The organism is Kocuria sp. (assembly GCF_030530945.1).
Classification (GTDB): Bacteria; Actinomycetota; Actinomycetes; order Actinomycetales; family Micrococcaceae; genus Kocuria.
On sequence record NZ_JAUMTZ010000005.1, the window covers coordinates 97684 to 153575 of the forward strand.

At 71.9% G+C, this 55892-nt stretch carries 40 protein-coding genes and 4 tRNA genes; 28 read left to right on the forward strand and 16 right to left on the reverse strand.

Annotation, left to right across the window (positions count from 1 at the left end):
* The 4 genes from Q4A22_RS06795 to glsA all read right to left on the reverse strand — a co-directional run.
* A partial coding sequence (locus Q4A22_RS06795; RefSeq protein WP_303178005.1) for an inorganic phosphate transporter occupies positions 1-782 on the reverse strand: 782 nt, incomplete at its 3' end.
* A 6-nt stretch (positions 783-788) separates the two neighbouring features.
* Positions 789-1406, reverse strand: coding sequence for a hypothetical protein (locus tag Q4A22_RS06800; RefSeq protein ID WP_303178007.1), 618 nt, complete (start codon positions 1404-1406; stop codon positions 789-791).
* A 222-nt stretch (positions 1407-1628) separates the two neighbouring features.
* Positions 1629-2249, reverse strand: a complete 621-nt coding sequence (locus tag Q4A22_RS06805; protein ID WP_303178009.1) for a hypothetical protein — start codon at positions 2247-2249, stop codon at positions 1629-1631.
* A gap of 40 nt (positions 2250-2289) precedes the next feature.
* The gene (gene glsA / locus Q4A22_RS06810) at positions 2290-4131 is read right to left on the reverse strand and encodes a glutaminase A (protein ID WP_303178011.1); all 1842 of its coding nucleotides are present in this window, start codon (positions 4129-4131) and stop codon (positions 2290-2292) included.
* A 292-nt stretch (positions 4132-4423) separates the two neighbouring features.
* Here glsA and Q4A22_RS06815 point away from each other — a divergent pair.
* A tRNA-Lys gene (locus Q4A22_RS06815) sits at positions 4424-4496 on the forward strand.
* A 93-nt stretch (positions 4497-4589) separates the two neighbouring features.
* On the opposite strand, the gene Q4A22_RS06820 is transcribed toward Q4A22_RS06815, so the two are convergent.
* Positions 4590-4988, reverse strand: coding sequence for an SRPBCC family protein (locus tag Q4A22_RS06820; protein ID WP_303178013.1), 399 nt, complete (start codon positions 4986-4988; stop codon positions 4590-4592).
* A gap of 599 nt (positions 4989-5587) precedes the next feature.
* On the opposite strand from Q4A22_RS06820, the gene Q4A22_RS06825 reads away from it, so the two are divergent.
* Together Q4A22_RS06825 and Q4A22_RS06830 are read left to right on the forward strand one after the other, a co-directional pair.
* Positions 5588-7744, forward strand: a complete 2157-nt coding sequence (locus Q4A22_RS06825) for a RecQ family ATP-dependent DNA helicase (RefSeq protein WP_303178015.1) — start codon at positions 5588-5590, stop codon at positions 7742-7744.
* A gap of 97 nt (positions 7745-7841) precedes the next feature.
* Positions 7842-8975 carry a glycosyltransferase gene (locus tag Q4A22_RS06830; RefSeq protein WP_303178017.1) on the forward strand — a complete coding sequence of 378 codons (1134 nt, stop codon included), beginning with the start codon at positions 7842-7844 and terminating at the stop codon, positions 8973-8975.
* A gap of 78 nt (positions 8976-9053) precedes the next feature.
* Here the strand turns inward: Q4A22_RS06830 and Q4A22_RS06835 are convergent, their stop codons facing one another.
* On the reverse strand, positions 9054-10556 hold the full coding sequence (locus Q4A22_RS06835; RefSeq protein WP_303178019.1) for a lipopolysaccharide biosynthesis protein: 1503 nt from the start codon (positions 10554-10556) through the stop codon (positions 9054-9056).
* A 28-nt stretch (positions 10557-10584) separates the two neighbouring features.
* The gene (locus Q4A22_RS06840) at positions 10585-11688 is read right to left on the reverse strand and encodes a glycosyltransferase (protein WP_303178020.1); all 1104 of its coding nucleotides are present in this window, start codon (positions 11686-11688) and stop codon (positions 10585-10587) included.
* Between the two features lie 243 nt (positions 11689-11931).
* On the opposite strand from Q4A22_RS06840, the gene Q4A22_RS06845 reads away from it, so the two are divergent.
* The 3 genes from Q4A22_RS06845 to Q4A22_RS06855 all read left to right on the forward strand — a co-directional run bounded on the left by Q4A22_RS06845 (position 11932) and on the right by Q4A22_RS06855 (position 16378).
* Positions 11932-12024: transfer RNA gene (locus tag Q4A22_RS06845), tRNA-Ser, on the forward strand.
* 201 nt (positions 12025-12225) lie between these two features.
* Positions 12226-14190, forward strand: a complete 1965-nt coding sequence (locus Q4A22_RS06850) for a S8 family serine peptidase (protein ID WP_303178021.1) — start codon at positions 12226-12228, stop codon at positions 14188-14190.
* 136 nt (positions 14191-14326) lie between these two features.
* Positions 14327-16378, forward strand: a complete 2052-nt coding sequence (locus Q4A22_RS06855) for an FAD/NAD(P)-binding protein (protein WP_303178022.1) — start codon at positions 14327-14329, stop codon at positions 16376-16378.
* Here Q4A22_RS06855 and Q4A22_RS06860 read toward each other — a convergent pair.
* Positions 16365-17582: a NupC/NupG family nucleoside CNT transporter gene (locus Q4A22_RS06860; RefSeq protein WP_303178023.1), complete on the reverse strand. Its 1218-nt coding sequence runs from the start codon at positions 17580-17582 to the stop codon at positions 16365-16367. The genes Q4A22_RS06855 and Q4A22_RS06860 overlap by 14 nt on opposite strands.
* 171 nt (positions 17583-17753) lie before the next feature.
* Here Q4A22_RS06860 and Q4A22_RS06865 point away from each other — a divergent pair, with 171 nt between their 5' ends.
* From Q4A22_RS06865 to Q4A22_RS06875, 3 genes are all read left to right on the forward strand, one after another.
* Positions 17754-19049: a thymidine phosphorylase gene (locus tag Q4A22_RS06865; protein ID WP_303178069.1), complete on the forward strand. Its 1296-nt coding sequence runs from the start codon at positions 17754-17756 to the stop codon at positions 19047-19049.
* A 100-nt stretch (positions 19050-19149) separates the two neighbouring features.
* On the forward strand, positions 19150-19806 hold the full coding sequence (deoC, locus tag Q4A22_RS06870) for a deoxyribose-phosphate aldolase (RefSeq protein WP_303178025.1): 657 nt from the start codon (positions 19150-19152) through the stop codon (positions 19804-19806).
* Positions 19806-21509, forward strand: coding sequence for a phospho-sugar mutase (locus Q4A22_RS06875; protein WP_303178026.1), 1704 nt, complete (start codon positions 19806-19808; stop codon positions 21507-21509). The genes deoC and Q4A22_RS06875 overlap by 1 nt, the downstream gene beginning before the upstream one ends.
* Positions 21510-21598: 89 nt before the next feature.
* Here Q4A22_RS06875 and Q4A22_RS06880 read toward each other — a convergent pair.
* A tRNA-Ser gene (locus Q4A22_RS06880) sits at positions 21599-21686 on the reverse strand.
* Positions 21687-22038: 352 nt separating this feature from the next.
* Here Q4A22_RS06880 and Q4A22_RS06885 point away from each other — a divergent pair.
* The 5 genes from Q4A22_RS06885 (at position 22039) to Q4A22_RS06905 (ending at position 29337) form a co-directional block, all read left to right on the forward strand.
* Complete coding sequence (locus Q4A22_RS06885) at positions 22039-23022, forward strand: NAD(P)H-quinone oxidoreductase (RefSeq protein WP_303178027.1); 984 nt, start codon at positions 22039-22041, stop codon at positions 23020-23022.
* Between the two features lie 175 nt (positions 23023-23197).
* Entirely contained in the window at positions 23198-25483 is a 2286-nt protein-coding gene (locus Q4A22_RS06890; RefSeq protein ID WP_303178028.1) for a carbon starvation CstA family protein, read from the forward strand.
* Complete coding sequence (locus Q4A22_RS06895) at positions 25483-25713, forward strand: YbdD/YjiX family protein (RefSeq protein WP_303178030.1); 231 nt, start codon at positions 25483-25485, stop codon at positions 25711-25713. Before Q4A22_RS06890 ends, Q4A22_RS06895 begins: the two co-directional genes overlap by 1 nt.
* Before the next feature lie 51 nt (positions 25714-25764).
* Positions 25765-26373 carry a hypothetical protein gene (locus Q4A22_RS06900; RefSeq protein ID WP_303178031.1) on the forward strand — a complete coding sequence of 203 codons (609 nt, stop codon included), beginning with the start codon at positions 25765-25767 and terminating at the stop codon, positions 26371-26373.
* A gap of 267 nt (positions 26374-26640) precedes the next feature.
* A complete protein-coding gene (locus Q4A22_RS06905) occupies positions 26641-29337 on the forward strand; it encodes an HAD-IC family P-type ATPase (RefSeq protein WP_303178033.1) in 2697 nt (898 codons plus the stop codon).
* Between the two features lie 117 nt (positions 29338-29454).
* Here Q4A22_RS06905 and Q4A22_RS06910 read toward each other — a convergent pair.
* The 4 genes from Q4A22_RS06910 to tmk form a co-directional block, all read right to left on the reverse strand.
* A tRNA-Thr gene (locus tag Q4A22_RS06910) sits at positions 29455-29530 on the reverse strand.
* A gap of 67 nt (positions 29531-29597) precedes the next feature.
* A complete protein-coding gene (locus Q4A22_RS06915; RefSeq protein WP_303178035.1) occupies positions 29598-31172 on the reverse strand; it encodes an alpha/beta hydrolase in 1575 nt (524 codons plus the stop codon).
* An 18-nt stretch (positions 31173-31190) separates the two neighbouring features.
* A complete protein-coding gene (locus tag Q4A22_RS06920) occupies positions 31191-32318 on the reverse strand; it encodes a DNA polymerase III subunit delta' (RefSeq protein ID WP_303178037.1) in 1128 nt (375 codons plus the stop codon).
* Complete coding sequence (gene tmk, locus Q4A22_RS06925) at positions 32315-32971, reverse strand: dTMP kinase (protein WP_303178038.1); 657 nt, start codon at positions 32969-32971, stop codon at positions 32315-32317. Before tmk ends, Q4A22_RS06920 begins: the two co-directional genes overlap by 4 nt.
* 106 nt (positions 32972-33077) lie before the next feature.
* Between tmk and Q4A22_RS06930 the strand changes: the two genes are divergently transcribed.
* Positions 33078-34208, forward strand: a complete 1131-nt coding sequence (locus tag Q4A22_RS06930) for a PLP-dependent aspartate aminotransferase family protein (RefSeq protein WP_303178039.1) — start codon at positions 33078-33080, stop codon at positions 34206-34208.
* Between the two features lie 9 nt (positions 34209-34217).
* Complete coding sequence (locus tag Q4A22_RS06935; protein ID WP_303178040.1) at positions 34218-34568, forward strand: DUF2516 family protein; 351 nt, start codon at positions 34218-34220, stop codon at positions 34566-34568.
* On the opposite strand, the gene Q4A22_RS06940 is transcribed toward Q4A22_RS06935, so the two are convergent.
* A complete protein-coding gene (locus Q4A22_RS06940) occupies positions 34559-35368 on the reverse strand; it encodes a class I SAM-dependent methyltransferase (protein ID WP_303178041.1) in 810 nt (269 codons plus the stop codon). The two genes, Q4A22_RS06935 and Q4A22_RS06940, sit on opposite strands and share 10 nt — an antisense overlap.
* A gap of 66 nt (positions 35369-35434) precedes the next feature.
* Here Q4A22_RS06940 and Q4A22_RS06945 point away from each other — a divergent pair, with 66 nt between their 5' ends.
* Complete coding sequence (locus Q4A22_RS06945; RefSeq protein ID WP_303178042.1) at positions 35435-36193, forward strand: phosphoglyceromutase; 759 nt, start codon at positions 35435-35437, stop codon at positions 36191-36193.
* Positions 36194-36274: 81 nt separating this feature from the next.
* On the opposite strand, the gene phoU is transcribed toward Q4A22_RS06945, so the two are convergent.
* Complete coding sequence (gene phoU / locus Q4A22_RS06950) at positions 36275-36973, reverse strand: phosphate signaling complex protein PhoU (protein WP_303178044.1); 699 nt, start codon at positions 36971-36973, stop codon at positions 36275-36277.
* 223 nt (positions 36974-37196) lie between these two features.
* On the opposite strand from phoU, the gene Q4A22_RS06955 reads away from it, so the two are divergent.
* A complete protein-coding gene (locus tag Q4A22_RS06955; protein WP_303178045.1) occupies positions 37197-38390 on the forward strand; it encodes a cell wall metabolism sensor histidine kinase WalK in 1194 nt (397 codons plus the stop codon).
* Positions 38387-39067 (forward strand): response regulator transcription factor, encoded by a 681-nt coding sequence (locus tag Q4A22_RS06960; RefSeq protein ID WP_303178047.1) that lies wholly within the window; start codon positions 38387-38389, stop codon positions 39065-39067. The genes Q4A22_RS06955 and Q4A22_RS06960 overlap by 4 nt, the downstream gene beginning before the upstream one ends.
* A gap of 169 nt (positions 39068-39236) precedes the next feature.
* On the opposite strand, the gene Q4A22_RS06965 is transcribed toward Q4A22_RS06960, so the two are convergent.
* Positions 39237-39767: a hypothetical protein gene (locus tag Q4A22_RS06965; RefSeq protein ID WP_303178049.1), complete on the reverse strand. Its 531-nt coding sequence runs from the start codon at positions 39765-39767 to the stop codon at positions 39237-39239.
* Between the two features lie 264 nt (positions 39768-40031).
* On the opposite strand from Q4A22_RS06965, the gene Q4A22_RS06970 reads away from it, so the two are divergent.
* From Q4A22_RS06970 to glgB, 9 genes are all read left to right on the forward strand, one after another.
* The gene (locus Q4A22_RS06970) at positions 40032-40517 is read left to right on the forward strand and encodes a CarD family transcriptional regulator (protein WP_303178050.1); all 486 of its coding nucleotides are present in this window, start codon (positions 40032-40034) and stop codon (positions 40515-40517) included.
* A gap of 14 nt (positions 40518-40531) precedes the next feature.
* Entirely contained in the window at positions 40532-41341 is an 810-nt protein-coding gene (locus Q4A22_RS06975) for a 2-C-methyl-D-erythritol 4-phosphate cytidylyltransferase (protein ID WP_303178052.1), read from the forward strand.
* Positions 41342-41649: 308 nt separating this feature from the next.
* On the forward strand, positions 41650-42135 hold the full coding sequence (gene ispF, locus Q4A22_RS06980; protein WP_303178070.1) for a 2-C-methyl-D-erythritol 2,4-cyclodiphosphate synthase: 486 nt from the start codon (positions 41650-41652) through the stop codon (positions 42133-42135).
* 112 nt (positions 42136-42247) lie between these two features.
* Positions 42248-43690: a cysteine--tRNA ligase gene (gene cysS / locus Q4A22_RS06985; protein WP_303178054.1), complete on the forward strand. Its 1443-nt coding sequence runs from the start codon at positions 42248-42250 to the stop codon at positions 43688-43690.
* 85 nt (positions 43691-43775) lie between these two features.
* The gene (gene rlmB / locus Q4A22_RS06990) at positions 43776-44741 is read left to right on the forward strand and encodes a 23S rRNA (guanosine(2251)-2'-O)-methyltransferase RlmB (RefSeq protein ID WP_303178056.1); all 966 of its coding nucleotides are present in this window, start codon (positions 43776-43778) and stop codon (positions 44739-44741) included.
* Entirely contained in the window at positions 44728-46881 is a 2154-nt protein-coding gene (glgX, locus tag Q4A22_RS06995) for a glycogen debranching protein GlgX (protein ID WP_303178059.1), read from the forward strand. Before rlmB ends, glgX begins: the two co-directional genes overlap by 14 nt.
* Positions 46882-47313: 432 nt before the next feature.
* Positions 47314-49347, forward strand: a complete 2034-nt coding sequence (locus tag Q4A22_RS07000) for an alpha-1,4-glucan--maltose-1-phosphate maltosyltransferase (RefSeq protein WP_303178071.1) — start codon at positions 47314-47316, stop codon at positions 49345-49347.
* Positions 49348-49447: 100 nt separating this feature from the next.
* Positions 49448-51217, forward strand: coding sequence for a maltose alpha-D-glucosyltransferase (treS, locus tag Q4A22_RS07005; RefSeq protein ID WP_303178061.1), 1770 nt, complete (start codon positions 49448-49450; stop codon positions 51215-51217).
* Positions 51218-51278: 61 nt separating this feature from the next.
* Positions 51279-55523, forward strand: a complete 4245-nt coding sequence (glgB, locus tag Q4A22_RS07010) for a 1,4-alpha-glucan branching protein GlgB (protein WP_303178062.1) — start codon at positions 51279-51281, stop codon at positions 55521-55523.
* Positions 55524-55892 lie beyond the last annotated feature (369 nt).

Here is a 55892-nt window from a genome sequence, read left to right on the forward strand (position 1 = left end):
GCGCCGCGCGGGGGGCCGTGGGCCCCGGGGGGGTGGGGGGGGGTGTCGGCCACCCGCCCCCCCCCCCGCGGGGGGCCGGGGCCCCCCCCCCCGCCCACCAGCACGGACAGCCACGCGGGGATGGCCTCCCGGGGAAACCCGGAACCTGCGGTGAGCAGGAGCACCATGAGGATCCACAGGGTGCGCCGGGTGTGCTGGATGCCGTGACCCAGGTGGATGGCCGCCGCTCCGGTGGCCTGGATCACCCCCGCCCGGAAGTTCACCCGACCAGGGGTCTCGTGCTGCAGCAGGTGGACCAGGGGAACCACCAGCGCGAACGCCAGCGCGAAGGCGATCAGCGGGGACGCCACCATGGGCAGCAGCACGTTCCACGACAGGTAGGGGCCCACCCCCAGCGCGCTGTCCAGGAGACCCACGGCGTGGGCGCCGGCCAGGGCGCCCACCACCGACCCGCCGATGGCCGCGGTGGAGGAGGAGGGCATGCGCCACCACCAGGTCAGCAGGTCCCAGCCGATGGCCGTGAGCAGGGCGCAGATCAGCGCCACACCGCCCACGGTGTCCAGGGGCACGGGGATCTCGAAGGTGATCATCCGGTTCAGCACGAGCCCCACGAGCAGGGCCCCCACCATGTTGAAGACCGCCCCGGTCCACAGCGCAACCCGGGGCGTGAGGGCGTTGAACCGCACGGGCAGGGCCACGGCGTTGGAGGCGTCGTGGAAGCCGTTGAGCACGGTGAACACGAGGGTCAGTGCGATGCCCGTGGCGGCCAGCAGTCCTGTCACGGTGGCTCAGTACTCCGTGACGAGGATCCGGCCCACCTCGGAGGAGACCTGACCCAGCGCCGCGGCGGCGTCGAAGAGCTGCTGGGCGGTGTCCATGCGGCGGATGGCCTGCGCGGGCTTGAAGTTCTCCAGCAGGTCCGCCCTGTAGACGCGCTGGGTGCGCTCGGCCTGACGGATGAGGCGCATCATCTCGAACCAGTAGTCGTCGAGCTCGTCCAGACTGGACAGCCGCCCCATGGCCTTGCCGGTCATCAGCGCCATGTGCTGGACCACGGCCAGCTGCTCGGCGGCGTGGGAGCTGGGGCGTTCCACACGATGCTGCCGGTGCAGCTCCGCGCACCCCACGAGGGCCTGCACCGCGCGCAGCAGCCAGTGGCCCAGGATGTAGAGGTCCTGGCGGGGAATGGGGACCACGTAAGAGGAACGGGTGGTGGTCATGAGGGAGAAGTAGAGGTTGGTGCAGCGGTCCTCGGTGTCCAGAAGCTCCGTGAAGGGCCGCTCCCACACCTTCTCCACGGTGCCGATGTGCTCGGAGAGCTGCTCCACCGCGGTGATCACGCACCGGGACATGTCCACGAGCAGTTCGGTGACTCGCTCGTCCTCGGGGAAGATGCGAAAGGCCATCCGTGGGTCCTCCGAGATCACGATCGGTCAAGTTCGGGCGTCATGCTACCCAATGCCGGTGAACCCGGATGATCCGTGACGGGGGCGGTGCCGGACCGGGAGCGCCTCTCGGCGGAAGGCCGCTCGTAGCGGCTAAATGATGGAGCCCGGGGCTGCCACGGCCCGACACCTGGCGTTCAGTCTACCGCCGGCCCCCGGCGCGGCTCCAACCGCGGGTGCGGCTCACTCCAGGTGGCCGCCGCGCCACGCCTCGGCGGCGGCGTCGAGCTCGTCCGCGGTGCGCAGCAGGCGGGGGATGCGCTCCCACGGCTCCCGGGTGCGCAGCCCCGGCACGTCGAGCGTCTGCTCCTGGCCCACGGCGACCACCCGGCAGAACGCCGCGAAACGTTCCAGGGCGACGTCGAACTCGCCCTGGAACGCGCCGGAGAGGATCGCGTCCGCGACGTCGCAGATCTCCTCCGCGCCGGGCGGGTCCGCGACGCCCGCGACCACGTGGGAGACCTGGGCGGCGTGGCGCCCGGCCGTGAACCAGCGGCCCATGCGGTGGGGATCCGTGCGGGCGGCGGCGCGCAGTGCGTAGAGGCGCCACAGCGCCCCAGGCAGGGAAACGGCGGGGGCCTGGGACCACATCTCGGCGATCCCCTCCAGCCCCTGCTCGTCCGTGAGCCGCACCAGCCGCTCCCGCACCCGCGGGTCCTGGGAGCGGCGCCCGCGGGAGACGAGCGCCTGTGCCGCCAGGTGCGCCGCCTCGGAGACCCGCGCGGGGTCCGTGCCGCCCTCGTGGGACTCGAACTTCTCCGGGGAGAACTTCACGGGTGAGTGGTGGGCGCGGCGTTCGGGCATGCGCCCGAGTGTACGCCCGGGCCCCGACGCCCCCGAGGATTCAGTCCGCGGTGTGCAGCTCCCCGGCCTGCTGGCGCCAGCGCTCCTCGATGCGCAGCATGGCCTGCTGGCTCACGGCCCGCCACCAGCGCAGTGCGAGGCGGGGGTCCTCCTCCTCGATCCGCTCGATGGCCTCGGGCGGCAGGCGCCGGGCGGTGACGTCCGTGAGGGCCGTGAAACTCACCAGGTAGCGCCAGTTGGTGCCCAGGGCGATCTCCCCGAAGCTCATCCCGGGCCCGATCACCTCGAGCTCCACGCGGTCCCCCTGCGGCGAGCGGCGCGAGACCTCCACGCTGCCGGAGGTCACCATGAACACGCCGTTGAACCTCTGCCCGGCGCGCAGCATGGTGGCGCCCGCGGACCACTGGACGTGCTCGGTGTGGGAGCGGATCAGGCGGATGTCCTCCTCGTCCAGGGAACTCAGCAGCTCGGACCGGGTGGAGTGGACCTTGTCCGGTGTGCACTCCGGGTCCCCGAACTGCTCCAGGATCCGCTCCTCCGCCCAGGCCAGGGCCTCCGCCCGGGTGGTGAACATGGTCATGGGATGCTCCACGCCCCGGGTGTGCTCGTTGCTCTTCTCCGCGATCAGCACCACGTGGTGGCCCGTTTTCTGCACCTGCTCCGCGGTCCGGGCCAGCATGGGGATCACGAACCGGGACATGTCGTCCACCTGGCGGATGTCCACCAGGACGTAGGTGGAGACGCGGGCCGCCTCCCGGATGGTGCGCACCGCGGTCTCCGCGCCGGCGAAGCGCAGGTCCCCCTGCAGCTCGATGACGCGGGCGTCCTGGCCGTGGTGCTCCAGGATCTCCGTGGCGGCCTCGTTGCGCCGCACCAGGGAGGGAGTCTCGGCGAGGGTGTACTCGGCGCGCACGGTGGAGTGGCCGTTGCGCTCGGTGCGGGCGAAGTGCAGGTCCAGGTCACGGGTGAGGCGCTCGCACGCCGCAACCCCGCGCACCGAGTTGCCGTGCCGGTCCAGGGGTGGGGAGAACACCGCCACCGCGAGCTGACCGGGAAGCACGGCCACCACGCCGCCGCTCACGCCGGACTTGGCGGGCAGGCCCACGCGCAGGGCCCAGCGCCCGGCGTCGTCGTACATGCCGCACGTGTTCATCACGGACAGGACGTCCGAGACCACCTCCGGCTCCAGGACCCGTTCGCCCGTCACCGGGTTGCGCCCGCCCGCGGCCAGTGTGGCGCCCATGCGGGCGAGGTCCACGCAGTCGATCATCACGGCGCACTGGCCGAAGTAGTCGTCCAGGGCTCCCGTGGGGTCCCCCTCGATGATCCCCCGGGACGTCAGCAGCCACCCCAGGGCGCGGTTGCGGTCCCCCGCGCGGCGCTCCTGGGCCTGGATGTTCTTGTTGATGCGCAGCCGGCGTCCGGCGCAGTTGGAGTACAGCCGCAGGATCCGTTCCATGCGGGTTCCGTGGGAGGTGTTGCGCACCAGGGAGGTGGCGGCGATCGCCCCGGCGTTGATCATGGGGTTGGAGGGGCGCCCGGTCTCGGGCTGCAGCGAGATCTCATTGAACGCGTCGCCGCTGGGCTCCACGTCGATCTTCTCGAACACCCCCTCCAGGCCCCGGTCCGTGAGCGCCTGCGCGTAGGTGAAGGCCTTGGAGATGGACTGGATGCAGAACTCCTGCCGGGTGTCCCCGGCCTGGTACAGCGCGCCGTCCACCGTGGCCACGGCGATGCCCATGGTCTTCGGGTCCGCGCCTGCGAGCTCCGGGATGGAGGCGTTGAGCTCGCCGCCGTCCACGCCGCGCAGATCCTCCACCACGCGGCGCAGGTACTCGGTGATGGGGGACGGCCCCAGCTTGGACATGGGAACGGTGCTCATCGGCGTCTCCTCGGGGATGGTGCGGACCCCGGGCACGGTGCGCCACGCGACCGTCCGCCCGGCGGGCTTCTCGACCTCCAGGGTCCCACACCGGCGCCACCCCGCCGCGGTCGGACAGGGGAACGGGGCCCAGGACGACGCCGCCCGCCCGGCTCCCAACGGCCGCTCCCTTCCCCGGGCGTCGGGGCCTCCGGGGGCCTCCTGAGCCCGGGGAACGGAGTGGAAATGCCCGGGGGCTGCGGTAGAGTGGCCGTGCTCGACCGCCGGGGTGCTCCCTGGGCGTGGAGGGCACGCGCCTTTAGCTCAGTTGGTAGAGCAGTGGACTTTTAATCCATGGGTCGTGGGTTCGAGCCCCACAGGGCGCACCGTGCATCCCGTCACCGGTTCCACCGGGGGCGGGATTCTTCGTGTCCGCAGGCCGGACCAGCCCCGGAGCTCCGGTGCCGCTCGCGGCGCCGTCAGTCCCGCCGGCCCACCCGGACCAGGCGGGAGAGCGCCCACCCCATCACCGGTTCGTAGGCCACGAGCACCGGGGCTGGCCCCTGGATGCGGACGTCCGCGCGCGAACCGCCGCCCGGGACGGGGGTGACGTGGTGCTCCAGCAGCAGCCGGACCGGTCCCAGACGAACGGCCCAGGCCCACTGCCGCTGGTCCTCGGCCACGTCCAGCACCCGGAAGCGCGCCCGCACCAGCCCCAGTGCCGTGACGGTGCCCTCGATCCCCGGCAGCAGCACCGAGGAGTCGGCGCGCACGCGCGTGAGGTGGGGAGCCCAGCGGGTCCACAGTGCGAGCTGGCGGTAGTGCCGCCACACGTCCTGCGGGGCGGCGGGCCCGGTGCGGCTCACGGTCATCTCCATGTGGCCAGTGTGCCCGCTCACCGGGGCCCGGTCCACGCCCGTGCACCGCCCGCAGAACGGGGGACCGGGTGTCCCCATTTTGCGTGACGGCCGGGAGGGCGGCGGGGGACACCGAGGGTGCGCGACCGCCCAGAAAACGGCTCTGACGTGGGCGAACATGCGAAGAGGTGGGCTTGTCCACAGAACGGCGATCGGTGCGCGCCGCGCTCGTGGGCGGTGGAAATCCAGGTGGGGCCGTGCCAGCATGAACACGTCGCCACACGGGATCACCGGTGCGGCGCTGCCATGACCGGGGGGAATACTGGCAGCGCGCACCACAGCCGATTCGAACGCCGTCCACGCCGGGGGGCGTGGTGTGTTCGGGTCATCCCGTGGGGCGCGTACACGGGGTTCGTGCCGGGGGGCGCGGGCTCCGAGCGGATCTCAATCCGCGCCGGATACCGGCGTGTGCGTCCGCTGTGCCGTGGGGGCCCGTTCGGGGGAACGGGCCCGGGTGCAGCGGACGCATCACGTTGGCCGGTCTTCTTCTTCTCTCCTCGCCCCGGTGCCGACGGTCCACACCGCCTGTGCGTGTCCGAGGGGCCTGGGACACTTCCGCCATGACCGATGCCGCGCACAGTGCCGACCCGTCCCTGCGATCCCGCGCCCTGGAGCACCTGCGGGAGCTCACGGGCAGTCCCACCGCGGACTTCCACCAGGGGCAGTTCGAGGCCGTCTCCGCCCTCGTGGCGGAGCACCGCCGCGCGCTGGTGGTCCAGCGCACCGGCTGGGGCAAGTCCGCCGTGTACTTCCTCTCCGCGCTGCTGATGCGCGCACAGGGCCACGGCCCCACGCTCATCATCTCCCCGCTGCTGGCGCTGATGCGTGATCAGGTGGCCGCCGCCCGGCGGGCCGGTGTGCGGGCCGCCGCCATCTCCTCCGCCAACCCCACCGAGTGGGCGGAGATCTCCGCAGCGCTGGACCGGGGTGAGCTGGACGTGCTGCTCGTCTCCCCGGAGCGGCTGAACAACCCGCGCTTCCGGGAGGAGCAGCTGCCGCGGCTGATGTCCGAGCTCGGTCTGCTGGTGGTGGACGAGGCCCACTGCATCTCGGACTGGGGCCACGACTTCCGCCCGGACTACCGCCGGATCAAGGACATGCTCGCGCAGCTTCCGGACTCGGTGGCCGTGCTGGCCACCACCGCCACCGCCAACGAGCGCGTGATCGAGGACGTCCGGGAGCAGCTGGGCGTGGGCTCCGGCTACCAGGGGGAGGTCTTCACCCTGCGCGGACCGCTGTCCCGCGGGTCCCTGCGCCTGGGCGTCCTGCGGCTGCCCTCCACCTCCGCGCGGCTCGCGTGGCTGCTGGGGCACCTGGAGCAGCTGCCCGGCAGCGGCATCATCTACGCCCTGACCATCGGCGCCGCCGAGGACACCGCCCGCGCCCTCACGGACGCCGGGCACAGGGTGGCCGCCTACACCGGGCGCACGGACGCGGCCGAGCGCGAGGAGCTGGAAACGGCGCTGAAGGAGAACCAGGTCAAGGCGCTCGTGGCCACCTCCGCGCTGGGGATGGGCTTCGACAAGCCGGACCTCGGTTTCGTGGTGCACCTGGGGGCGCCTTCCTCGCCCGTGGCCTACTACCAGCAGGTGGGCCGCGCCGGGCGCGCCACGGACAGCGCGGACGTGCTGCTGCTGCCCGGTTCCGAGGACCGCGAGATCTGGGAGTACTTCGCCACCGCGTCCATGCCCACGGAGGAGAAGGCCACCGCCGTGCTCACCGCGCTCGCGGAGCACGGCGGGCCGCTGTCCGTCGCGGCGCTGGAGCCCCGGGTCAACATCAAGCGCTCGCCCCTCGAGCTGCTCCTCAAGGTGCTCGCGGTGGACGGCGCCGTGGAGCGCGTGGGCGGCGGCTGGCAGGCCACGGGCCGCCCCTGGACCTACGACGCCGCCCGCTACGAGCGGGTGCGCACGGCCCGGGTGGACGAGCAGCAGGCCATGCTGGACTACGAGCGCACGGGCGAGTGCCGCATGCAGTTCCTCACCCGCCAGCTCGACGACCCCACGGCCGAGCCCTGCGGCCGGTGCGACGTCTGTGCGGGGCCCTGGTACCCCACGGGCGTGGACGCGCAGGCCGCGGACGCTGCGGACGCCGCCCTGCACCGCGCCGGTGTGGCCCTGGAGCCCCGAGCCCAGTGGCCCACGGGGATGGACCGGTTGGGGATCCGCGTGAAGGGCAAGATCCCGGAGGGTGAGCGCGTGGAGCGGGGCCGCGCCGTCGCCCGGCTCACGGACCTCGGGTGGGGGACCCGCCTGCGGGAGGTCTTCCGCACGGACGCGGACGGGCAGCCCGTGGACGCCCCCGTCACCGCGGACCTGGGCCGCGCCGCCCTGACCGTGCTCGCGCAGTGGGACTGGCAGCAGCGGCCCACGGCGGTGGTGGCCATGCCGTCGCAGTCGCGGCCCCAGCTGGTGGACGCCCTCGCGCGCGGCATCGCCGCCGCCGGGCACCTGCCCTTCTGGGGGCGGCTGGAACTGGATCCCGAGGTCCCCCGGGGCAGCCACGGCGGCAACAGCGCCTACCGGCTGGCCGAGGTGTGGGGCAGATTCGTGGTGCCGGCCGAGCTGGCGGAGCTCCTGGCCGGCACCCCGCAGGCCGTGGTGCTGCTCGTGGACGACCTCGTGGACAGCCGGTGGAGCCTCACCGTCGCGGGGCGCGAGCTGCGGGGTGCCGGCGCGGACGCGGTGCTGCCACTCGCGCTCGCCGCACAGGGGTGAGGCTGCCCACGGCCGCAGCGCCGGAGGAGCCGCGCGGTCCGGGGAGGCACGGCCGGAGCGCCACCGGGCGGCGTCGGCGGTGACCTATCGTGAAGGCATGGTCGAACCGATGCAGCAGCCGCTCGTGGACATCGTGATCCCGGTGCACTCCACCACCAGACCGCTCGCGCGCGCCGTGTCCTCGGCGCTGGACGCGAGCGAGGGGGCGGGACCCGGTCAGTGCAGGATCGTTGTGGCCGCCCACCACCTCAGTGGGGAACAGGTCCTCGCCATGCTCCCCGAGCACCTGCGCCCGGTGGTCTCCGTCCTGGTGGCCGAGGACCGCGGGGTCACCGCGGCCGTTCCCCGCAACGAGGCACTGCGCGCGAGCACCGCGCGCTACATCAGCTTCCTGGACAGCGACGACACCCTGGACCGCGGTGCGGTGACCCGGTGGCTCGGGATCGCCGAGCGGCGCGGGAGCGACCTGGTCATCCCGTTCCAGCACCACGAAGGGAGCCGGACGGACATCACGCCTCTCACAAGACCGGGGCGCTGCGCGCGCCTGGACGCGGTGAAGGACCGGCTGGGGTACCGCAGTTCGGCCTTCGGCCTGGTTCGGCTCGCGACGATCCGACGTCTCGGTGCGGACTTCGACGAGAAAGTTCGCACGGGCGAGGACCAGTCCTTCGTGATGGCCCTCTACACGGGGTGCTCACGCATTGACTGCGCGGCGGGGCTGCCCGGCTACCTGGTCCACGCGGATGCGGACGTGCGCGTGTCCGGGCAGCCTCTGCCGCTGCGGGACGAGGTGGCGGCCGCGCTGGACCTGGGTCAGCACCCGTGGTTCGCGGGGACCACTCCGGAACTGCGTGCCTCACACATCATCAAGTACATCCGCGTCAACTTCTTCCCCGCAGTCCACAACCTCGTGGCCGCCGGTGAGTGGAACGAGGGCCAGGCCTCGACCGCCCGGGCGGTCGCCGATGAGCTGCTGGCATCAGCGCCGCACGTGGCGGACCGGCTGTCGCGGGCGGACGCGCGGGTGCTCTCGCTTCTGGAACCGGCCACGAGCGCCGCGGACCTGCTGGATGCGCTCTCCGCACGACGCCGGTTCGCCACCCCGGCCGCTCTGCTCACCCCGCGTCTCCGCTGGGTTCTGGACCGGCAGAGCCCCCTGCGCGTGGCGGCCGCGAGCGCGGCGCAGACCGTGCGCTACAGAGTGGCGGTACGGGGCGGCGCCACCCGCTGAGCCCGTTTCAGTGCCAGGGCCTGCGATGGGGGATCACCCTGCCCCTCCCCGGCGCAGCGTCCACGGCTCCTGCCGGGGTCAGGAGCGTCCCAGTCTCCCGCGCAGTCCGGCCAGGTGGCGAGAGAGGTCCCGCCACGAGAGGAGGCACCACGAGGCCAGGAACACCACGGTTGCCGCAATCGTGGTGATGATCCCAGGATGCGTGGTGCTCCACCACAGGCCTGCCAGGATGAGGGCGTAGCCCGCCGCGACCCGCAGCATGAGTCCGGCCCAGGACATCCGGTCGTGGATCCACACGATCACCAGGGGGCCCAGCGAGCTGACCAGGCAGCCCACGAGGTACCCGATGGCCGCCGCCATGATTCCCAGGCGGGGGCCCCACCACACGATGGTGCAGACGCCCAGGAGCAGACCCACCGCGTTGCAGGCCGCGAGCGCTCGCACCCCCCAGCTCTCCCCGCCGTTGAGCCGCGAGTTGGAGGCGTTGAAGCTGGTGGCGGAGACCGCCAGGAACAGCACCACCAGCAGGGGCACCGCCTCGGTGAACTCCTCGGCCCGGGCGTTGTAGAGCAGGTGGATGAGGGGCTGGGCCCACAGGATTCCCACGCCGAAGACGGGCAGGAACACGAGGACCATGATGCGCAGGATCCCGTCGAGCTGCCGCTTCATCCCCTCGTGGTCCCCGGCGGTGAACATGCGCGCCACGGCGGGAGCGAGGGCCACGAGCATCGAGGAGGACAGCATGCTGGCGGGCGTGGCAATGCTCACCGCGGCGGAGTACTGCCCCACGGCCGCGCCCGTGTCGTAGTGCTTTCCGAGCATCACGGACAGCTGCAGCAGGCCCGAGGCGGTGAGGATGTTGACGGCGGCCCACGCCGTGAACGTGTTGATCTCGTGTTTGAGCGCGGGCGGCAGTGCTCCTCCGGAGACGCGGGGCCAGCCCGGGACGGCGTACAGCAGGTAGCCCAGACTCAGGGGAAGCAGCATCAGGGGGGTGGCGCCGCACAGCAGCACCGCGAGCAGGAGGGTGAGGGTCACACCGGAGCTGATGCAGTCCCACACGGCGGTGGTCACGAACTGGTTGTTGCCGGTGCGGACCCCACGCACGAAGTTGTACGCGGACAAGGCGATCACCAGCAGCCCCGCGGACAGTGCGTAGCTCAGTGGCAGGTGCAGAAAGCCGATGGCCGCCGCGACTCCCACCACGCAGAGCACGATGGTGGCCAGAGTGGCGGTGCGGGCCGTGTAGACCGCCACGGACAGCTGCTCCTCCCTGTGACCCTGACCGCGGGCCATGGCGATGAACTTGGAGGCGGCGTTGCCAGCGGCCTGAGGCCACAGCAGCACCAGGAAGAGGGCCAGCGAGATGGCCAGGTTGACCTGCCCCAGGATCTCCCGCCCCAGGATGTTGCCGATCAGAAGGCTGTAGCCGAAGCGGGAGAGTCCCTGCACGAACACCGCGACCACGGTGAGCGCGAAGGAGGACCCGATGGGGTTGTCCCTGTTCTCGTGGTTGGGCGGGGGGAACAGGATGCCCCGCCATTTCCGTGCGGATGAACCGGGGGCGGGGGAAGAAGTCACCCTGTGGAGTGTATCGACCGTGCGCCTCTCACCGGACCCGCTCGGCCACGGCGCGGTAGAGCCGGGTGAACTGCGCGCCGATCACGGCTCGGGAGAAGCGGGACCGCACGGTGGTGGCAATGGCGGCAGGATCGGCGTCCTGGAAACGCGCCCACGCTGTCTCCACGGCGTCCGCGAGGGCAGGGACCTCCCAGCTGTCGGTCAGCACCGAGTTGGCGTCGGTGCAGTAGTCGTCGAACCCGCCGCTGAGGGGGACGGCGGCGGGTCGGCCCGCTGCTATCGCCTCAGCCACGGCGGTGAAGAAGTTCTCCTGGGCGCTGGGAAGGAAGAAGACGTGCGCGGCCGCGAGCCTGTCGGCGACCTGAGCAGGCGGGATGGGCCCGGTGAGATCGACCCGGTCGGCGATGCCGAGCGTGCGAGCCGTGGTGCGCAGGGTGTCCATGAGGGGCCCGTTGCCGATCAGGGTGTAGTGGACGTCCACGCCGCGGCGAACGAGTTCCGCGACGGTCTCCAGTGCCAGCACCGGTCGCTTGCGCTCGATGAGAGCGCCCACGCCCACGAGCCGCACGGGAGGTGCGGGGGGGAAGGGCGCTGCGGGGCGGGGGTTCTCCACGACGCAGGGGATCACGTGCGTGGCACCGGGGCGGGAGAAACGGGCCATCTCACGGCACAGCTCGTCGGTCACGCCGGTGACGGCATGAGGCAGCCGCAGTGCGTGACGCATCCATGCGAGTCGCTCCCACAGGGGACCCACGCTCGCCGGGTTGACAACCCCGTTCCAGTGCTCGGTGTGCACCCACGGCCGACGTCGGAGCAGCCACGGGGCCGCCGCGAACAGCACGGCTGAGAAGGCCATGGTGTGCAGCACCTGGGCTCGTCGCAGGCCTGCGCCGATGACCCGCGCCACCCGCGCATAGCTGCGCGGGTCGGTGACGTTCAGACGCAAGCGGGTCACGGGAACCCCCTCGTACACCTCCTGCACGGTGGGGCCGCCCACGCGCCCGATGATCACGTGGACCACCGCTACCTCGTGACCTGCTTCCTGCAGGGACCAGCAGTGCTCCAGGACGAACGGGGTCCGACTGGGGGTCTGCGAGTCGGGGAACCATGCGGTGACTACGAGGGATCGCACGGGATGACGGCCTTCCGTGTGGGAGCAGGGGATGAGGTCCATGAGTACCACGTCCGGGTGTCCTGGCGCTGGATCCTGGGCGCGACGCGGTTCCCCGCCGCCCGCAGCATGTCACATCCGCCCGGGTCCTGGAGTCCGTGCCCCGGCCCATCACTTTGACCGCCGCCACACCCGGCGGATAGGCTTGTCAGCGTTGTTCTGCTCCTACCCTGCCCTTGCGGGTCTCGTAGTTGCATGACACACGGAGACGTGCCAGAGCGGCCGAATGGACTTCACTGCTAATGAAGGGCTCGGTTTAACCCCGGGCCGGGGGTTCAAATCCCCCCGTCTCCGCCAGAGCAGAAGACGAACGACGCCGCCCGGGTGACCCGGGCGGCGTCGTTCGTCTTTCTGCCGCGTGCGTCACAATCCGGTGGCTTGCGCTCCGGGCCGTTTCGCAGTGATTTGCATAGATACACTCCGGAGCGGCACGAGGCCCACCCGCCGCCGATCCCGGTGCGCGGCCCCCGGGGCCCGGCCGGAACGGGAGAGATCCGCATGCGCACCACACGGACATGGATCACGGCGGGGCTGTCGCTCGCGCTCATCACCGCAGCGGGACCGGCGGTGGCCGCGCCGCCGGGTGCGGCGTCGTCGGAGCAGTCCGCGCAGGCGCGGCCGGAGACCGAGGGCGGCGTGGCGTCCCTGGGCCGCGGCAGCACGGGACAGGGAAAGGTGCTGCCGGAGACGGACCGGATCGTCGTGAAGTTCAAGCAGAACGTGCCTGCAACGCAGAAGGAGGCGGTCCTGGAGGAGGCGGATGACTCCACGGACCTCCAGGACCCGGACATCGTGCGGACCACCGGCACCGGCGAGGACGTGGTGGAGTCTGCGGAGATGCTGAGTCCCGCCGAGCAGAAGGATGCCGTGGCGGCCATCGAGGCGGACCCGGCCGTGGAGTCCGCGGAACCGGACCAGATCGTGGTCAACGCACTGGCGGCCACCCCGGCCAAGGCCCCCAACGACACCAACTGGAACTACCAGTGGGGCCCGCGCAACATCGGGGTGCCGAGCGCGTGGAGCCAGGCCACGGGCCAGGGGATCGTGATCGGCATCGCTGACACGGGCCAGACCAACCATCCGGACCTCAACGCCAAGACCGTCCCGGGCTACGACTTCCTTTCGGACACCTACCACTCCCGGGACGGCAACGGGCGTGACTCCAACCCGCAGGACCAGGGGGACTGGAGCCCCGGCAGACCGTCCTGGTGGCACGGGTCCCACGTGGCGGGGATCGCCGCGGCGCAGACCAACAACCGAGCGGGCATCGCGGGGATGGCACCGGATGCCAAGATCCAGCACGCCCGCGTTCTCGGCGCGGATGGACGTGGCTACATCTCGGACATCGCGGACGGGGTCATGTGGTCCGCGGGGATCTCGATCCCGGGCGTGCCCGTGAACAAGAACCCCGCCAAGGTGGTCAACCTCTCCGAGGCGTGGGACGCGGGTTCCTGCCCCGCGGTGATGCAGAAGGCCGTCGACCGCATGCACGCGATCAACGTGCCCCTGGTGGTTGCGGCGGGCAACTCCGCCATGAGCGCGAACCTGGCCTCGCCCGCGAACTGCCCGGGCGCCATCGTGGTGGGTGCCACCACCTCCCAGAACCAGCTCACGGGGTACACCAACTGGGGCCCCATGGTGGACGTGGTGGCACCCGGCGGGGACAACTCCGCGCCCATCTGGTCCACGGTGAACACGGGGACCTACTCGATCGGCAGGCCCTCCTACGGCGACCTCAGCGGGACGTCCATGGCGGCTCCCCACGTGGCCGGGACCATCGCGCTCATGAAGGAGCGGAACCCGGATCTGGGGGTGGAGGCCATCCGCACCACCCTGCGCAGCACGGGAACCGCCCTGAGCGGGTACCGCAAGGTGAACGCCGCCGCGGCCGCGCGAGCGGTTCCGCGGGCCAAGCCCACGGTACGCGGAGCGATCGCCACCTACTACAACGCCCACGGTGGTGCGGCGAGCATCGGGGCGCCCACCACCGGCGAGCAGAGCACCGGCGTGGGTGGCGTGGTGCAGACCTTCGTGAAGAGCGGCAGAACCACCAGGATCTACTGGTCCAGCGCCACGGGGGCGCACCGCGTGGAGACGTGGAAGGGCATCGGTGCGCGGTACGTGCAGCTCGGTGGCCCCGCCGCGTTCGGTCTGCCGAGCAGGGACGAGCAGCCCACGGCCACGGGTGGCGCGTACCAGAACTTCGTGCAGCTGGGCACGAACCGGACCACCAAGATCATCTGGAGCTCGGCCACCGGTGCGCAGCCCGTGGTGGAGACCTCCGCGATCGGCAAGCGGTGGGCGAAGGACGGCTTCGAGGCGGGCGTGGGATACCCCACGTCCTCCGAGGTGCAGACCGCCGGCGGCGCCTACCAGCGCTTCCGCCACCCGGGCACCGGCAAGCTCACCCAGTACGCGTGGACGCGCGCCACGGGCAAGGTGGTGCGCACCGAGGTGCAGTGAGCACGACGACGCCGCGGGGCCCGTTTCCCCGCCCGCCGCGACCTCGGCCGGGGCCTGATGCACGGGCTGGCGCCGCGGGCCCGGGCCACCGGCGCCGCGCCGGTTTCCGCAGCGGCCCCTGGATATCCTGGGGGACATGGGAATTCAGCAGCGCGTGGTGGTGGTGGGGGCCGGTCCCCGGGGTCTGTCGGCGGTCGAGCGGCTCGTGGCCCGCTCCGCGCACACGGGGGCGCCGGTGCACATCGACCTGGTGGACCCCTTCCCCCCGGGCCCGGGACACGTGTGGCGAACGGACCAGTCCGAGCTGTTCCTCATGAACACGCCCTCCCTGTTCCCCACGGTGATTGCGGGTGAGGGCGTGCTGGACGTTCCCTCCCTGGAGCCCCTGCGGGGGATGAGCTTCGACGCCTGGCGCCGCGGCGTCGTCGCCGGTGAGGTGGTGCTCGCGGACCCGCTGAGCGACGCACAGCGGCGGGCACTCTCGGAGCTGAGTCCGCAGGGCTACCCGCCCCGGGCGCTCTACGGCCGGTACCTGGCATGGGTCTTCGACGTGCTGCGGCAAAACCTCCCGGACACGGTGTCGCTCACCGTCCACCGTGCCGAGGCCGTGGACGCCTGGACCGGGGCCTCCGGCAGGCACCGCTACGCCGTGGAGCTCTCGGGCGGCCTCACGCTGCCCGCGGACGCCGTGGTGCTCGCCCTGGGCCACCTGGACGCCCACCTGCGCCCCTCGCAGAAGGACCTCGTGGACGGCGCCGCCGAGCAGGGCCTCACCTACTGGCCGCCCGTGGTGCCCGCGGACGCACCCTGGCCCGAGGTGCCCGCCGGGGAGAACGTGCTGGTGCGCGGGATGGGACTGAACTTCTGCGACGCCCTCGCCCAGCTCACGGAGGGCCGCGGCGGTGCGTTCGAGCAGGACCCCCACCACCCCGAACGGCTGGTGTACCACCCCTCGGGGCGCGAGCCCCACATTGTGGCGGGCTCCCGCCGCGGAACCCCCTACCGCGCCAAGGCAGTGCTGCGGGGGTACTACGCCGAGAGCCTGGACACCCGCTTCTTCACCGTGGAGGCGGTGCGGGTGCTCGCGGACGGACTGGACCGTGAGCTGTCCTTCGAGCGGGACCTGCTGCCGCTCATCCGCAGGGACGCCCTGTGGAACTACTACCGGGTGCTCGCCCGCACGGACCCGCAGGCGCTGACCGTGGACCCGCAGGTCTTCCTCTCGGACCTGGACAGGATCCTGACCGACCCGGACCCCCGGGCCTGGGACCGCCAAACCGCGGCGCTGATCTCAGAGGCCGTGGTCCCGGGGCGGGACCTGCAGCCCGCGCGCCTGGCCCGGCCCTTCGAGGACATGAGCTTCGGGAGCCACGACGAGTACGCGGCCGCGGTGGTCCACCACCTGGACAGGGACGTGCACGGCTCCCTGCTCGGCGAGGACGACCCCGTCAAGATGACCATCGCCTCCCTCAACGCGGCCCGCACGGTGCTGAAGTGGGTGCTCGCGGAGATCGGGATCTCCGACTCGTCCTGGGTGCACGAGCTGCGCCGGGACTTCGAGCCGTTCGTGGAGGGCCTCGCCTCCGGCCCGCCCGTGCTGCGCATCCAGCAGCTCGCGGCGCTGACCCGCGCGGGCGTGGTGCGCTTCCTGGGTCCCGAGCCCCGCTTCGCCGTGGACCGCTCGCAGGGCACGTTCGTGGCGGCCTCCCCGTGGGTCGAGGCCGCTCCGGTCCGGGCACGGTGGCTCATCGAGGCCATGTCCCCGCCGAACGACGTCCACCGCAACGTCTCGCCCCTGCTGAGCCACATGCACGAGCGGGGCCTGGTGCGTGCCCGCCTCATGGAGACCAGGGACGGTGCGAGCCCCGAGACCAGCCCCGGCCTGGACGTGCGCGCCCAGCGGGGACACGGGCACGACGGCGACGCCGCGGCGTCGTTCGTCTACCGCGCGGTGGGGGAGCGGGACCAGGCCGAGCCGGGGATCTACGTGCTGGGTCTGCAGCTGTGCTCGGTGCAGTGGGGTGTGGCCATCGCCGCGGAAGCCGGGGCGCCCGCCCACCTGGGGGCCCGCACCCTGGGGGACGCGGACCAGATCGCACGGGAGGTCCTGGGGGAGCGGCGCCCGGCGGAGCCCGCGCCGGGCCGCCGGGTCCGCTCGGCCCGTGCGGAGCCCGTCACAGGCCCATGATCACGCCCACGAGCGCGGCGTTGAGCATGTTGGTGAGGAACCCTGCCAGCAGGGCGAAGAGACCCATCTGGGCCACGTCCCCGCGCCGGTCCGGTGCCAGGCCGCCGATCGAGCCGATCTGGATGGCGATCGAGGAGAGGTTCGCGAAGCCGGCCAGTGCGAACGTGGTGATCAGCACCGACTGGGGGTCCAGGTGGGGGATCTCGGGACCGAACGCGGTGTAGCCCACGAACTCGTTGAGGATGGTCTTCTGGCCGATGAAGTTGCCCACCTGGGCGGCGTCCTGCCACGGCACACCGATGGCCCACGCCAGCGGCGCGAAGATGATCCCGAACAGTCCCTCCAGGGACCAGCCCTGGAAGCCGAACAGGGACCCGAACCATCCCAGCACCGCGGAGACCAGGGCGATCAGGGCGATGAACGCGATCAGCAGGCAGCCCACGATCACGGCGATCCGGCCGCCGCTGAGGGCACCCGTGCCGATCGCGTCGATGAGGTTCTTGGACTCGGTGTCCCGCACCTTCAGCGCGTTCACGGAGGCCACGGACTTCTCGGTCTCGGGCATGAGCGCCTTGGCCACGAGCAGGGATCCGGGGGCGTTCATCACGGAGGCCGCCAACAAATAGGGCAGCGGGGCGCCCAGCAGGGAGTAGCCCACCAGGGTGGACCCGGCCACGGCCGCGAAGCCGCCGGTCATGCACGCGAAAAGCTCCGAGCGGGTGAGCTTGCTGATGTAGGGCTTGATCATCGGGGGGGCCTCGCTCTGGCCCAGGAAGATCACGGTGGAGGCGAAGACGGACTCGATCTTGGAGGTGCCCATGACCTTGTTGAGCGCGGTGCCCAGCACGTGCACGAACACCTGGATGACCCGCAGGTAGTACAGGGCGCCGATGAGCGCGCCCAGGAAGATGATCACGGGCAGCACGCTCAGCGCGAAGACGAACCCGTTGTTCTCGTTGAGCAGGCCCCCGAAGACGAACTTGGTGCCCTCCCCCGTGAACCCGATGAGCCCCTGGACCAGCCCGGAGAACCACTTCAGGGCCTCGAAGCCCGGACCCCACTTGAGGATCAGCAGGGCCACCCCCACCTGCAGGGCCAGCCCCACGGCCAGGGTGCGCCAGCGGATGGCCCGGCGGTGGCGCGAGAGCAGAACGATGGTGCCCAGGATGAGGACGACCCCCACCAGGCCCTGGAAACGGTCCACGGTGACCCCAGCTTTCGATTCCCGGTGCCCGGCAGAGGGCCGGGCACGAACACGTGTCAAGACTATAGGGGACGGAATTTCCGTTCCGGCCCCTAGGATTGCCGGTGAGCCGTGGCGCGGGCGCAGGCCCCTCACCGCACGGCGCCGCAGCTACCCGAGGGAGTGAGCACAGTGGTCGAAGCGTTCGACGCCGTGGACGTGATCCGCATGAAGAGGGACCGCGAGACGCTGTCCCCGGAGGCCATCGACTGGGTGGTGGACGCCTACACCCGGGGTGTGGTGGCGGACGAGCAGATGTCCGCGCTGGCCATGGCCATCTTCCTCAACGGGATGGACCGCGCGGAGATCTCCCGCTGGACGCAGGCCATGATCGACTCCGGCGAGCGCATGAACTTCGGGGCCCTCTCCCGCCCCACCGCGGACAAGCACTCCACCGGTGGCGTGGGGGACAAGATCACCCTGCCCCTGGCTCCGCTCGTGGCGTGCTTCGGGGTGGCCGTTCCTCAGCTGTCGGGCCGCGGTCTGGGACACACCGGGGGGACGCTGGACAAGATGGAGGCCATCCCCGGCTGGCGGGCGGAGCTGTCGAACGAGCGGATGATGGAGGTCCTGGACACCGTGGGCGCCGTGATCTGCGCGGCCGGCAGCGGCCTGGCCCCGGCGGACAAGAAGCTCTACGCGCTGCGGGACACCACCTCCACCGTGGAGTGCATCCCCCTGATCGCCTCCTCGATCATGTCCAAGAAGATCGCGGAGGGCACCGGCGCCCTGGTGCTGGACGTGAAGACCGGCCCGGGCGCGTTCATGAAGTCCGAGGCGGACGCCCGTGAGCTCGCGCGCACCATGGTGGACCTCGGCCGGGACCACGGCGTGGACACCGTCGCCCTGCTCACGGACATGTCCCGCCCGCTGGGGCGCACCGTGGGCAACGCCCTGGAGGTGCGCGAGTCGGTGGAGGTGCTCGCGGGAGGCGGCCCGGGCGACGTCGTGCGGCTGACCGTGGCGCTCGCGCAGGAGATGCTTGCCGCCGCGGGTGTGCACGACGCGGACGTGGAGGCGGCGCTGCAGGACGGGCGCGCCATGGACACGTGGAAGAGGATGGTGGCCGCCCAGGGCGGGGACCCCGAGGCCCCGCTGCCCTCGGCCGCGCACACGCAGGACGTGCTCGCGGAGACGGAGGGCGTGCTCACGGAGCTGGACGCGATGTCCGTGGGGGTGGCGTCCTGGCGCCTCGGCGCGGGCCGCGCCCGCCAGGGGGACCCCGTCCAGGCCGGTGCCGGCGTGGAGATCCACGCCGTGCCCGGGGAGCGCGTGACCCGCGGTCAGAAGCTCTTCACCCTGCACACGGACACCCCCGAGCGCTTCGACCGTGCGCTGGAGTCCCTCGCCGGTGGCGCCACGATCGACCCGGACGCCGCGGACGGCACCGGTGCCCGCGAGGACGTGGTTCTGGACCGCATCGCCTGAGCACCGCCGTCGCACCCCGCGACGGCGCCGGCCCACGCCGTCACATCCCGCCCCGCCACCGGCCCGTGCCGTGGCACCCCCGAACCCCGAGGAGAACCCCATGACCACCCGCTCAGAACTTGCCGCCATGGTGGACCACACCCTGCTCAAGCCCGAGGCCACCGCGGAGCAGGTCGCGGACCTCGCCCGAGAGGCGTCGCAGCTGGGCACGTACTCCATCTGCGTCTCGCCCTCCCTGCTGGACGTGGAGTTGCCCGAAGGGGTCAAACTGGCCACCGTGTGCGGCTTCCCGTCCGGCGCCCACCCGTCCGAGGTCAAGGCCGTGGAGGCCGCGGACTCCGTGGCCCGCGGTGCGGACGAGGTGGACATGGTCGTCAACCTGGGTCTGGCCGCTGCCGGGGACTGGGACGGTGTGCGGGAGGACATCGAGTCCGTGCGCGCGGCCTGCCCCGCCCCCACCGTGCTCAAGGTGATCATCGAGTCCGCGGCACTGGATCGCGAGCAGATCGTGGCCGCCTGCCGCGCCGCGGAGGCCGCCGGGGCGGACTTCGTGAAGACCTCCACCGGCTTCCACCCCGCGGGCGGCGCGAGCGTGGACGCGGTGCGGCTCATGGCCGAGACCGTGGGGGACCGTCTGGGCGTGAAGGCCTCCGGCGGCATCCGCACCACCGAGGCGGCCCTGGCGATGGTCGAGGCCGGGGCCACCCGCCTCGGGCTCTCGGGCACGCGCGCCGTCCTGGAGGGGCTGAGCTCCTGATGAGCGAGCAGCTGTTCACCGCAGCACGGCGGTGGATCGAGCACGACCCCGATCCCGCCACCCGTGAGGAGCTCACCACCCTGCTGGCCGCCGCGCGCGGCGGTGATGCCGCAGCGCTCGGGGAGCTCGGGTCCCGCTTCAGCGGACCCCTCGTGTTCGGCACCGCCGGGCTGCGCGCCGCGGTGGGGGCGGGCGAGTCCCGCATGAACCGCGCCGTCGTGATCCGCGCGAGCGCCGGGCTGGCCGCGTTCCTCGTGGACCGGGTGGGCTCCGAGCCGCTCGTGGTGGTGGGCTGCGACGCCCGCCACGGCTCCGAGGACTTCGCCGCGGACGCCGCCGCGGTGTTCGCCGCGGCCGGCTGCCGGGCCGTGCGGCTGCCCGCGCAGCTGCCCACCCCGCTCGTGGCCTACGCCGTGCGAGCCCTCGGCGCGGACGCCGGCGTGATGGTCACAGCCTCCCACAACCCGCCCGCGGACAACGGCTACAAGGTCTACCTCGGCGGCCGCGCGGTCTCCGGGGACGACGAGCGCGGCGTCCAGATCGTGCCGCCGGACGACGCCCGGATCGCCGAGCGCATCGCCGCGGCACCCCCCGCGGACGAGGTGCCGCGCTCGCCGTCCGCGGTGGGCGACGTCGACGCCGCCCTGGTCACCGACTACGTGCGCCGCGCCGCGTCCCTGCGGGCCCCCGGGACCACCTGGCAGGACGCGTCGATCGCCCTCACACCCATGCACGGTGTGGGACTCGGCACGGCGCTGCGGGTCCTGGATGAGGCCGGGTTCTCCCGGGTGGCCGTGGTGGCCGAGCAGGCGGAGCCGGATCCGGACTTCCCCACCGTGGCCTTCCCCAACCCCGAGGAGCCGGGGGCCGTTGACCTGCTCCTGGCGCTGGCCGCGCGCGAGGACGCGGACGTGGCGATCGCCCTGGACCCGGACGCGGACCGCTGCGCCGTGGCCATCCCCACGGGGGACGGCACGGGGGATCCTGCCGTGGACTGGCGGCGCCTCAGCGGCGACGAGCTCGGTGCCCTGCTGGGCGAGGACGCCGCCGCGGACCCGGACCGGGCAGGGGACACCCTCGCGTGCTCGATCGTCTCCGGGCGGCTGCTCGGGCGGATCGCAGCGCACCACGGGCTCTCGTTCCGGCAGACCCTCACCGGCTTCAAGTGGATCGCCCGCACTCCCGGACTGCGCTTCGGGTACGAGGAGGCCATCGGCTACTGCACGGACCCCGCCGCAGTGCGTGACAAGGACGGCATCTCTACCGCGGTCCGTGTGGCCTCCCTCGTGGCGTCGCTCAAGGCCCGCGGTCACACCGTGCAGGACGAGCTGGACCGGCTCGCGCGCGTGCACGGGCTCTACGCCACGGCGCCGCTGACGTTCAGGGTGGCGGACCTGTCGCTGATAGGCCGCGGCATGCAGCGCCTGCGGGAGAACCCGCCGCGGCAGCTCGCGGGCTCACCGGTCGCGGAGTTCGTGGACCTCTCCGAGGGCGGGCCCGAGATGCTCCCCACCGAGGGCGTCCTGCTGCGCACCGAGGCGGACGACCGTGTGATCGTGCGTCCCTCCGGCACGGAGCCCAAGCTCAAGTGCTACCTGGAGGTCGTGCTGCCCGTGCTCGACGACGCCGAGGTCCCGCGCGCCGAGGCCGCCGAGCGGCTCGAGCGGATCAGCGCGGAGCTGCGGGAGGTCGTGGGACTCTGAGCCCAGCTCCACGGTGCAGTGGGGCAGACCGGCCCCGTGAAAGAGCCCCCGTCGCCTGACGTTCCAGGCAACGGGGGCTCTTTCCTCTGCGGAAGGTAAGGGATTTGAACCCTTGGCACGGGGTTACCGCGCACTGGTTTTCAAGACCAGCTCCTTAGGCCGCTCGGACAACCTTCCTCTGCTCGCCTCGGGATCCGCCCGGCACGAACGACTCGCCATTATTCCACGCCCCGCGCGCGGCGTGCCACTGCGCACCCGGGCACGACGCCGCCGTCCCCGCGTGCCGCGCACCCGCCACTCCGGTGATCGGGGCCCGCCCGACCCTGCGGGACAACCCCTCCTGGTTGCGATCAGGCTCCGTGTGTCCCATGGTGGCTGGCCCACCCACGCGTCCCACGGATGCCGAAGGGCTCCCCGACCGGGAGGCGCGGGTGTCCGCGGAGCGGGAACAGCGGCGTCGTCCGCTGGCACTGCCGCGGCACCCGGCGGGAGGATGGGGCCACCAGTCGACGAGTGGAAGGAAAATCCCATGCGCGCAGTGCGTGACCTGGAATCCGGCGGACCGGAGGTCCTGAGGGTGAGTGACGTCCCGGAGCCGGAGCTCACGGCGGACGGGGTGCTGATCGCCGTGACCGCAGCGGGCCTGAACCGGGCGGACGTCCTGCAGCGGGAGGGCAACTACCCGGTGCCCCCGGGCGCCACGGACGTCTTCGGGCTGGAGGTCTCTGGAACGGTGCTGGAGCTGGGGAAGGACGTCCCGGAGGATGCCGGGCTGGCCGTGGGCGATCCCGTGGTGGCCCTGCTGGACTCCGGGGGGTACACCGAGCGCGTGGTGGCCCCGTGGCGGCAGGTGCTTCCGCTGCCCGAGGGTGTGGACCCGGTGGCGGCGGCGGGGCTGCCGGAGGTGGCGGCGACCGTGTTCTCCAACGTGTTCATGGCGGCCGCGGCACGCGAGGGGGAGACCCTGCTCGTGCACGGTGGCGCCGGGGGCATCGGAACGCACGCCATCCAGGTGGCCGTGGCGCTGGGTCTCACGGTGGTCGCCACGGTGGGCAGTGACGAGAAGGCCCGCGTGGTGCGCGAGCTGGGGGCCACCGCCGTCAACTACCGGAGCGAGGACTTCGTGGGGCGCGTCCACGAGCTCACGGGCGGGCGGGGAGCAGACGTGATCCTGGACGTGGTGGGGGCCAGGTACCTGGACCCCAACCTGCGGGCCGTGGCCACCAACGGGCGGATCGTGATCATCGGCATGCAGGGCGGCGCCACGGGGGAGCTGAACGTGGGGCGGCTGCTGCAGAAGCGGGCCGCCGTGATCGGCACGACCCTCCGGGCCCGCTCCGCGGACGAGAAGGCCACCATCATGGCCGCGGTGCGCGAGTACGTGTGGCCCCTGCTGGTCTCGGGGCAGGTGCGGCCGCTGGTCTCCCGCGCGTTCCCCCTGGACCGGGTGCGGGAGGCGCACGAGTACTTCGACGGCGGCTCCCACGTGGGGAAGGTGCTGCTGACCGTGTGACCGGCGCCGTGCCGGGCAGTGCCGGACCGGCCGGGCCCAGGTCCGGCCGGGTCCCGCTCCGTGGTGCGCCGTAGGGCTCGCGCGTCCGCTGTGCGTGTGAGAGCGCTCGCATAGGGTTATGGGTGCAATCACACGCGCCTCGGGGCGCGTCGGCACGAGCCTCGGAGCCTTCCCCATGAGCACCACGCACCACCCGCCGGCGGACGCACCCGGTCCCACCGACCGGAACCGGCGGAACCTTCCGCCCAACCACGTGGACCCGGAGGTCCTGGACCGGGAGCAGACCCGGTGGACCCCGTGGCGGATCGCCCTGTGGGCGGGCATCGCCCTGCTGGGCGGCGTGGCGTGGGTGATGATCGCCTTCGCACGCGGCGAGTCGGTGAACGCCGTCTGGTTCGTGTTCGCCGCGGTGTGCAGCTACTTCATCGCCTACCGGTTCTACGCCAAGTTCGTCGAGCTGAAGCTGACCCGCCCGGACGACCGGCGGGCCACCCCGGCCGAGTACCGCGCCAACGGCAAGGACTACGTGCCCACGGACCGGCGGGTCCTCTACGGCCACCACTTCGCGGCCATCGCGGGTGCCGGTCCGCTGGTGGGCCCCGTGCTGGCGGCGCAGATGGGCTACCTGCCCGGGACCATCTGGATCATCGTGGGTGTGATCCTGGCCGGTGCGGTGCAGGACTACCTGGTGCTGTTCTTCTCCATGCGCCGTGGCGGCCGGTCCCTGGGACAGATGGCCCGTGAGGAGCTGGGTGTGGTGGGCGGCTACGCCGCGATCGTGGCCACCCTGACCATCATGGTGATCATCGTGGCCATCCTCGCGCTGGTGGTGGTCAACTCGCTCGGCGAGTCGCCGTGGGGTGTGTTCTCGGTGGGGATGACCATCCCCATCGCCCTGTTCATGGGTGTGTACCTGCGCTACCTGCGCCCGGGCAAGGTCATGGAGGTCTCGGTCATCGGCTTCGTGCTGCTCATGGCCGCCATCGTGGGCGGCGGCTGGGTGGCGGACACCGAGCTCGGCGTCCAGCTGTTCACCCTGGACCGCGTGACGCTCGCGTGGTGCGTGATCGGCTACGGCTTCGTGGCCGCCGTGCTGCCCGTGTGGCTGCTGCTCTCCCCCCGGGACTACCTCTCCACGTTCATGAAGGTGGGCACCATCGTGCTGCTCGCCGCCGCGATCGTGGTGGTGCGCCCGGAGATCACCGTTCCCGCGGTCAGCGAGTTCGCGGGCCGCACGGACGGCCCCGCGTTCACCGGCTCCCTGTTCCCGTTCCTCTTCGTGACCATCGCATGCGGCGCGCTCTCCGGCTTCCACGCGCTGATCGCCTCGGGCACCACTCCCAAGATGATCGAGAAGGAGCGTCAGGCGCGGTTCATCGGCTACGGCGGCATGCTCATGGAGTCCTTCGTGGCCATCATGGCGCTCGTGGCGGCCGTCTCGATCGACCGCGGCATCTACTTCGCAATGAACGCATCCCCCGCGGCCACCATGGGAACCGTGGAGGGCGCGGCCGCGTTCGTGAACTCCCTGGGCCTCTCCGGGGTGCACGTGACCCCCGAGCTGCTGCAGGGCACCGCGGCCGCCGTGGGGGAGGAGAGCATCGTCTCCCGCACCGGCGGGGCGCCCACCCTGGCGGTGGGGCTCTCGCACATCATGGGCCAGTGGTTCGGCGGCCCCGCCATGACGAGCTTCTGGTACCACTTCGCCATCATGTTCGAGGCCCTGTTCATCCTCACCGCCGTGGACGCCGGCACCCGCGTGGCCCGGTTCATGCTCACGGACACACTGGGCAACTTCTTCCCGCGCTTCCGGGATGCCAACTGGCGCGCCGGCGCGTGGCTGACCACCGCCGTGATGGTGGCCGGGTGGGGAGCCATCCTCATCCTGGGCGTCACGGACCCGCTGGGCGGGATCAACACGTTCTACCCGCTGTTCGGCATCGCCAACCAGCTCCTGGCCGCCATCGGTCTCGCCGTGTGCCTGGCGATCGCCGCGAACCTGGGCCGGTTCCGGTACCTGTGGATCATCCTGCTCCCACTCGCGTTCGACGTGGCCGTCACGGTCACCGGCTCCTGGCAGAAGATCTTCTCCTCGAACCCCAAGGTGGGGTACTGGGCCAGTCACAATGCGTTCAAGGACGCCCTGGCGCAGGGGAGGACGAGCTTCGGCACCGCCAAGACACCGGAGGCCATGGAGGCCGTGGTGCGCAACACCTTCGTCCAGGGCACGCTGTCCGTGCTGTTCGTGGTGCTCACCGTGGTGGTGGTGGTCATGGCCCTCGTGGAGACAGTCAGGGTGCTGCGGGGCGGGCAGCGGCGCAGCCACGAGGACCCCGTTGTGGAGTCCCGGTTCTACGCGCCCTCCGGTCTCGTGGCCACGCCCTCGGAGAAGGCGCTCGCCGAGCAGTGGGCTCAGCTGCCGCTCGAGCAGCGCACCCCCACGGGCGGGGGGCACCACTGATGGCCGCGGCCACCGGGGCGGGCACGGCGCCGTCGTTCGGGGCGCGGCTCGCAGGGTGGGGTTGTCGCGTGCTGCGCTTCGGCAACGGCGTGCTGGGCGCGGACAGGTACGACCGCTACCTCGAGTACCACCGGGCCTGCGGGAACCACGAGGCGCCCATGACGGAGCGGGAGTTCTGGTGTGACTACCAGGACTGGCAGGACGCCCACCCGGAGGGGCGGTGCTGCTGAGGCGATACCATGGACCGCTGCGCAGGGCAGCGGAACGGAAGGGGTGCACCGGTGGGTTTCCTCGGTGAGTACAGGGCCACGCGCCGGGACGAGCGCGAGCTGGGCGAGGGCGTCTGGCGCCGTGCCCACGACCGCTTCAAGCGCGGCCTGGACCGGTACCACCAGATCCTCGAGTCCGTTCGGGCCCCCGAGCTGCGGGCCGCCGCCGTCCCCGTGGCCAACGAGCTCGCGGACCTGCTGCCGCGCGTCCGCGCCGTGTGCATGGAGGCGCACCTGCGCGCGCCGTCGCAGAACCAGGACATCCCGCACTCCACCGCCGGCTACCTCTCGGACGTCCACCGGCAGCTCTCCCGCGCGGGCAACGCCATGGCGCAGGCGGCGGAAGCGCTCACCATGGCACGTTTCGCGGTCTCCGGGAGCGCCGCCGCACCCTTTGCGTGCCCCGCGGACGACGCCGCAGGGTCACGCTCCGCAGACCCCTCACCCACCCGCCGGGAGACGAGTGACGCTCCTGCGGCAGATCGGCCCGGCGCGGTGTCCGGGCACCCGGAGTCCCCGTCCGCGGGGACGCACTCGATCCGTCGTCGCCGAGCGGTGGTCGAGGAGTACGTGGCCGCCGCAGAGGCCCTGATGACCGCCCACGCCCCGCGCCGCGGGTGAGCGGCCGGGCGGTGGTGGGCGCGACCCGGGACGACTGATGCCCCGGAGTTATCCGTTCGACCGGCCGGGCCGGGCGGAGGGGCTCCGGGGCATCCGTGTGTCCCCTGTTGCGGGACGCCGCGGCCGCCTGAGCCGCAACGCCCAGGACACAATGTTATGAAACACCGTTGCCAAAGGAAAGGCCGAAGAGCCCCACGCCGGACGGGAACGGGTGCCGTGGCCGCCCATACACTGGGGTGCAGACCGGAGCCCGAGCCGAGGAGAGCAATGTCCCAGAGGACCAAGAGCCCCGCATCCAGGCCGCCCGAGGTGGATGAGCGGACACTGGTCCGGGAGGGCCTCGACCGGGCCGCCGTGGCTCAGCGCGTGGAGCTGGGGCTCACCAACGCAGCCTCGAACACCACGTCCCGCAGCGTGTGGGCCATTATCCGCACACACGTCTTCACACTCTTCAACCTGGTGCTGGGGCTGTGTGCCGCCGTCATCATCGCGCTCGGCCGCTGGCTGGACCTGCTGTTCTGTCTGGCCGCGATCGGCAACGTGACCATCGGGTTCGTCCAGGAGTTCTCCGCCAAGCGGCAGCTGGACAGGATCGCGCTCCTGCGGCGGGACCCCGCCACGGTCCTGCGGGACGGCCAGACCACGCAGATCCCGCTGGAGCAGATCGTGCTGGACGACGTCCTGCTGCTCAGCCGCGGAGACCAGGTTCCCGCGGACGGGGAGGTCCTGGAGGCGGACGGCCTGGACATGGACGAGTCCCTGCTCACGGGGGAGAACGATCCCGTGCTTAAGCGCCGGGGGGACAGGGTGTTCTCGGCCTCCAGCGTCACGAGCGGTTCCGGCCGCGTGCGGGTCACCGCGGTGGGGGAGAAGTCCCACGCCTCCAAGCTGGCCACGGAGGCCCGCCAGTTCGCCCCCATCCGCTCCGAGCTGCGCGAGTCCCTGGCGCGGGTGGTGCGGTGGCTGAGCATCGCCCTGATCCCCATCATCGCGGTGGTCCTCAACGGACAGATGCGCGCCGCGGGCGGGTGGCGCCACGCCCTGGACGCCGGAACGTGGGAGGACGCGCTGGTGGCCTCGGTGTCCTCCGTGGCCTCCATGATCCCGCAGGGCCTGGCACTGATGACCACCATCAGCTTTGCCGTGGCCGCCGTGAAGCTCGCCCGGGACGAGGTCCTCATCCAGGAGCAGCCCGCCGTGGAGGTCCTGGCCCGGGTGGACACCGTCTGCTTCGACAAGACCGGCACCCTCACGGAGGGTGGTGTCTCGTTCGACGCCGCCCGCCCCCTCGTCCCGTCCAGCGCGCAGCGCGCGGCCGGGACCGGCGGCAGCAGAGGATCGGAGCCGGGCGGCGTCGTCGGACGCGAGGTCCTCGCGGCAGGTAAGACCGCGGAAACCCATGACGCGTCTGGCTCCGACGGTGCCCCGCCGGCCGCCTGCGGCACAGTCGCGGACGCCGTCGCCGACGCGGAGACCCTGGACCCTTCCCCCGAGGCGGCGGCGGCCCTCGGTTGGTTCGGTGCGGACCCGCACGCGAACCCCACGGCCGCGGCCCTGGCCGAGGGCTTCGAGGACCCGCACCCCGGCCAGCCTGTGGCCGTGCTGGCCTTCTCCTCCGCGAACCGCTACTCGGGCGTGGAGTTCGAGGACTCGGGGGCCTGGGTCCTGGGGGCGCCCGAGGTGCTGCTGCGTGGAGAGCAGTGGCGCGAGGCCCGGGGGCACGCGCAGCGACTCGCGGGCGCCGGCATGCGTACCATGGTGCTCTCCCACGCAGAGCACCTGGTGATGGCGCGGGACGGCGGTTCCGACGAGACGCCGCGCGCCGTCCAGAAGCTGCCCGCGGACCAGCAGCCCCAGTTCATCCTCACCTTCCGGGAGCAGGTGCGCGCGGACGCGCGGGAGACCCTGGCCTACTTCACGGAGCAGGGCATCGACCTGAAAGTCTTCTCCGGGGACAACCCCGCAACGGTCGCGGCCGCGGCGGGCATGGCGGGCATGGATGTCTCGCACGGCGCCGTGGACGCCAGCGAGCTGCCGGACGACGGCGAGGTCCTGCACCGGGCCGCGCTGGAGCACAGCGTGTTCGGCCGTGTGTCCCCGCACCAGAAGAAGAACATGGTGGCCGGGCTGCAGCAGAGCGGGCACGTGGTGGCCATGGCCGGGGACGGGATCAACGATGCACTGGCCCTGAAGCACGCGGACCTCGGGATCGCGATGGGCAACGCCGCCCCCGCCACCAAGGCGGTCTCCCGGCTGGTGCTCCTGGACGGACAGTTCTCGCGGTTGCCGGCTGTGCTGGCCGAGGGGCGCCGGATCATCGCGAACATCGAACGCGTGACCAACCTGTTCCTCACCAAGACCGGGTTTGCGGTACTCATGGGCGTGGTCCTGGGTCTGCTCGCGTGGACCTTCCCGTTCCTGCCCCGCCAGTACTCCACGGCCGACGCCCTGATGATCGGAATGCCCTCCTTCATCCTGACTATGCTGCCCAACACCCGGCGCTACGTCTCCGGATACCTGCGCCGGGCGCTGCACTTCGCGGTTCCGAGCGCTGCGATCGTGACCCTGTGCGTGGTGACGCTGAACCTCTACGAGCGCACGGTGGACCCGGCGGGCAGCACGGAGGCCTTCCAGACCTCGAACTTCCTGGTCCTGGTGCTCGTGGGGCTGTGGGTGCTGTGCGTGGGCTCCCGGCCGCTGACCCTCGTGCGGCTGGCGCTGGTGGTGGCCATGTACGCGGGGCTCGTGCTGGTCCTGGTCATTCCGCTCTCGCTGCTCTACCACCAGTTCGAGCTCCCGCACCCCTCCCTGTTCTGGGCCTCGCTGGCGGTTGCCGCGGCCGGGTCGCTGCTGGTGGAACTCAACTTCCGCGTGCACACCCGGTGGCTGCGGCGCTCCCAGCCGGAGGCATTCGTCGCGGACGCCCGCGCTCAGCGTGCCGACGCGCACGTGCGGGGCCACTAGAGCCGGGCGGGCCGGACACCGGATGCGCCGGGAGTCCGCCACGGATGCCCGGGACCCGGGACCCGGGAACTGGAACGCAGAACGCCCCGTCACCGGGTGGTGACGGGGCGTCCGCTGTGGAGCCGCCTGCCGGAATCGAACCGGCGACCTATTCATTACGAGTGAATCGCTCTACCGACTGAGCTAAGGCGGCGTGACCGGGGTGGATACACCCCAGATGCACGCCGAAACATTATCAGACAGGCCTGTGGCACCACCAATCAGGCGGAGCCGCAGGTGGTTCCCTCCGCGGGCAGGGTCCCGTCCAGGAAGTAGTCGTCCACGGCGCCGGTGACGCACGAGTCGCCGGAGGTGTACGCCGTGTGGCCGTACCCCTCGTGCTTCAGCAGGCGGGCGGCGCCGAGCTGGCGGGTGAGGGACTCCGCCCACGGGTAGGGCGTGGCGGGGTCGTGGGTGGTGCCGATCACCAGAGCGGGCGTCTCCACGTCCGCGCGGTAGTCGTCCAGCGGCTGCACGGGTTCGTCCGGCCAGCCCTGGCAGGACGCGGCCCCGTAGCCCAGGTACGGCCCGAAGGTGGGCGCGCGTCTGCTCAGCTCGGCCGCGGCGGCCTTCATCTGCTCGTCGGAGACCTTCTCGGGGGAGGCGTCCAGGCAGCTCACGGCGGTGAACGCCATGGACACGTTGGAGGTGTACTTCCCGGAGGAGTCCCGGCCGTGGTTGGAGTCGGAGAACGCCATGAGCGGGTTCATGTCCCCGTTGAAAGCCGATGCCAGCGCGGAGTTCAGCTGCGGGTACCCGGTGGTGGAGTAGAGGGGCACCAGGATGCCCTCGAGCGCGTTGGTGGCCGTGACGGTGCGCCCGTCGGAGGTCTTGGGCCGCTTCCTGTCGGTGGTGGCGAGCATGTCCTGGACCTTGGCGACGCCGGCGGAGACGTCCTTGCCCGCCACCGCGCAGTTCCTCGTGGTCTCCTGGCAGTCGGCCACGAAGTGCCGCAGGTTGTCCTCGAAGCCCTCGGCCTGGGCGAGGGACGAGGCGCGCTCGTCCAGCGTGGGGTCCACGGCCCCGTCCAGGACCATGCGTCCCGTGCGCCGGGGGAACAGGTGGGCGTAGGTGGCCCCGATCTCGGTGCCGTAGGAGAAGCCCAGGTAGTGGGTGGTGGCCTGGCCCATCACGGCCCGCAGCACGTCCAGGTCCCGGGCCACGCTCTGGGTGTCCATGTGGGAGACCACCGCGGAGGAGTGCTGGTGGCACTTCTCCCCGATCTCCCGGGAGGCGCTGCGCAACTCGTCCAGGGACTCCTTCTGCGGGTCGAAGGCCGGCTCGGCCCGCCACCTGTCCAGCTCGGCGTCGGAGAGGCAGTGAATCCCGTCGGAGCGCTCCACGCCGCGGGGGTCGAAGCCCACGAGGTCGTAGTCGCGGCGCATCTGCGGGGAGGTGAAGTAGCCCGTGGAGGCCATCATGTCCACGCCCGAGCCACCGGGACCGCCGGGATTGAGGAACAGCGCCCCACGGGACCCGGAGCCCGTGGCCTTCAGGCGGGCGATCTCCACCGTGGTGTCACCGGCGGTGGGGTGCGAGTAGTCCAGCGGCACGGTGATTCCCGCGCACTCCAGCCCGTGCGGGAACTCCTGCTGGTCGGTGCTGGTCTCGCACCGGCCCCACTGCGGGCTCTGGGTGTAGTAGCGCTGCAACGCCGGGTCGGTGCTCGCCGTGACGTCCGGGTCCGCGCTGCCGCGGGCCTCGGTGTCCTCCCCGGTGCCGCCGGAGCACCCGGTGAGGGCCAGGACCGCGACGCCCAGGAGGACGGCGGCGCGGCGGGGGAGGGAGGGTTTCACGTGGGGCCTCTCGAGGGGTCAGACGATGGAGACCATCATGGCCTCGAACGCGAGCTGGGCGCTGACGTTGGTGCGGATCCGGCGGCGGGTCTCGCTGATCACGTCGATCCTGTGCAGCGTCTGCTCCGCCGGGGTGTTGGTGGCGTAGCCGCGGATCTGCTCCTCCAGGTGCAGGTTGATCAGCGGCATGCCGGTGCCGAGCTGCACGCTCAGCACGTCCCGGTAGAACGTGGTGAGGTCGATCAGGAACCGGTCCAGCGTGTCGGTCTGGATCCTGCGGGACCGGCGCTTCTGGTCCGCCTCCAGCCGGTTGAGCGCACCGCGGATGGCGGGCGGAACGCGGCCCGTCTCCGGGGCACCCATGGAGACCAGCAGCTGCGCGCGCTCCTCGTCGTTGCGGGCCTCGGCGTCCGCCGCGGACTCGTCCACCGCCAGACGGTGGAGGCGGTCCGCGGCGCGCACGGCCTGGGTGACACCCCGCATGGACAGCGGGAGGGAGACGACCTCCTGGCGGCGGGTGCGGGCGTCGTCGTAGAGCGCAAGGCGGGTGGCCACCCCCACGTGGCACTGGGCGAGGCGGGCGCACTCCACGGCCCGCTGCTCCGGGACCCCGTGCCGGGCCACGAGCAGGCGTGCCACGTCCTGGGGGGAGGGGACCTTGAGGGTGACCGGGCGGCAGCGGGAGCGGATGGTCACGAGCACGTCCATGGGGGAGGGCGCGCACAGCAGCCAGATGGTGTGCGGCGGGGGCTCCTCGATGCTTTTGAGCATCACGTTCGAGGTCCGCTCGGTCATGCGGTCGGCGTCCTCCACCACCATGATGCGCCAGGACCCCACGGACGGCCGGTCCTGTGCCCGCACCACGAGCTCGCGGGCCTCCTCGATGCTGATCTGCGGGTTCTCGGTGACGAAGTTGGTGACGTCCGCGTGGGTGCCCGCCAACGCCGTGCGGCACGCGTGGCACTGCCCGCAGCCGGTCCCGTGCTCGCACAGCAGCGCGGCGGCCAGGGCCCGTGCCGCCGTGGAGCGTCCGGACCCCGGGGGCCCGGTGAACAGCCAGGCGTGGGTGGGTTCCCTGTCCCGGGCGGCGCGCTGCAGCTGCTCTACCACGCGCGGCTGCCCCACCACCTCGTCCCACACGCTCACGGGTGGACCTCCTCGGCGGCGGGCAGCAGCGCACCCACGCGCCGCGCCACGGCACCGGTGATCTCCTGCGCGGGGGCGGCCGCGTCCAGGACCAGGTACCGGGAGGGGGCGCGGGCCGCGAGCTCGCGGAAGGCCGCGTTCACAGTGGTGTGGAAGGCTCGTGCCTCCGTCTCCATGCGGTCGGCGAGCCCCCCGCGCTCGCGGCGTCGTGCCTCCGCGGTGGCGGGGTCCACGTCCAGGAGGACCGTCAGCTGCGGCACGAGACCCTGCAGCGCCCACCGGTTCAGCTCCAGGACGTGTTCGAGCCCCAGGCCACGCCCCGCGCCCTGGTAGGCGGCGGAGGAGTCCACGAAGCGGTCGCAGAGCACGATCTCGCCGCGCTCCAGGGCGGGACGGATCAGCCTGGCCACGTGGTCCGCGCGCGCTGACGCGAAGAGCAGGGCTTCCGTGGTGGGGGACACGGGCGCATGGGTGGGGTCCAGGACCAGGGCGCGCAACGACTCCGCGAGCGGGGTGCCACCGGGTTCGCGCGTGCAGGTCACCGTGCGACCCGCCTGCCGCAGGTGACGCGCCAGGGCGGCCAGCTGGGTGGACTTCCCGGCGCCGTCGCCGCCCTCGAAGACGACGAGGACCCCGGGCGTTGATCGATTCACGACCCCCACTCTAGCGAGCGCCCCCGACAGCCGGAGCGTGCCGCCGGGCCTGGGGAGGGCGCCGCGCACGGTGGTGGCGGACGGACCCCGGCTAGGCTGTGGTGCCATGCACAAGGACACAGTGGTGGTGGCCGCAGGCCGCCCCGACCACTCCCACGACGCACCCGTGAACCCTCCCGTGGTGCTCACCTCCACGTACCGGGGCGTGGGTGCCGTGGCCGAGGGGGACCGCTCCTACGCGCGCAGCACCAACCCCACGTGGGAGGCACTGGAGGACGTGCTCGCGCGCCTGGAGGACGCGCCCTGCCCGGCGCTGGCCTACGCCTCCGGAATGGCCGCGATCACCGCCGTGCTCACGCTGGTGCCCGTGGGCGGGACCCTGGTGCTGCCCCGCCACAGCTACCAGGGCAGCATGCAGCTCGCCCGCCGCTGGGAGCAGCGGGGGATCTTCACGGTGCGCACCGTGGACATCGCCGACACCGGGGCCACCCTCGCGGCACTGGACGGGGCGGACATGCTGTGGGTCGAGAGCCCCACCAACCCCATGCTGGAGATCGCCGACCTCCCGGTCCTGCTGCGCGGTGCGCGCGAGCGCGGCGTGCTCAGCGCGGTGGACAACACCTTCGCCACGCCCCTGCTCCAGCGGCCCCTCACGCTGGGCGCGGACCTCGTGGTGCACTCCGCCACCAAGTACCTCGCGGGCCACTCGGACGTGCTCATGGGCGCTGTGCTGTGCGCCTCGGAGCAGCTGCGCTCCCGGCTGCACTCCCAGCGCTCCCTCGAGGGTGCGATCCCGGGACCGTTCGAGGCGTGGCTGACCCTGCGCGGGGTCCGCACCCTCGCCGTGCGGGTGGAGCGTTCCATGGCCTCCGCCGCGGAGCTCGCCCGCCGCGCCCAGGACCACCCCGCCGTCGCACGGGTGCTGTACCCAGGCCTGCCGCAGGACCCGGGCCACGAGCGGGCGGTCGCGCAGCTGCGGGGCGGGTTCGGTTCGGTGCTCGCACTGGTCCCCCACGACGACGCCGCCGCGGCCGAGCGCCTCGTCTCGCGCCTGCGCGTGTGGACCCCCGCCACGTCCCTCGGCGGCGTGGAGTCCCTCGTGGAACGACGGCGCCGGCACCACGACGAGCCCCACAGCGTGCCCGAGAACCTGCTGCGGCTGTCCGTGGGGATCGAGAACGTGGAGGACCTCTGGCAGGACCTGCGCGCGGGGCTCGACGCGCTCGCCGGTCGGTAGACTGGGCCCGTGACTTCCTTCCCGTGGGCCCTGGCACTGGCGAACTACCTGGACTACGCCATCACCCTGGTTGTGGCCGTCCTGGCACTGCTCGCCGCTCTCGACTGCGTGCGCCGCCCCGCGGTGCAGTTCGAGCGCGCGTGGAAGCGCACCAAGGCGTTCTGGCTCGCGCTGACCGGCGGCGCCGCGGTGGTGACCGTGTTCAGTGCGGTGTTCTCCACGCTCATGCTGGTGCGCGCGGGTGTCCCCGGGACCGGTTCGCTGCTGCTGATGCTCATCGCCGCCACCATTGCCGGTGTGTACCTTGCGGACGTCCGCCCCGCGGTCTCCGGGCAGTCCAGGAACCCCGGCTACTGGTAGGTCGGCGCGTCCCGCGGAGCCACCGCGGACCACGGCACCGTGAGCTCTCCCAGCCGCCACCGGCGGGGTCCGTGGAGCACGGGCCAGCCGCCGGCCCGCAGGTCCCGGCACGTGGCGATCCAACGCTGCCGCGCCCCGAACGGTGACAGCGGCGCGTTCGCCAGCCAGGCGGCGTCGGCCGCGGCGAGGAAGTCGTGCACGGGTTCCCCGGCCACGTTGCGGTGGATGAGGATCTTGGGCAGCCGGGCGGCCACGTCGGAGGGCAGGTCGTGGGTGTCCGGGCGCATGCTCACGGTGAAGGTCTGCGGCCCGCGGGCGTCGCAGCACAGCCACGTGGCCAGGCGTCCGATCTCGTCGCACGTGCCGTCCATGAGCACTCCGCCCGCAGCCAGCCGGGAGCACGCGAGCTCCCACGCCGCCGGGACCTCCGCCACCGGGTACTGCCGCAGCACGTTGAACGCCCGCACGAACACGGGGGCGCGGCCACCGGTGGGGATCTCGAACCCGCCGCGGCGGAACGAGAGCCCCGGCCGGATGTGGACGTGGGCGGCGGCCACCCGTTCAGGGTCGATCTCGATGCCCAGGACCTCCGTGTCCGGGCGCACCCCGCGCACGCGTTCCCACAGCTCCACGGTGGTCAGTGGTGCGGCCCCGAACCCCAGGTCCACCACGAGCGGGTCCTCGGCGCGGCGCAGCAGCGGGGCGAGGACCCCGGTAAGGTAGCGGTCCGCGCGGCGCAACCTGTTGGGGTTGGTGGTTCCCCGGGTGATGGCTCCCACGGGGCGGGACTGAGCGGGCACACGGTCACTGTACGCCGCGCCGCGTGGCCCGTTCCCCCACGAGCCCAGCGGTGGGACAATGGGGGCATGGCTAACGATGCGACCACACACAAGCTCATCCTGCTGCGCCACGGCCAGTCCGAGTGGAACGAGAAGAACCTGTTCACGGGGTGGGTGGACGTCCCCCTCACCGAGAAGGGCCGGGCGGAGGCCACCCGCGGCGGTGAGATGCTCGTCGAGAACCAGCTGCTGCCGGACGTGGTCCACACGTCCCTGCTCCGCCGTGCCATGAACACGGCGAACCTCGCGCTGGACGCGGCGGACCGGCTGTGGATCCCCGTGAAGCGCTCCTGGCGCCTCAACGAGCGCCACTACGGTGCGCTGCAGGGCAAGAACAAGGCCGAGATCCGCGAGGAGTACGGCGAGGAGCAGTTCATGACCTGGCGCCGCTCCTACGACACCCCGCCGCCCGCGCTGGAGGACTCCTCCGAGTGGTCCCAGGCGGGGGACCCCCGGTACGCGGACGTGGCCGAGCTGCCGCGCACCGAGTGCCTCAAGGACGTCCTGGAGCGCTTCCTGCCGTACTGGGACGAGCAGATCGTCCCGGACCTGAAGGCCGGCAAGACCGTGCTGGTGGCCGCCCACGGCAACTCCCTGCGCGCCCTGGTCAAGCACCTGGACGGGATCTCCGACGACGACATCGCCGGACTCAACATCCCCACGGGCATCCCGCTGTTCTACGAGCTGGACCAGAACTTCAAGCCCGTCACCGCGGGCGGCCGCTACCTGGACCCGGACGCCGCCGCCGAGTCCATCCAGGCCGTGGCCAACCAGGGCAAGAAGTAGCCCGCAGCCCCGGACAGACGAATCCCCCGTCGGCACGCAGCCGGCGGGGGATTCGTCGTGACGGGCGCGGGCCCGGTGGAGTCACTCGCCGGCGTCCGCCGCCACGTTGCCGTGGCCCGTGGGGCGGGAGTCCGAGACGGGCGCCCAGTCGCCGGTCACCAGGTAGGAGACCTTCCGGGCCACGGAGACACCGTGGTCCCCGATCCGCTCCAGGTAGCGGGACGCCAGGGTGACGTCCACGGCGGTGGGCACGGAGGAGTCCCAGCTCGGGTCCGCGAGCATCTCGAAGACCTGCTGGTGCTTGAGGTTCAGCTCGGACTTCAGGGCGAAGATCTCGTCCGCCTCACTGATGTCCCGGTCCTCGAGCACGGAGATCATCCGGGAGAGCAGCTTGAGGTCGATGTCGAACATCTGCTCGAAGTGCCCGCGCATGGCCTCCGGCAGGACGGTCTCGGGGAAGCGCAGCCGGGCGAGCTGCGCCAGGTGGCGCGCCAGGTCCCCCATCCGCTCCAGGGAGGCGCTCATCCGCAGGGCCCCCACGATCATGCGCAGGTCCGAGGCCACGGGCGCCTGCAGGGCCAGGATGTCGATGGAGCGCTCGTCGAGGTCGTTCTGCAGGAAGTCGATGCGCGCGTCGTTGGAGATGACCTCCTCGGCCACCTGGATGTCCGCGTCCAGGAATGCGGTCCGGGCGCTCTCCAGCGCCTGCTGCACGAGAGTGGCGATCTGGATCAGCTCTTCGCCGACCTGGTGGAGCTCGGCCTGGAAAACCTTACGCACAGGGGACGTCCTTTCGTTCGGGGCGATTCTTGGTCCCGTAGCCTACGCGTCCCGTTCGGGCGGGGGGCCACCGGGGAGCGGCATGACGGATCCGCACACGCGGGCCAAGAGTCGCAGGCCGGTGTGAACGAACCGCCATCCGCAGGTGAACGTTGGCTGAACCGGGCCACCACCTCGCGCGGAGGCCGGTCCGGCGGGGGCGGGCCGGTCTAAGCTGGCTCCCGTGAGTGAGACGACGATCGCCCTGGTGGCCGGATTCATCGGCTTCCTGCTGGGCATCAGCGGGCTGGTCGCCGTGCGGGTGAGCCAGCGGCGTCGTCACCCGTTCGTGGACGTGCAGGAGCCCACGCTGCCAGAGGGGACCGCCGAGATCCTCGCGGCGCTGGGACTCGCGTACGTGGTGGTGGACGGCGTGGACGGAGTGGTCAGGGCCTCGCCCGCGGCGTACGCCTACGGCATCGTGCGGGGGCACACCGTGGTCCACGAGGAGCTGCTGGAGATGGTCCGCCGCACCCGGCGCAACGGCGTGGTGGAGGAGCAGCGTCTGGAGCTCACCCGGGGGCAGCTGCAGCGCGGGGCCATCGTGCTGGACGTGCGCGTGGTCACCATTGCGGACGAGTACATCCTGCTGCTCGCCGACGACCAGACGGAGATCGTGCGCGCCCAGTCCATCCGCAACGACTTCGTGGCCAACGTGTCCCACGAGCTGAAGACGCCGGTGGGCGCCATCAGCCTGCTCTCCGAGGCCATTGCGGACGCCTCCGAGGACCGCGAGGCCGTGCTGCACTTCGCGGCGAGCCTGCATCGCGAGTCCGCGCGGCTGACCGCCCTGGTGCAGGACATCATCGAGCTCTCCCGGCTGCAGGGCACGGACGTTGTGGCGCAGGGCGCCCCCGTGGACCTGAACCGGGCGGTGGGGGAGGCCGTGGACCGCAGCCGGCTCGCGGCCGAGACCAGGAGCATCGAGGTCAAGGTGGGGGGCCGCGTCGACACCCCGGTGTTCGGGGACCCGGACATGCTCGTCACCGCGGTGCGCAACCTGGTGGACAACGCGGTGCGCTACTCGCCGGAAGGCACCCGCGTGGGCGTGGGGCTGCGGGAGCGCGGCGGCACGGCGCTGATCACCGTGACGGACCAGGGCCCGGGCATCCCCGAGGCCGAGCAGGACCGGATCTTCGAGCGCTTCTACCGTGTGGACGGGGCCCGCTCCCGGCAGACCGGGGGGACCGGGCTGGGACTGAGCATCGTCAAGCACGTCATGGCCCAGCACGGTGGGGAGGTCTCGGTGTGGTCCCAGCCGGGGCGCGGCTCCACCTTCACACTGGTGCTGCCCGTCATGGACGACCCAGAGGACCACCAGGAGCCGCCGCGTGCCCACGGAACGGGACGCGGTCAACGAGTTGAGGAGCACGCGTGACCCAGATTCTCATGGTCGAGGACGAGGAGTCCCTGAGCGACCCGCTGGCCTACCTGCTGGGCAGGGAGGGCTTCGACGTGACCGTCGTGGCGGACGGCACCAGCGCGGTGCCCGAGTTCGAGCGCTCCGGCGCGGACCTCGTGCTGCTGGACCTCATGCTGCCCGGGCAGTCCGGCACGGAGGTGTGCAAGCAGATCCGGCAGCGCTCCAACGTGCCCATCATCATGCTCACCGCCAAGGACGCGGAGATCGACAAGGTCCTGGGGCTGGAGCTCGGTGCCGACGACTACGTCACCAAGCCGTACTCGTCCCGGGAGCTGGTGGCCCGCATCCGTGCGGTGCTGCGACGCCGTTCCGAACCCGAGGAGCTGATCACCGCCACGGTGGCCGCGGGCCCGGTGCGCATGGACGTGGAGCGGCACGTGGTGCACGTGGCCGGGGAGCCCGTGGCCATGCCCCTGAAGGAGTTCGAGCTGCTGGAGATGCTCCTGCGCAACGCCGGTCGGGTGCTCACGCGCGGGCAGCTCATCGACAGGGTCTGGGGCTCGGACTACGTGGGGGACACTAAGACCCTGGACGTGCACGTGAAGCGGCTGCGCTCCAAGGTGGAGCCCGATCCTTCCTCGCCGCGGCACATCGTGACCGTGCGGGGGCTGGGCTACAAGTTCGAGCCCTGAGTCGCGCCACCCCGGTCCACGGAGCAGTGGCCCGGGGCACCGGGTACGCGCCCCTGCACGGGGGCGGGAGCGGACACGCAAGAGGGTCGCATCCCGCGGGATGCGACCCTCTTCCGTGTCCACGTGGGGGACTGTCCACCGACCTCCGAGGTGAGCCTCCGCGGGACTGCTAGCCCTCGTGCTCCTCGGCCTTGGGGGTGTTGGAGGGGTTGGCCGGCGTGGTGGGGGCGCCGCCGGGCACGAAGGAGGCGTACCGGGCGTAGGTGTGGTCCAGCACCGGGACGGAGACGGTGTTGTCCTTGCCGTCCCCGGTGAACTTGGTGGTGACCATCAGGCCCGGATTGGCGCCCGCGCGGTCCAGGATCACAGGCTTGGACTTCTCCAGGATCACCTCGCCGTTGGCGGGGACCTGGATCGTGGCGGTTGCGCCGCCCGCGTCCAGGGTAAGGGACTGCTCGTCGTTCCCGTTGTTGATCACGGTGCCCAGCACGCGGCCCTCGGAGTCCGCGCTCTCACCCACCACCAGGATGTTGCGCAGCTGCATGTCGCCCAGGTCCATCTGCACACCGTCCGCGGGGGCGAAACTGTCCAGGGTGGCCTGGGGGCTGATGTACGCGCATCCGCTCACGGTGGTCAGGACGGCGAGCGCTGCCACACCCGTCCCGAGGTGCTGCAGCTTCTTGTGGGCGGCGTTCTTCACGGCACGAACTCCTCGGGCTCTCGGACGGTGGGTCGGAAACTGGGGCCAGTCTATCCGTTTGGCCACGGATCGTCTGCATCCGCGCCCACCCGTGGCGCCCCGGGCGTGCGCGGTCGGTGCGGTGTCCCGTGCGGCGGGGAGGTGCCCGCGGCGGGCCCCCCGGAACCCGACCGTGCGGCGTCGTGGGGCGGGAGAGGGCCCTTGTCGGACGGATCGGCGCATCATACACCGTGGTAGACTTGGTGGGCTGAAAGGGGTTTGTGCATGGTTTTTGAGGTTGGCGAAACGGTCGTTTATCCGCACCACGGTGCCGCGACCATCGAGGAGATCAAGACTCGCACCGTCAAGGGCGAGGAGAAGATGTATCTCCGGCTGAAGGTGACCCAGGGGGACCTCATGATCGAGGTGCCGGCGGAGAACGTGGACCTCGTGGGCGTGCGCGACGTCGTGGACGAGGACGGTCTCAAGCAGGTCATCGCGGTGCTGCAGGCGCAGGACGCGGAGGAGGCCTCCAACTGGTCCCGCCGCTACAAGGCCAACCTCGAGAAGCTCGCCTCCGGTGACGTCCTCAAGGTCGCCGAGGTCGTCCGCGACCTGTGGCGCCGGGACCGCGGCAAGGGCCTGTCCGCCGGGGAGAAGCGCATGCTGACCAAGGCCCGCCAGATCCTCACCTCCGAGCTGGCCCTCGCCAAGAAGATCGACGAGGAAGAGGCGGAGAAGCGCCTGGACGACATCCTCTCCGCGGACTGAGCGCAGCCCGCACCGTGACACACCACCACACCGCGAGCCCGTCCACCGTGGACGGGCTCGCGGTCGTCGTCGTGGCCGCCGGTTCCGGGACCCGCCTGGGGTACGGCCTTCCGAAGGCCCTGGTCCCCGTGGCGGGGCGGTCCGTGCTGGAGTGGGCCCTCGGCACCGTGCGCCAGGCTCTGCCTACCGCGGAGCTCGTGGTCACCGTTCCGGAGGGGGACACCGAGCTCACGGCCGCGGCCCACCGCTCGGGCGCCACCGCCGTGACCGGGGGTCCCACGCGGGCGCAGTCCGTGGCGCGCGCCCTCGCCGCCCTTCCGGAGCGGGCCACGCACGTCCTGGTGCACGACGCCGCTCGCTGCCTCACCCCGGCCGCTGTCTTCGAGCGAGTGGTCGCCGCGCTCGCGTCCGGGTCCCGCGCGGTGGTCCCGGTGACCGAGGTGACGGACACCGTGCGGGGTGTGGACGCCGCCGGGCGCAGCACGGGCACGGTGGAGCGCTCCGCGCTGCGCCGCGTGCAGACCCCTCAGGGCTTCGAACGGCACCTGCTGGAACGGGTGAACACCGCGGCGGGGCTGCTGCCCGTGGTCCCCGCGGGGGACGCCCCGGACGAGAACGCCGGAGCCCCCGCTGAGGGAGCGGCGCCCCAGCCCGTTGTGGGTCCGGACGGGGACCCCGAGGGCATCACGGACGACGCCAGCCTCGTGGAGCGCTTCGCCCCGGAGCAGCCGGTGGACCTGGTGGCCGGGCACGAGGAGTCCTTCAAGATCACCCGCCCCGTGGACCTGCTCCTGGCCCGCGCGCTCGCCGACGCCCGGGGCTGATCCCGCCGGTCCGGCGGGATCAGCCCCGGCCCCCACGGACCTGCGGACGGGGTGCGTGGAGAACGAGCCGAGCGCCGCCCACCGTGACAGCCCCGATGACCGTGCGCCTCGGGACCGTCCGCCCCGTGCTGTGCCCGGGGCGACTCCGCCGTGCCACGGGCGAGCCCGTCCGCGACAATGGGTGCATGACCGACGCCTCCGCGCCCCACGACTGCCTGCCCTCCCAGCACTCCCGTCCATCCGCGCCGCCCGCGCCGGTGGACGGGCCCCGTGAGGAGCGGGACCCGGAGGGCGGTCCCACCGCGGCCGTGCCCTTCCCCCTGCCCCAGGTGGGTGTGGGTGTGGACGTCCACGCCTTCGGCCCGGAGGGCACACCCCTGTGGATCGCGGGGCTGCTGTGGCCCGGGGAGCGGGGGCTGAGCGGGCACTCGGACGGGGACGTGGTGGCCCACGCCGCGGCGGACGCCCTGTTCTCGGCCGCCGGGGTGGGGGACCTGGGGGCCCACTTCGGCACGGACCGGCCCGAGTTCGCGGGCGCGTCCGGGTGCCGGATCCTCGCGGAGGCCGTGCGGATCGTCACGGGGGCGGGATACGCGGTGGGCAACATCTCCGTGCAGCTCGTGGGCAACCGCCCCAAGTTCGCGCCCCGCAGGGCGGAGGCCGCGGAAGTGCTCACCCGGGCCGCGGGCGCCCCCGTGCACCTGAGCGCCACCACCACGGACGCCCTCGGCCTCACCGGTCGCGGGGAGGGGATCGCCGCGATCGCCACCGCGCTGGTGGTGCGGCGCCCCTGACCGGACCCGCCTCCCGAGGTGTGGCGGAGGGGCGGGGGTGCCACCCGGGGCGCACCAGCGGGACGGTGCCGGGCGCCGTCGTCGGCGGGAGGCTCCCCGGTAGACTGGCGGGGTGACTCTGCGCTTCTACGACACCGCCTCCGCGACCACCAAGGAATTCGTCCCCGTCCACCCGGGGGAGGCCCGGCTGTACTACTGCGGGGCCACGGTGCAGGGCGCGCCGCACATCGGCCACGTGCGCTCCGCGCTGGTGTTCGACGTCCTGGCCCGCTGGCTGCGCTTCCGCGGCTACGAGGTCACCACGGTGCGCAACGTCACCGACATCGACGACAAGATCCTGGTCAACTCCCGCGCCTCCTTCGCGCCGGACTACCGCGGCGAGCACCCCCGCGAGCAGTGGTGGGCGCTGGCCTACCGCTTCGAGCGCGTGTTCGGGCAGGCCTACGCCGCGCTCGGCATCGCCGACCCCACCTACGAGCCGCGCGCCACGGGCCACGTGCCGGAGATGCACGCCCTCATCCAGGAGCTCATCGACGCCGGCCACGCCTACCCCGCGCCCGACGGCTCCGGGGACGTCTACTTCGACGTCCGCTCCTGGCCGCGCTACGGCGAGCTCACCCGGCAGCGGGTGGATGACATGCAGGACGCCCCGGACGCCGACCCGCGCGGCAAGCGGGACCCCCGCGACTTCGCCCTCTGGAAGGGCCACAAGGAGGGAGAGCCGCTCACGGCCTCCTGGGACTCCCCGTGGGGCCGCGGCCGCCCGGGGTGGCACCTGGAGTGCTCGGCCATGGCGGACAAGTACCTGGGCGCGCACTTCGACATCCACGGCGGCGGGCTGGACCTGCGCTTCCCGCACCACGAGAACGAGCTCGCGCAGTCCACCGCGGCGGGACGCGAGTTCGCGAACTTCTGGCTGCACAACGGACTGGTGACCTACCAGGGCGAGAAGATGTCCAAGTCCATCGGCAACACGGTCTCCCCGCAGCAGATGCTCGAGCAGGCGCGCCCGCTCGCGGTGCGCTACTACCTGGGCCAGGCGCACTACCGCTCGGTGCTCGACTACAGGCCCACCTCCCTGCGGGAGGCCACCGCCGCGGTGGAGCGTGTCGAGGCCGTGCTGGTCGCCGCGCGCGCCGCCGGTCTCCCCCTGAAGTGGGGCGCTCAGGACGTGCCCCAGGAGTTCGTGGCCGTGATGGACGACGACCTCAACGTTCCCCGTGCGCTCGCCGTCCTGCACGAGACGGTCCGTTCCGCCAACACCGCCCTCGCGGCGGAAGACACCGCCGGGGCCCGCCCGCTCGTCGCGGCCGTCGCGGGGATGGCGGACGTCCTGGGGCTGCTGCAGCTCATGGACGTGGCGGGCACCGCGGACCACGACGGCGCCGAGCACCGTGCGCTCGACGCGCTCGTCCAGGACCTGCTCGCCCAGCGCAGCGCCGCGCGGGAGGCCCGGGACTGGGCGCTGGCGGACACGATCCGCGACCGGCTGGCGGACGCGGGCGTCGTCGTCAAGGACGGAGCGCAGGGCTCCGCGTGGTCCGTGGGCTCCTGACCCTGGCCTAAACTGGCCCCAGATCGCCGACCACCCCGGGGCGGCCCTCGCGCCGTGACCCGTGACAGACACGGAAGTAGTGAGCATGGCCCAGAACAACCGCCCCGGAGCGGTGCGCAAGAAGAAGAAGGGCCCCGTCGTGGGCAGCGGCGGGCAGCGCCGCAAGGGACTCGAGGGCCGCGGTCCCACCCCCAAGGCCGAGGACCGCGTCTACCACAAGGCGTACAAGGCGAAGCAGGCCGCGGCGCGCAAGCAGAACCAGCCGCGTCGCCCCCAGCGCACGGGCACCGGCCCCATCAAGGAGGACCTGGTCACGGGCCGCAACTCGGTGCTGGAGGCCCTGCGGGCCGGGGTGCCCGCCAAGACCCTGTTCATCGCCACCAAGATCGAGGTGGACGACCGCGTCAAGGACATCCTGCAGCTGTGCGCCGAGCGCCAGGTCCCCACCCTGGAGGCCTCGCGCGGGGAGCTGGACCGGATGTCCTCGGACGCCATCCATCAGGGCGTGGTGCTGCAGGTCCCGCCGTACGAGTACCCGGACGCGGACGAGCTCGCGGCCTCGCTCATGGCCGGGCGCGAGGACTCCCACCCGCCCCTGCTGGTCGCCGCGGACGGCATCACCGACCCGCGCAACCTGGGGGCCATCATCCGCAGCGTCTCGGCGTTCGCCGGGGACGGCGTGATCCTGCCCGAGCGCCGCTCCGCGGGGGTCACCGCCACCGCCTGGAAGACGAGCTCCGGTGCCGCCGCGCGGGTGCCCGTGGCCAAGGCCACGAACCTCACCCGCACGCTGGAGAACTGCAAGAAGCAGGGCTACTTCGTGGTGGGGCTCGACGGCGGCGGGGACATGTCCCTCCCGCAGCTGGAGCTCGCCACCGAGCCCCTCGTGGTGGTCGTGGGATCCGAGGGCAAGGGGCTCTCCCGGCTCGTGACCGAGCACTGCGACGCGATCGTCTCCATCCCCATCGAGTCCGCCATGGAGTCGCTGAACGCCTCCATGGCCGTGGGGATCACGCTGTACGAGATCGCGCGCCGCCGTGCAGGCGCGTAGCCACCCCCTGGGGGTCCACCCCTCACCGTCCGGGGACGGCACCGCGAACGTCGCGGTCTACGCACCGGGGCTCGACGCCGTGGACCTCGTCCTCCAGCGCCCCGGTCAGCCGTGGCAGCGGCTCCCGCTGCCCGGGCGCGCCCACGGCATCCACTACGCCACGGTCCCGCGTCCGCGAGACGCTGCCCGCACCAGCCTCACCGCCGAGGAGCTGGCCCGGGACGTGTGCCCCGCCATGCCCGAGGGCACCCGGTACGGCTTCGTGCCCGGCGCTCCCGCCTCCGAGCCGGTCCCCGACCCCGCGGAGCAGGTCGTGCTGCTGGACCCCTACGGGCGGGGGCTCGAGCGCGTGGCCCCGCCCGCCGACGTCGTGGACCCGGGTCCCGACGCCTACGGCGGGATGTACGTGTCGGTGGTCACCGCCCAGGACCACGAGTGGCGGGACGCGGACCGTCCCGCCCCACCCTGGCGGGAGACCGTCATCTACGAGGCCCACGTCAAGGGCCTCACCATGCTGCACCCGGACGTCCCCCACGAGCTGCGCGGGACCTACGCCGGGCTCGGGCACCCCGCGGTGCTGGAGCACCTGCGCGGACTCGGGGTGACCGCGGTGGAGCTGCTGCCCGTCCACGCGCACCTGGACGAGGCCCACCTCACGGCGAACGGGCTCACCAACTACTGGGGCTACAACACCCTGGGGTTTTTCGCCCCGCACGCGGGCTACGCCACGGCGGCCGCACGGGCCGCGGGGCCGACGGCCGTGCTCAACGAGTTCAAGGCGGCGGTGGACGCGCTGCACGGCGCCGGGCTGCAGGTGTTCCTGGACGTCGTCTACAACCACACGGCCGAGGGCGGCCCCACCCAGCGCCCGTACTGCTGGCGCGGGCTGGGAGAGCGGGAGTACTACCGCCACGACGAGCACGGCGCCCCCGTGGACGTGACCGGCTGCGGGAACTCCGTGGACTTCGGCAACCCGCAGGTGGTGCGCATGGCGCTGGACTCGCTGCGGTACTGGGTCACCGAGTGCCACGTGGACGGCTTCCGCTTCGACCTCGCGCCCGAGCTCGGCCGGGACGAGCACCACCGCTTCACCCGCAACCACCCCTTCTTCGTGGCCGTCGCCGCGGACCCGGTGCTGCAGGGGGTCCGCATGATCTCCGAGCCGTGGGACGTGGGCGCGGGAGGCTGGCAGACCGGCCGGTTCCCCGCGGGGTGGGCGGACTGGAACGACGTCTACCGCGACACCGTGCGGGACTTCTGGCTCTCGGGGCAGCGCACCGTGCACCGCGGTGGAGGTGGCGGCACCGCCGCCCGGCTCGCGGGCGCCATCTCCGGGTCCGCCGAGCTGTTCGCGCCCCAGGGCCGCACGTCGCTCGCGTCCGTCAACTTCGTCACGGCCCACGACGGCTTCACGCTGCACGACCTCACGGCGTACGACGCCAAGCACAACGAGGCCAACCTGGAGAACAACGCGGACGGCACGAACGACAACCACTCCTGGAACCACGGGCACGAGGGCTTCTCCTCCGACGCCCGCGTCCGGGGGGCGCGCGCGGCCACCGCACGGAACATGATGGCCACCCTGCTGTTCTCGCAGGGCATCCCCATGATCACGGCCGGGGACGAGGTGCTGCGCTCGCAGCGGGGAAACAACAACGCCTACTGCCAGGACAACAGGCTCTCCTGGCTGGACTGGCGCCTCACGCCCCTGGACCGCTCCATGCTCAGCACCACCCAGCGTCTCGTCCGCATCCGCCGGACCTTCCTGGCCGCGCAGCCGGAGGACTTCCCCTCCCGCCCGGAGGACGTGGTGCTGCACTGGTTCGCCCCGGACGGCACCCCCATGACGGAGACCCTGTGGCAGACGGACGGCTCCCGTGCGCTGCAGGTGGTGCTCGCCGCGCGCGGCGGCGGCCCCACGGGCCTGTTCGTGCTCAACGGCACCGACTCGCCGTTGCCTGCGGTGCTGCCCGCGGCCCGGGACCTGGACGACGACGGCGCCGGCTCGCCGCGCACCCCCGGATACCGGCTGATGCTCGCCACGGATCCCCAGCTGGACGACCTCACGGGCAACCGGTGGCGCGGCGGGGAGACCGTGGCCCTGCCCGCCCAGAGCGTGGCGCTGTTCACCCTCGAGTGAGCGGGGGCGGGCTCGTCGGGTCGGGGCCCGGGGGTACTGCCGCGTCGGAGGTCTCGGTCCTGGGCGTTGCGAACCGGTGCGAGCTGCGCCGGATCGGCGGGCCGTGCTGGCGCGACGCGGTGCGCCCGCGGTCTCGTTGCTTCACGGCCTTAAGGATCCTGCCGTTCGTTGGGTAACGTTGGCCGCGTGCCGCAGCCGAACCAGCCTCCACGCCCCCGTCCCTCCGAGACCGCACCGGATCCCCGCACGGACCACGCCCGCCCGGACGTGGGCTCGCGCCTGACGGCCCCCGTGCCGGCCACGGGCGTTCCCGACGTCGCACCGTCCGTCCACCGCGCAGGTGCAGACCGCGCGGCGTCGATCCCGCAGGAGCGCGCGGACACCGCAGAACCGACCACCGGGGCCCAGGGCCCCACCACCGAGGAGCACAGCATGGACTTCCCGTCCGAGGACCTCGTCTACGGCCGCATCCCCGTCTCGGACGTGGCACCCGTGATCGCGGGCGGGCGTCTGCCCGCCACGGCAGTGCCCGGTGAGGACATCCGGGTCTCCGCCACCGTGTTCCGGGAGGGCCACGACTCGCTGGGCGTGACCGCGGTGCTGTACGACCCCCAGGGCCGCGAGACCCAGCGCCGCCGCATGACGCTCGTGGCGCCCGGCACCGACCGCTACGAGGCCTGGCTGCGCCCCGGTTCCGAGGGCCGGTGGAGCTTCGCGGTGGAGGGCTGGTCGGACCTGTACGACACGTGGCACCACGCCGCGCAGATCAAGCTCGGAGTGGGGCAGGACGTGGAGCTGATGTTCCAGGAGGCCTCCCTGCTCTTCGAGGCCGCCTCCAAGGAGGCCGACCGCGACCCCGCCGAGGTGCGCGCGTTCGAGGACGCGGCCGAGGCCGTGCGGGACACCTCGCGCTCCGTGGAGGAGCGCTGGGGGATCGCCACCGCGCCCCGGCTGCTCGAAGCCGTGGCGGAACGGCCGCTGCGGGACCTGCTGACGTCCTCCCCCCGCTACCCGCTGGAGGTGGAGCGCGAGGCCGCAGGGCGCGGCGCGTGGTACGAGTTCTTCCCCCGGTCCGAGGGTGCCACCCAGGACCCCGAGACCGGCACCTGGACCTCCGGCACGTTCCGCACCGCCACCGCCGCGCTGGACCGCGCCGCCGGCATGGGCTTCGACGTGGCGTACCTGCCACCCATCCACCCCATCGGACGCACCCACCGCAAGGGCCCCAACAACAGCCTCGTGGCCGGCGAGCAGGACCCGGGCTCCCCGTGGGCCATCGGCGGCCCCGAGGGCGGCCACGACGCCATCCACCCGGACCTCGGCACGTTCGAGGACTTCGACGCCTTCGTGGCACACGCCCACGAGATCGGCCTCGAGGTGGCCCTGGACCTGGCCCTGCAGGCCTCCCCGGACCACCCGTGGGTCCAGGAGCACCCGCAGTGGTTCACCACCCGCGCCGACGGCAGCATCGCGTACGCGGAGAACCCTCCCAAGAAGTACCAGGACATCTACCCCCTGAACTTCGACAACGACCCCCAGGGCCTCGCCGACGAGGTGCTGCGGGTGGTGGAGCTGTGGATCGGCCACGGCGTGGACATCTTCCGTGTGGACAACCCCCACACCAAGCCCCTCTGGTTCTGGGAGTGGCTCATCGCCCGCGTGCGCGAGAAGCACCCGGACACCGTGTTCCTGGCCGAGGCCTTCACCCGACCGGCCATGATGCAGGGCCTGGCCAAGGCCGGGTTCCAGCAGTCCTACTCGTACTTCACCTGGCGCAACACCAAGGAGGAGCTCGAGGAGTACCTGCAGGAGGTGTCCCACGAGACGTCGGGCTTCTACCGTCCCAACTTCTTCGTGAACACCCCGGACATCCTCACCGAGTACCTGCAGTTCGGCGGCCCGGCGGCGTTCAAGGTCCGTGCCGCGCTCGCCGCCACCGCCTCGCCGCTGTGGGGCGTGTACGCCGGCTACGAGCTCTTCGAGCACGTCGCGCGTCCCGGTGCGGAGGAGTACATCGACAACGAGAAGTTCCAGCTGCGCTCCCGCGACTTCGAGGGCGCACTGGAGCGAGGCGAGTCCCTGGCCCCGTACATCACCCGGCTGAACCGGATCCGCCGGGAGCACCCCGCGCTCGGGGACCTGCAGAACCTCACGGTGCAGAACACCACGGACGAGGCGATCGTGGCGTTCAGCAAGACCAAGACCGTGACCCGCGATGGCCAGGACGTCAGGGACAGCGTGGTCGTGGTGGTCAACACCGATCCGCACGCGACCCGCGAGGCCACCGTGTGGCTGGACCTCGAGTCCCTCGAGCTGCGGGACGAGGACTTCAACGAGGACGGCTCGTTCTGGGTGGACGACCTCATCTCCGGTGCGAGCTGGAAGTGGGGGACCCACAACTACGTCCGCCTGGACCCGTACGCCGAGCCCGCGCACGTTCTCAGCATCCGCCGGGGCGTGAAGTGATCCGCCGCCGCCGTGCGTGCTCGCACGGCGGCGGCCCCGCACGCGCCAGATCCGTCCCGTCCGTTCCACCCGTTCCCGCGAGAGGGCAGCCCCGCCGATCATGAGCACCACACCGTTCCACCTCAACGCACCCGGAATCGCCCACGACCCGGACTGGTTCCGCAAGGCCGTGTTCTACGAAGTGCTCGTCCGGGCCTTCTCCGACGCCAACGGGGACGGCTCCGGGGACTTCACCGGTCTGATCGACAAGCTCGACTACCTGCAGTGGCTGGGCATCGACTGCCTGTGGCTGCCGCCCTTCTTCGACTCGCCCCTGCGCGACGGCGGCTACGACATCTCGGACTACTACTCGGTGCTGGACGAGTTCGGCACCGTGAGCGACTTCAAGCGGCTGGTGGCGGAGGCCCACGCCCGCGGGCTGCGGGTCATCATCGACCTGCCCCTGAACCACACGTCCGACCAGCACCCGTGGTTCCAGGCGTCCCGGGAGGACCCCGAGGGCCCGTACGGGGACTTCTACGTGTGGTCGGACACGGACGAGAAGTACCAGGACGCCCGCATCATCTTCGTGGACACCGAGGTCTCGAACTGGACGTTCGACCCCGTGCGCCGCCAGTTCTTCTGGCACCGCTTCTTCTCGCACCAGCCGGACCTGAACTTCGAGAACCCCAAGGTCGTCGAGGCCGTGTTCGACGTGGTGAAGTTCTGGCTGGACATGGGCATCGACGGCTTCCGGGCGGACGCCATCCCGTACCTGGTCGAGGAAGAGGGCACCAACTGCGAGAACCTCCCCGGCACCCACGACTTCCTGGTGCGCCTGCGCGAGATGGTGGACCGGGAGTACCCGGGGCGGGTGATCGTCGCGGAGGCCAACCAGATGCCCCACGAGGTCGTGGAGTACTTCGGCACGGAGGAGTCTCCCGAGTGCCACATGTGCTTCCACTTCCCGATCATGCCGCGGATCTACTACTCCCTGCGCGACCAGAAGGCCGGGCCCATCGTCTCCACCATGGCGAACACCCCGCAGATCCCGCGCGGCACCCAGTGGGGCACGTTCCTGCGCAACCACGACGAGCTGACGCTGGAGATGGTCACGAGCGAGGAGCGCCAGGCCATGCTGGGCTGGTACGCCCCGGACTCCCGCATGCGCGCGAACATCGGCATCCGACGCCGTCTGGCACCCCTGCTGGACAACTCCCGCGCGGAGCTGGAGCTGGCCCACGCGCTGCTGCTGTCCCTGCCGGGCTCACCGTTCCTGTACTACGGGGACGAGATCGGCATGGGCGACAACATCTGGCTGGACGACCGCGACGCCTCCCGCACCCCCATGCAGTGGACCCCGGACCGCAACGCGGGCTTCTCCACGGCGGATCCGGGCAAGCTCTACCTGCCAGTGGTGCAGTCGCTGGTCTACAACTACGCGCAGACCAACGTGGAGACGCAGCTGGCGTCCTCGTCCTCCCTGCTGCACTGGATCCGGCAGATGCTCATGGTCCGCAAGGCCCACCCGGCCTTCGGCATGGGCGAGTACGTCAACGTGGACACGGACCACGAGTCGGTGCTGGCGTTCCTGCGCCGCCTGGACCCGCAGGACGCGGAGGACGGCGTGGGGGAGACCCTGCTGTGCATCTTCAACCTGGCCCACGTGCCGGCGAGCTGCTCGGTGCACCTCCCGGAGTACGCGGGGCGCGGCACCCGGGAGCTGTTCGGCGGTGAGACGTTCGGCGACTTCTCGCAGAGCGGCGACTACCGGATCACGCTCGGCTCCCAGGACTTCTTCTGGCTGCGGCTGCGCACCGCGCCGGACTCCGACGGCGGCCACCCGGAGACGGTGGCGATGCCCATCATCAGGCCCGTGCGCGGCGAGTGAGCGAACGCGCGACCGCGCGGGCGCGGCAGTGAATTTTCCGGACGAAAGCGGGGGGACCTCCATGACGGATCAGCAAGTTCTCGACAGGCTGCGCGAGTGGCTTCCGGCGCAGCGGTGGTTCCCGTTCACGGCCACCCCGGATCAGCTGCGGCTGAACGTGGTGGGGCGGACGGGGCTCGACGGCGGCGACAGCTGGGACGTCCGGCCCGGGTGCGAGCGGATCATGCTCCTCGTACAGGTCACGGTCGGTGAGCGCAGCGAGCTGCTCAACGTGCCCGTGGTGCGCAGCACGGAGCCGCTGGAGGGCCTCGAACGCTTCGCGATCGGCAGCTACTGCGCGGAGGGCCCCAACCGCCCGCTGCCGGAGCAGCTGGTGGCAGGGGCGGACGCGTCGGCGTCGTTCCTGCGCCGGGCCGTCTCCCAGGCGGGTGCGCTGCTGGAGCGCCGCCGCGGCCGCGGGGAGGACTCGCCGGGGGACACCACGGATGCCTCCCGGGACGCGGATTCCGAGCGCTCCGTCAGGCCGGGCGAGGAGGATCCCACCCGGCTCCACCTCTACGACGCCGTGGGCGAGCCCGGCTTCATGGACCGCGTGCTGCGGCTGATGGACGCCCAGCTCACGGAGGGCGGCGTGCTGCGCCACGGCATGGGCCTGCACGGGCGCTACACGGGCGCGCTGAACACCGACTACCGGATCCTGGCGCCCGAGCAGGTGCGGGTGATCTCCTCCGAGCAGTCGAACACATCGGTGATCCTGCGCCCCGCGGAGGCGGGCACCTCGGACTCGGCCCTGCGCGGGGACGCCGTGATCGTCAAGTTCTTCCGTGTGGTGGGGGAGGGCCGCAACCCGGACGTCGAGGTCGGGGTCAGGCTCACCTCCCACGGCTCCACCGCGGTGCCGGCCACGGCCGGGTGGATCGACGCCCAGTGGCGTCAGGGGCTCGTGACCACCTCCGGCCAGCTGGCCGTCGCCGCGCAGTTCCTGGACGACTCACAGGACGCCTGGGCCATGGCCGTGGCCGCCGCCACCCAGGAGCAGGACTTCACGGCCCTTGCCCGGGACCTGGGCGTCACCACCGCGCGCGTGCACGCGGACCTCTTCGCCGCGTTCGAGCCCGCCACGGTGGACGACGCCGCCCGCCACCGTTTCCTCGGGGACCTCACCTCGCGCGTGCGCTGGGCCTGGGACTCCTGCGGGGAGCGGTTCGAGTCCTTCCGCGCGGAGGTGGACGCGCTGCTCGACGAGCTGGGGCGCAGCTCCGAGATCCCCGCGCTGCAGCGCATCCACGGCGACTACCACCTGGGTCAGGTGCTGCACAACGACTCCCAGGGCTTCCGCATCCTGGACTTCGAGGGCGAGCCCCTGCGACCCATCAAGGAGCGCGTGCGCCCGGACGTGGCGCTGCGCGACGTCGTGGGCATGCTGCGCTCCTTCGACTACGCGGGAGCCATGGCCGCCCGCGGGAACGGGCGGGACATGAGCGGCTGGACCGCCGCCGTCTCGGACGCGTTCCTGGAGGGCTACAGCGCCACCAGCGGCACCCCCGTGGACCGGGACTCGGCGCTGTTCCGGGCGCTGTGGCTGGACAAAGCCCTGTACGAGGTCGTCTACGAGCAGCGCAACCGCCCCGAGTGGGTGGGCGTGCCGGCGGGGGCCGTGGTTCGTTCGCTCGAACGCGCACGCTCCCGTACCGTGAGCAACGAGAAGCACGAGAGCCAGCCAACGTCACCCAGAACCGAGGATTTCGTGAGCACCGAGCACCCCCGCCCCACCGACCGTTCGTCCTCCGACCCGGAGCAGCAGCCGCGCGTCACACCCGCGGCCTCCCAGGACGACGCCGCCCGGTCGGCTCGCGCGGCGCAGCCGTCGCCGTCCGCCGCCTCGGAGCCGCGTGCCGTGGGAGGGGCCGCACCAACCGTCTCCGGTGCCCCTGCTCCGGTGGCCGCCGCAGCCGCAGCCGCGTCCGAGACGTCCGACGCCCCGGTGCCCGCCCGCGTGGGCGGGACGGGTGCCGCCGGTGACGCCGCGACGTCGTCCGGCCCGGAGGGCGCGAGCGGTGGGCCTGCGGGCGGGCCGGTCCCCGTGACAGAGGAGGTGCTCTCGGCCGTTGCCGAGGGGCGTTTCCACGACCCGCACGCCGTGCTCGGGGCGCACCCGAACCCGGACGGCTCGGTGACCATCCGCACCCTGCGCCGCTTCGCCACGGCGGTGTCCGCGCGCACTCCGGACGGCACGTTCCCGCTCGAGCACGAGTGGGGTGGGATCTTCACGGGTGTCGTCCCCGCCCACGACGAGGGGCAGATCCCCGACTACCGTCTGGAGGTCACCTACGCGGGCAAGGCTCCCGAGCTCGTGGACGATCCCTACCGGTTCGCGCCCACGCTGGGGGACCTGGATCTGCACCTGATCGGGGAGGGGCGCCACGAGACGCTGTGGACCGTGCTGGGCGCCCACGTGCGCCACTACCCCTCGCCCCTGGGTGACGTCACAGGTGTGAGTTTCGCCGTGTGGGCCCCCAATGCCCAGGCCGTGCGGGTGATCGGCGACTTCAACGGCTGGGACGGCTCCGAGCACGCCATGCGCTCGCTGGGCTCCAGCGGCGTGTGGGAGCTGTTCGTCCCGGGCATGAAGTCCGGGGACACGTACAAGTTCCGCATCCAGGGTGCGGACGGCGCGTGGCGGGACAAGGCGGACCCCATGGCCTTCGGCACCGAGATCCCGCCGTCCACGGCCTCGCGCGTCTTCGACTCCGAGTACCAGTTCCAGGACCAGGAGTGGATGGCCGCCCGCGCGCAGCGGGATCCCCACAACGCGCCCATGAGCGTGTACGAGATGCACATCGGCTCGTGGCGCATGGGGCTGGGATACGTGGACCTGGCCCGTGAGCTGGTCGAGTACCTCACGTGGCAGGGCTTCACGCACGTGGAGTTCATGCCCGTGGCCGAGCACCCCTTCGGCGGTTCCTGGGGCTACCAGGTCACCGGCTACTACGCGCCCTCATCGCGCTTCGGCTCCCCGGACGAGTTCCGCTACCTGGTGGACCAGCTGCACCAGGCCGGGATCGGTGTGCTGGTGGACTGGGTGCCCGGGCACTTCCCCAAGGACGAGTGGGCGCTCGCCAAGTTCGACGGCCAGCCGCTCTACGAGCACCCGGACCCCCGTCGTGGCGAGCACAAGGACTGGGGCACGCTGATCTTCGACTACGGGCGCCGGGAGGTGCGCAACTTCCTCGTGGCGAACGCGAGCTACTGGCTCGAGGAGTTCCACGTGGACGGTCTGCGCGTGGACGCCGTGGCCTCCATGCTCTACCTCGACTACTCGCGCAACGACGGCGAGTGGGAGCCCAACCAGTACGGCGGCCGCGAGAACCTGGAGGCCATCGGCTTCCTGCAGGAGGCGAACGCCACCGCGTACCGGCGCAACCCGGGCATCGTGATGATCGCCGAGGAGTCCACCTCCTTCCCCGGGGTCACCAAGCCCACCAGCGCCGGCGGTCTGGGCTTCGGCATCAAGTGGAACATGGGCTGGATGCACGACAGCCTCGAGTACATGGCCGAGGACCCCATCAACCGGCACTACCACCACAACAAGGCCACGTTCTCCCTGGTCTACGCGTTCTCGGAGAACTTCATCCTGCCCATCTCGCACGACGAGGTCGTGTACGGCAAGGGGTCGTTGTTGCGCAAGATGCCGGGTGACCGGTGGCAGCAGCTGGCCGGCGTGCGCGCGTACCTGGCGTACATGTGGGCCCACCCCGGCAAGCAGCTGATCTTCATGGGCACGGAGTACGCGCAGGAGTCCGAGTGGTCCCAGGAGCACGGCCTCGACTGGTGGCTCTCCGAGACCCCGCCGCACCACGGTGTGCAGGAGCTCGTGCGCAGCCTCAACGCGGTGTACCGGGAGACCCCCGCCCTCTACGCGCGGGACAACGACCCGTCCGGCTTCGAGTGGATCGACGCGAACGACGCGCAGCGCAACACCCTGTCCTTCACCCGGTGGGACGACCAGGGCAACCCGCTGGTGTGCATCGCCAACTTCGCGGGCAACACCCACGAGAACTTCCGCCTGGGTCTGCCGTGGGCCGGTGAGTGGGAGGAAGTGCTCAACACCGATGCGGAGACCTTCGGCGGATCCGGTGTGGGCAATCTCGGACGGGTGACCGCCGAGGAGGGTGCATACAACGACAAGCCGGCGTCGGTGGAGCTCACCGTTCCTCCGTTGGCGGTCCTTTTCCTCAAGCCCGCATCCCGGCGGACCATCACCAACGGTGCGGGGGGCGAAGCCGGGCAGAGCACCGGCAGCTGACCCCGCTCGCCGGAGCGAGCACCGTGAGATGCTCCGGCTGCCCCTGGGCAAGCCCGCGGAGACACCACGTCTCCGCGGGTTTGTCGCATCCGCGGTCCGCGTGTAATGTCTTCCGAGTCGCCACGGCGCCGGTCGAAGAGGCCGGAGCGGGCAACAACTTCCGGGGGCACCCACCACCGACTGGTCGCAAGACAGCCAGGAAGTGTGCTAGGATGAATCCCCGCAAGACGCCGAAGAGCGGCAAGCAGAATCCGGCAACGAAGAGTTCAGCTCGAGTTGCGGACCTGTTGGCTCCGAGATAATCTTGCAAATCGCAACCGATCGTGGTGGTCCTGTGAGGGGCGCCTGGATGTGGTGTGTTGTTTGTCA

What these genes read in the sequence shown, in the direction of transcription:
- deoC (WP_303178025.1), top strand. Translation starts at nt 19,150, where the DNA reads ATGACCACCCGCTCAGAACTTGCCGCCATGGTGGACCACACCCTGCTC.
- glgB (WP_303178062.1), top strand. Translation starts at nt 51,279, where the DNA reads ATGACGGATCAGCAAGTTCTCGACAGGCTGCGCGAGTGGCTTCCGGCG.
- Q4A22_RS06930 (WP_303178039.1), top strand. Translation starts at nt 33,078, where the DNA reads ATGCACAAGGACACAGTGGTGGTGGCCGCAGGCCGCCCCGACCACTCC.
- rlmB (WP_303178056.1), top strand. Translation starts at nt 43,776, where the DNA reads ATGGCCCAGAACAACCGCCCCGGAGCGGTGCGCAAGAAGAAGAAGGGC.
- Q4A22_RS06855 (WP_303178022.1), top strand. Translation starts at nt 14,327, where the DNA reads ATGGGAATTCAGCAGCGCGTGGTGGTGGTGGGGGCCGGTCCCCGGGGT.
- Q4A22_RS06885 (WP_303178027.1), top strand. Translation starts at nt 22,039, where the DNA reads ATGCGCGCAGTGCGTGACCTGGAATCCGGCGGACCGGAGGTCCTGAGG.
- Q4A22_RS06800 (WP_303178007.1), bottom strand. Translation starts at nt 1,406, where the DNA reads ATGGCCTTTCGCATCTTCCCCGAGGACGAGCGAGTCACCGAACTGCTC.
- Q4A22_RS06905 (WP_303178033.1), top strand. Translation starts at nt 26,641, where the DNA reads ATGTCCCAGAGGACCAAGAGCCCCGCATCCAGGCCGCCCGAGGTGGAT.
- Q4A22_RS06970 (WP_303178050.1), top strand. Translation starts at nt 40,032, where the DNA reads ATGGTTTTTGAGGTTGGCGAAACGGTCGTTTATCCGCACCACGGTGCC.
- Q4A22_RS06820 (WP_303178013.1), bottom strand. Translation starts at nt 4,988, where the DNA reads ATGGAGATGACCGTGAGCCGCACCGGGCCCGCCGCCCCGCAGGACGTG.
- Q4A22_RS06850 (WP_303178021.1), top strand. Translation starts at nt 12,226, where the DNA reads ATGCGCACCACACGGACATGGATCACGGCGGGGCTGTCGCTCGCGCTC.
- Q4A22_RS06890 (WP_303178028.1), top strand. Translation starts at nt 23,198, where the DNA reads ATGAGCACCACGCACCACCCGCCGGCGGACGCACCCGGTCCCACCGAC.
- Q4A22_RS06830 (WP_303178017.1), top strand. Translation starts at nt 7,842, where the DNA reads ATGGTCGAACCGATGCAGCAGCCGCTCGTGGACATCGTGATCCCGGTG.
- Q4A22_RS06875 (WP_303178026.1), top strand. Translation starts at nt 19,806, where the DNA reads ATGAGCGAGCAGCTGTTCACCGCAGCACGGCGGTGGATCGAGCACGAC.
- Q4A22_RS06805 (WP_303178009.1), bottom strand. Translation starts at nt 2,249, where the DNA reads ATGCCCGAACGCCGCGCCCACCACTCACCCGTGAAGTTCTCCCCGGAG.
- treS (WP_303178061.1), top strand. Translation starts at nt 49,448, where the DNA reads ATGAGCACCACACCGTTCCACCTCAACGCACCCGGAATCGCCCACGAC.
- Q4A22_RS07000 (WP_303178071.1), top strand. Translation starts at nt 47,314, where the DNA reads ATGGACTTCCCGTCCGAGGACCTCGTCTACGGCCGCATCCCCGTCTCG.
- Q4A22_RS06895 (WP_303178030.1), top strand. Translation starts at nt 25,483, where the DNA reads ATGGCCGCGGCCACCGGGGCGGGCACGGCGCCGTCGTTCGGGGCGCGG.
- glsA (WP_303178011.1), bottom strand. Translation starts at nt 4,131, where the DNA reads ATGAGCACCGTTCCCATGTCCAAGCTGGGGCCGTCCCCCATCACCGAG.
- Q4A22_RS06825 (WP_303178015.1), top strand. Translation starts at nt 5,588, where the DNA reads ATGACCGATGCCGCGCACAGTGCCGACCCGTCCCTGCGATCCCGCGCC.
- Q4A22_RS06945 (WP_303178042.1), top strand. Translation starts at nt 35,435, where the DNA reads ATGGCTAACGATGCGACCACACACAAGCTCATCCTGCTGCGCCACGGC.